We start from the raw sequence: 57185 nt of genomic DNA, 5'->3' as shown, positions 1-57185 counted from the left end.
GCGAACGGCCACGGTTTCTGTTCGGTGTGGAAGCTGCCAAAGCGGCCGATCTGTGCCAGAAACTGGCTAAGGCTATCGCCAAAATTCATCAAGCCCAGGTTCGGTGCGCTGTAGATCAAACGGTAGATCAGTTGCACGATCACCAATGCCCCGAGCAGGAACTGCGCGACTTGCCACACCAGGGCAAACACCAACATCCACAGGATGCGCAGAACAATGGACTCGTACTTGGGGGCTGCTTTCGGTTCATTCATGGCGCGTTCCTCAGTTGAAACCACTGGTGGAAATAAAGTCGACATCGGTTTTCGGCTCGGCACGCATCAGCAGCTCGATGACCTGGTTCAAGGTGCGCCCTTCAAACAGGATCGCATGCAGCCCGGCGACCAGCGGCATATACACGCCCGCTTCCTGAGCCTTGGCCTTGAGCACCTTGAGGGTGTTGACCCCTTCAGCCACTTCGCCCAAACGCGTCACCGCATCTTCCAGGCTCAAGCCCTGGCCCAAGGCAAAACCCACCTGGTAGTTACGGCTTTTCGGCGAGGAGCAGGTGACGATCAAGTCACCCACGCCCGCCAGCCCAAGGAAGGTCATCGGGTTGGCACCCTGGCTCACCGCAAAGCGCGTCATCTCGGCCAAGGCCCGGGTGATCAGCATGCTCTTGGTGTTTTCGCCCATACCCAGCGCTACAGCCATGCCGGCGATGATGGCATAGACGTTTTTCAACGCACCGCCCAGTTCGACGCCGAAGCGGTCGCTGCTGGCGTAGACGCGGAAAGTGCGGCCATGCAGCACCGCCTGCACGCGCTCACACAGTTCTTCGTCTTCACTGGCAACCACGGTGGCCGTCAGCGCGTGCTCGGCCACTTCCCGCGCCAGGTTCGGCCCGGACAGCACGCCAATACGCGCTTGCGGGGCGATCTCTTCGAGGATTTCGCTCATCAGCTTGAAGGTCTGCGCCTCGATGCCCTTGGTCAAGCTGACCAGCAGCTTGCCGGCCAGACGCTCGGCATGGGGCGCCAGCACCGAACGCAGCGCGCTGGAGGGCAACGCGACAAAGCTCAGGTCGCATTCGTTGAGGGTGGCGAGCAAGTCCGTCACCGGCTCGACCGCCGGATGAATCTTGATGCCCTTGAGGTAACGCGGGTTTTCCCGGTTAACCCGAATCGCTTCGGCCTGCTCGGGATCACGCATCCACTGGCGCACGGCATGACCATTCTCGGCCAGCAGGTTAGCCACGGCGGTACCAAAACTTCCGCCTCCCAGGACCGCAATAGGGCGCTGTTCAGTCATATGCAATCCGTTAATCCATACCAGTGGCGATGGCGGCATTATACGGAGCGACCCGCTTGCGGCCAGCCCCCGTGTCAATTCACACGCTTGTCGGAAAATGCCACGCGTGTGTGAAGTAAATACAAGTCCCGCGACTGGCAAAAGACTTCACCTCAGTTAACATGGGCGGCTATCCGCAATTATCAAGGCCGTTCCGTGTATTTGGGCCCTCCTCCCCGCTCATCCCTGTGGTTGATGTTGATCTGCAGCGCACCGACGCTGGCCGATGATCTGTTCCTCGACAACCAACCGCTGCCCCAGGTATTGACCGCCACGCGCCTCAAGCAATCGGCCGCTGCCGTGCCTGGCAGCATGACCGTGATCGACAACGAGCTGATCAAGGCCAGTGGCGCACGGGACATCAGCGAATTGCTACGCCTGGTGCCAGGGATGATGGTCGGCTACGCCACCGGCAACCAGGCCGCCGTGAACTACCACGGCACCAGCGCCAGCGATGCACGGCGCATGCAGGTGTTGATCGATGGCCGCTCGGTCTACCGCGCCGGTCTGGCCACGGTGGACTGGAGCGATATTCCAGTGGCCATGGAAGATATCGAGCGCATCGAAGTGTTTCGCGGCCCCAACACCGTCAGTTACGGCGCCAATGCCTTGATGGCGGTGGTCAATATCCTTACGCGCTCGCCCGCCAACAGCCAGGGCACGCGGGTGAAGGTGGTGCGCGGCGAACGCGGCATCAACGACCTCTATGCCAGCCAGGGCGTGGGTTGGGAAACCGGTGATTTGCGCCTGTCGCTCTCCGGCCAGCAAGACGATGGCTTCGACAGCGACGCCGCCGGCGCCGACCGCCGTGACAGTCGCCGCATCAATCGCTTCAGCCTCGCAGTGAGCCAGACCCTTAACGCGCAGCAAAGCATCGACTGGCAACTGGATGCGAAGGAAGGCACCAACCAGCGCCCGTATACCTACACACCGGTATTCGCCGGGATTACCGAAGGTGGTAATAACTCTGACGCCACCGCCAAGGACTACGCCGGTTCCCTGCGCTGGAACTTCGATTTCAACCCCGACCACAGCCTCTACATCCAAGGCTCGGCCCAGCAATGGGAACGCCGGCAAATCTGGAAAGCCTGCGACGCCAAGGTCTCGTTCAGCCCGGAGCTGACCCAACTGTGGCAACTCAACCCCAACTACGCCGAGTTGCTGGCCCGGCATATGGACACCTACAGCCAGGGCAGCGCACCACCGGGCACAGCCGCCGAGCAAGCGCTGGCCAACGAGGTGTTAAACCAATGGCGCAACGGCAATAACCAAAGCGTGTGCGGCGATATCGATCAGAGCACACGCGAAAGCCGCTATGACCTGGAGATTCAGGACACCCTCAGCCTGTCCGAGAGCCTACGCCTGGTCAGCGGCATCAACTACCGCTACGACCGCGCCGACTCCGACACCTATTTCAACGGCACCCTGGACGACACCACCTGGCGCCTGTTCGGCCAACTGGAATGGCGCGCCAGCGAACATTGGTTGCTACAAGGCGGCGCCATGTTCGAAGACACACGCCTGAGCGGCAGCTCACTGACGCCACGGGTAGCCGTCAACTATTTGATCAACCCACGCCACGGCCTGCGCGCGGTTTACTCCGAAGCGATCCGCTCGCCCGACATGTTCGAGAACAATGTCAACTGGAGCTACCGCGTCACCAACCTCAGCTCCCCGGCCTACGGCCAGACCAGCGGGCAATACTTCGTAAAGACACGGGGCCCTGGCAACCTCGACAAAGAGATGATGAAGTCACGGGAACTGGGCTATAACGGGTTCTTTGCCGACATCGGGCTGAACATGGACATAAAGGTGTTCTACGACGAAATCACCGACATGATCAGCTCGCCGCTGCGCAATAACCAATACATTGCCAGTAACGCCAACAGCTCGCGGTTTACCGGTGCCGAGTCCCAGTTCGACTGGCGCGTGAGCAATGCCGACCGCCTGCGGCTTACCTATGCTTACGTCGACGCCACCACCAGCAACCCGCGGGACAAGGCCCAGACTGCTCGCAACAGTGGCTCGGCCGGCTGGCTACGCGAATGGGGCCAAGGTTGGTCCAGTGCGTTGTTTTACTATGGCGACGACGCACTCAACCAATATCGTTTCGAACGGGTCGACCTGCGGGTGGCCAAGCGCATTGCCCTGGGCAAAGCCAATGTGGAGCTGGCCGGCATGTTGCAACAACGCCTCGATAACCAGCCCACCACCTGGGCCGATAACAACTACGACCATCGCCACGCACTCTACTTCAGCGCGGAGTTAGAGTTCTGACATGGGCAACTCGTCACGGATGACCTTCTTCTTTATCTATACCGTCTGGCGACGCGCTGCGCTACTGGCGTGCCTGCTGCTGGCCTCGCCTGCCTGGAGCGCCGATATCCTGCTGACCGCCGCCGATGACAGTGCTGGGGTGCAAGCCTTTACCCAAGCCCTGGCCGAACGGCGCCCTGAAGACCGCGTCACCTTCACCGCACTGGAGGGTCTACCAGCACCGAGCCGATTGCCAGCGGGCACGCGCCTTGTCCTGCTGGACCTGCCGGCGCTCGACTGGCGCCTGCAAGATACCCAGGGCCCGCCAACCCTTGTACTGCGCATCAGCCGACTCCAGGCCCAGCAACGCCTCGGCACCACCCAGCACGCCCATATCAGCCTGTTGTGGAGCGACCCGCCGCTGGACCGCCAACTGCATCTGATCGCCACTATCCTGCCCCAAGCGCGGCGTATCGGCGTGCTCTACGGCGCTGACAGTGAATTCCTGCTACCCGAGCTGCGCCAATTCGCCGCCCCCATGGGCCTGGAAATCGTGACCCAGCGCTGGGACAGCATTTATGACAGCCGCCCACTGCAAACCTTGTTCAGGAACAGCGACGTGCTGCTCGGCCTCGACGACCCGCACCTGTACAACTCCAAAACCGCAAAAAACCTGTTACTGAGTAGCTATGCCCAGCAACTGCCGCTGGTGGGCCCTAACGCGGGGTTCGTGCGCGCCGGCAGCCTGGCTAGCACCTACAGCGACCAAACCGACTGGCTGGCCGTGCTTGACCGCCTGCTGGATCACCCGCCCGCCAGTTGGCCGCACTCGTTGTACCCGGAGCACTTCAAAGTCGTGGGTAACCCGCAAGTGGCACGTTCACTGGGGATCGAACAGGTGAATGAAGCCAGCGTCACCGCCCGACTGGCCGAAGGAGAAAAACGCCCATGACCTTGCGTCGACGCTGGGACATCAACACCCGCACGCAGCTCATTACCCTGGGCCCGGCGCTGTTGCTAACGTTGCTGTTGATCAGCTTCTTCACCTTCGTGCGTATCCAGGACTTGCGCCAGGAACTGGACCACACCGGCCAGCTGATCGCCAACCAATTGGCGCCCGCCACCGAATACGGGGTGATTTCCGGCAACAACGATGTGCTCGAAAGTTTGCTGCGTGCCACGCTGGCAACGCCTCACGTACGTTTTTTGGAGATTCAGGACAGCAGCGAAAACATCCTGGTGTACGTCGAACAACCGTCGGAGCGACACGACCGTTCGCTGTCGGTGAAAGTATTCCAGGCGCCGATCCGCCTGCAACATATCCAGCTGGGCAATGACTTCTTTCAGGACAACCTCAACGAACCCAAGGCGCCGCGTGCAGACTACCTGGGCCGGGTGATCGTCGGCATGTCCAATGATGCGTTCAGCCAGCGCCAGCAGGAGATCCTGTTCAAGGCCGGCATCCTCGCGTTATTTGCCCTGCTGTTTACCTTTCTACTGGCCCGGCGCCTGGCGGCCAGCCTGTCGCAACCGATCAGTGCCATGGGCAATGCTGTAAAAGCCATTCAGCAAGGCGACTACAAAACCCCGCTGCCGATTGTGGATGACTCGGAGCTGGGCGACCTTTCGCGGCATATCAACAACCTTGCCGAAGGCCTCAACCATGCCAGCCGCGAACAGCAGCAGGCCATGGCCCAGTTGATCCAGACCCGCGAAGAAGCCGAACGCGCCAACAACGCCAAGTCCGACTTCCTGGCGATGATGAGCCACGAATTGCGCACGCCGATGAATGGCGTGCTGGGCATGCTGCAATTGCTGGAAACCACCGAGATGACCGAGGAGCAGACCGAATACGCGGCGCTGGCCTCGGAGTCCACCGAGCATTTGCTCAAGGTGATCAACGACATCCTCGATTTCTCGCGTATCGAACGAGCGGCCCTGGAGCTGGAGCACATTCCGTTCAACCTGGCAGACCTGCTCAACAGCTGCGGCCAGGCCTTTCAGCACAGCGCCCAGCAACGCGGGTTGGCGCTCAAGCTATCGATTCCCTCTGGCGTGGACACGCTGCGGGTGCAGGGCGACCCGACGCGCATCCGCCAGATCCTGGTGAACTTGATTGGCAATGCGCTGAAGTTCACCGAGCATGGGAGTGTGACCGTCGAGCCGCATTGCCAAGCACTGGACCATGAGCTCGTATGGTTCACCTGCACCGTGCGCGACAGCGGCATTGGCATCTCTGCCGAGCGCCTGGAGTTAATGTTCGACGCATTCCAGCAGGCCGACAGTTCCATTTCAAGGCGTTACGGCGGCACCGGCTTGGGCCTGCCCATCGCCCGCACCCTGGCCGAGCGCATGGGCGGCACGTTGCGCGCCCAGAGCGAAGAAGGCCGGGGCTCGGTGTTCACGCTGGAGATACCGCTGGCCATCGACCAACAGCGCCTGCCCGCCATTGCCGCCGACGGCGAAGGCAAAGCGAGCGCCGGGGACGGCCGCCATGTACTGCTGGTGGAAGACAACCCGGTCAACCGCACCGTGGTGGAAGCCATGTTGCGCAGCCTGGGCTTTGAAGTGAGCTTGGCCACCGACGGCGTCGAAGCGATCCGCAGCGCCGAGAGCCTGATTTTTACGGCAATTCTGATGGACTGCCGCTTGCCGTTGATCGACGGCTACGAAGCCACCCGACAGATTCGCCAATTACCGGGCTGCGCCGACCTGCCGATCATCGCCCTTACCGCCAACGCCTTGCAGGGCGATCGCGAGGCGTGCCTGGCAGCGGGCATGAACGATTACCTGGCCAAGCCGTTCAAACGCATCGATTTGCAGCAAATCCTGCAGCGCTGGGTGCAATAGCGCCGCGCCATCAACCAACTCCGACTGGCGTGAAAGACGAAAGTGCGGCAGTCTTAGGCACCCGAACGGGCCGATAAACAGGCCCGGTTTAAAATTTCAGTGAACAAGTGTACATTGAGTACCTTACCGCTGTGACTTTCACTACAACGCAATAGTCTATGTGTAGGCTGCCGACATGAGGCATGAACGCTTCATTCGGTTCGGGAAGATTTGCCCTACCCTGCCGCATGGGATTATTGAGGAGCTCGCATGACCAAACAAAACGCCTTTACTCGGGAAGACCTGCTGCGCTGCAGTCGCGGTGAGCTGTTCGGCCCAGGTAACGCGCAACTGCCCGCCCCGAACATGCTGATGGTGGATCGCATCACCCATATCAGCGAAGAGGGTGGCAAGTACGGCAAAGGTGAATTGGTCGCCGAGCTGGATATCACCCCGGACCTGTGGTTCTTTGCCTGCCATTTCGAAGGCGATCCTGTAATGCCAGGCTGCCTGGGTCTCGACGCCATGTGGCAACTGGTCGGTTTCTTCCTCGGCTGGCAAGGCCTGCCGGGTCGCGGTCGCGCCCTGGGTTCGGGCGAAGTGAAGTTCTTTGGCCAGGTGCTGCCGACCGCCAAGAAAGTCACCTATAACATTCAGATCAAGCGCGTCCTCAAGGGCAAGCTGAACCTGGCCATCGCCGATGGTTCGGTGAGCGTCGACGGTCGCGAGATCTATACTGCCGAAGGCCTTCGCGTCGGCGTATTCACTTCCACTGACAACTTTTAAGGGTTATCCGCATGCGCCGCGTCGTTATCACTGGTCTGGGCATCGTTTCTTGCCTGGGCAATGACAAAGAGACCGTCACCGCTAACCTGCGTGCAAGTCGCCCTGGCATCCGCTTCAACCCGGAATATGCCGAAATGGGTCTGCGTAGCCAGGTTTCCGGCTCCATCGACCTGCCCCTCGAAGAACTGATCGATCGCAAGATCTATCGCTTCGTCGGCCACGCTGCCGCCTACGCCTACCTGGCGATGAAAGACGCAATCGCCGACTCCGGCCTGAGCGAAGACCAGGTTTCCAACGTACGCACCGGTCTGATCGCCGGCTCGGGCGGCGCATCCACCCTGAACCAAATGGAAGCGCTGGACATCCTTCGCGAAAAAGGCGTGAAGCGCGTTGGCCCGTACCGTGTAACGCGGACCATGGGCAGCACCGTTTCGGCCTGCCTGGCCACGCCATTTGCCATCAAGGGCGTGAACTACTCGATCTCCTCGGCCTGCGCCACCAGTGCTCACTGCATCGGTACTGCGGTTGAGCAGATCCAGCTGGGCAAACAAGACATCGTGTTCGCCGGCGGCGGTGAAGAAGAGCATTGGAGCCAATCGTTCCTGTTCGACGCCATGGGCGCACTGTCCACCCAGTACAACGAAACGCCGGAAAAAGCCTCCCGCGCCTACGACGCCAAGCGTGACGGTTTCGTCATCGCCGGCGGTGGCGGCATGGTCGTGGTCGAGGAGCTGGAACATGCTCTGGCCCGCGGCGCCAAGATCTACGCCGAAATCGTTGGCTACGGCGCGACGTCCGACGGCTACGACATGGTTGCGCCAAGCGGTGAAGGCGCCATCCGCTGCATGCAGATGGCAATGTCCACCGTTGATACCCCAATCGACTACCTGAACACCCACGGCACCTCGACTCCGGTCGGCGACGCCAAGGAAATGGAAGGCGTGCGTGCGGTATTCGGCGACAAGGCTCCGGCGATCAGCTCTACCAAGAGCCTGTCGGGTCACTCCCTGGGCGCCGCGGGCGTTCACGAAGCGATCTACTGCCTGCTGATGATGGAAGGCAACTTCATTGCCGGCTCGGCCAACATCGATGAACTGGACCCAGCTGTCGCTGACATGCCGATCCAGCTCAAGACCGTTGAAAACGCCAAGATCGACACCGTGATGAGCAACAGCTTCGGCTTCGGTGGCACTAACGCCACCCTGGTGCTGAAACGCTGGCAGGGCAAGTAAGACCTGTAGCTTGATTGCATGAAAAAGCCCCGACTGGTTCGGGGCTTTTTTATGGGTGATGGATTTAAGACCGAGTCGCCCTCATCGCAGGCAAGCCAGCTCCCACATTTGGAATGCATTCCCCTGTGGGAGCTGGCTTGCCTGCGATTGAGCCCTCCCGCCCTACACCGAAAACCGCGCCACCATGCTATTGAGCCCCACCGCCAACCGCGACAACTCCTGGCTCGCCGCGCTCGTCTGATTGGCCCCGGCAGATGTCTGATGCGCCAAATCGCGAATATTCATCAGATTGCGATCCACCTCCCGCGCCACCGCCGCCTGTTGCTCCGACGCACTGGCGATTACCAGGTTGCGCTCATTGATCAGGGTGAACGCCGACGCAATCGCCTCCAACGCACTCCCCGCCGACTTGGCGATATCCAGCGTGGACCGAGCACGGGTGTTGCTCTGCTGCATCGAGCTGACCGCCTGATCGGTGCCTTGCTGAATCCCGCTGATCATCTGCTCGATTTCCCGGGTCGATTGCTGAGTGCGATGAGCCAGGGCCCGGACCTCATCGGCCACCACTGCAAAACCGCGCCCGGCATCCCCGGCGCGCGCCGCTTCAATCGCCGCATTGAGCGCCAGCAGGTTGGTCTGCTCGGCAATCGAACGGATCACATCCAACACTTTGCTGATGCCATAGACCTTCTGCGCCAAGTCTTCGACCTGCGTCACGTTATCGGTGACATCGGTGGCCAGCGCTTCAATCGACACCACTGTCTGGTGCACCTGCTCACGCCCCTGCTGAGCGATGCGGTCAGACTCGCGAGACGCCTGGGAGGTGGCCACCGCGTTGCTCGCCACTTCCTCCACCGCCGCCGTCATCTGATTGACCGCTGTGGCGGCCTGTTCGATTTCCTGGTTTTGCTGGCTCAGGCCCCGGGTCGCATCCTCGGTGACGCAACTGAGCTCTTCGGAAGCGGAGGCCAACTGGTTCGATGATTCGGCAATCTGGCGAATCGTATCGCGCAGGTTTTCCTGCATCTCCTTGAGGGCCTGCTGCAAGCGCGCCGGCTCATCCTTGCCACTCACGCTGATCTGCGCAGTCAGGTCACCACTGGCAACGCCCTGGGCGACTTTTAGCGACTGTGCCAACGGCAGCACAATGCTGCGGGTCAGCCATACCGCCAAGCCGATGGTGACCAGCGCCGCGAGCGCGATCATGCCGATGACCCAACTGCGCGATTGGCTGAATACACTTTGTGACTGGCTGGCCGCCTGATTGGCATTGGCTTTATTGAGGCTCACCAGTTCATGCAGGGTCTTGGCCATTTCATCGGCCAGTTGATTCATTTCGCCGTTGACGACCTTGATCGCCTCGTCCAACTGATTGGCGGTGGAAAACCCCATGACCTGTTCCTGGCGTTGCAGGTACTGCTGCTCCTGAGCCTTGAAGCGATCAAATAAAGCGCGCTCCTGCGGCAACACGATCAGCGCTTCATAGAGGGCCTGGGCCTGATGCAGGCCATTTTTCAGGTCAGTGAGTTTCTGTTCGTTCTGCGTCAATGATTGAGGGTCGCGGTTGAGTAACAGCCGCAGCGTCAACGCTCGAATTCGCAACAGGTCCTGGCTCATCTCCCCCACCGCCATCACGCTGGGCAGCCAATTGCTCTCCACTTGCTCCGACTGCTGGCGCATATTGGCCATCTGCAACAGGGCAAAGGCGCCCAGGGCAAACACCATCAGCCCCAGTACACCAAACCCCAACCCTGCCCGTGGGGCGATATTCAAACTTCTGATGCTCATGCCCTGGTTCCTTCCAAATGCGCTGCATCCAATTGCAGCTGGCTCTTGAAAGGTATCGGCGCCTCAGCTTTTTTACGTAAGACGAAAACGCGATATCAACGTACAACCTGATCGCGAGTGGTTTTAGGCAGGATGCTCAGGAAGTTGTCGCGGGCGACTTTGTACGCGACTGCCTCGGGTAATGCGTCGAGAAAGGGATCAAAACGGCGCATCTCCTTACCTAGCTTGCTGAAACGCCCTACCACGTCCGACCCCAGCATAAAACGCTCCGGGAAGCGCTCCACCAGCTTTACCCACTCCGCGCGGGGCTTGCCTGCCTCATCGAGCAAATACGGCGTGAGCATGCTCCAGGACAGGTCAATGTACAGATTCGGGTAGGCTTCCAGCAGTCGACTCAAGGTCGGCAGTAAAAAGTCCATTTGCACCTGGTGCCGGTGGATCTCCTTGCTTGTACCGCCATGGGCCCAGATAAAACGCGTGTGCGGGTGATTGCGCAGCGGCTCTTCCACTTCCGCCAGGTACAGGGGATTGCGCTCACGCTTGGAGGTGATGTTGGAATGCAGCATCACCGGCAGATCGTTTTCGGCTGCCAGGTGGTAAATGCGCGTCATCGCCTCGTTGTTGGCACGTGGCGTGTCACCAGACGTGAGGGCTGTAAGGTCGTCATGGCGGGTAAAGACCTCGCCGATCCCCTGCCAAAGGCCGGGGTTGAGGTCGAGCATGCGCTGGATATGCGCAGCGGAATTCTTGTCATTGGGATTGAAGCCCGACAAAAAAGGATGCAACTGCCGACGCTGTTCGGGTGCCAATTTGTTCACGGCGGCCGCGACGATCACATCGGTAGCGCTGTACCAATAGGCATCGGCGTCATCGCCGGCGTAGTAGCGCGGGCGTTTGGGTTCGTCCTCGTGCCACTTCTTCGCGACCGGGATACCGGAAATCATCACATGCTCGATGCGATTGTCAGCCATGGCCTTGAGCAGTGCGTCCATGCCCGCGGTTTCCTGGAAAAAATCCACGTAATGCAGGTGCGCATCGCTGTAGGCATAGTCGCGAGCCTGCGTGGGAAGGCTACTGACAGCAAGCAACAGGGCAAGGCTCAAGCGAGTCCAGGGCACGATAAAACCTCGATAAGGGCTGATACGGGTAGACCTTGCGTGCCCTGCCGGGGTTCATCCAACAAAAAACACGGAACACCTAAGTGCCAGCATGCCCTATAACTGCATGACCTTCATCCTGCCGCCTCGTGAGGTTTGCCATGCCTGTTACCGTCAATACCCTGAACGCCGACAACTTCCGTCATAGCCTCAATATCGACAACCATGAACTGTTCACCGACCTGCCCAAGAGCCTGGGCGGCGATGACTCGGCGCCCTCGCCCCACGACTACTTCGACGCAGCCCTGGCCTCATGCAAGGCCCTGACCGTCAAACTCTACGCCCAGAAAAAGAACATCCCCCTCACTGGCGTGACCGTGGAAGTTACCCACGACAGCACCGAGGAGCAAAAGGGCAAATACAAACTTGCCGTCAAGCTCACCCTCAAGGGCGTGCTCACCGACGAACAACGTGATGAGCTGCACCGCGTGGCCGATCGTTGCCCGGTACACAAGCTGATGACCACCGCCGACGTCACTATCGAGACAAAACTGTCGGAAGGTGCCTTCAGCCAATAGCGCCAACCTCCCGTCGAGCGGGTTATGCTCAGCAGCATCCAACCCGCTCAGACAGGGACGCACCATGACCACCCTCACCGTGATCCGCCCTCGCCCCGAAGACGTCGAGGGCCAACCGATCCTGCGCCCACTGCCTTCGCGGGAGTGCCGCAGCGTCGGGCCCTTTGTGTTTTTCGACCATATGTTGCTTACCCAGTACGCGCCGGGCAGCGGCATGAATATCCGCCAGCACCCGCATATCGGGCTCTCCACCCTCACCTACCTGTTCGAAGGCGCCTTGCAGCATAAGGACAGCCTGGGCTCGGACCAGGTCGTTCAGGCCGGTGATGTGAGCTGGATGACGGCTGGCAGCGCGATTGCTCATGTTGAACGCACACCCGAAGCGATCAAGGCCGCCGGCTTCAGCCTGCATGGCCTGCAAGTGTGGCTGGCCTCGCCCCAGGACCATGAAACCGGGCCGGGCCACTACAGCCATCACCCGGCAGCCAGCTTGCCGGTCAGTGACAACCTGGGGGTGCAGATCAGGATGATTGCAGGCAATGGTTTCTGCCTGAAATCACCGGTCCCGGTACTGTCTCCCACCTTGTATGGCGAGGTGCGGATGCAGACGGCCACCACGCTGTTGATTCCCAATGAGCATGAGGAGCGGGCGGTGTATGTGCTGGAGGGTGAAGCGCAGCTGGACGGCGAGCCGCTTGAGGTGCATAGCCTGGTGGTATTGCCGGCCGGGCAGGAAATGACACTGTTCGCCGAAAGCGACTGCCATTTAGTGGTGTTTGGCGGCGCGCCGTTGGACGGGCCACGACGCATCAATTGGAATTTTGTGGCGAGTGATCCTGCCAGGATCGAGCAGGCCAGGCAGCGGTGGGCGGCTGGGGATTGGCCGACGGTGCCGGGTGAAACAGACAGAATTGAGTTGCCTGGAAAATAGCCATCGGGGGCAAGCCCCCTCCCACATTGGATTGGGTTCACACATTTCTATTTGTGAATACAGTCAAGTGTGGGAGGGGGCTTGCCCCCGATGAGGCCGGATCAGACGCTAAAAAACTCAGCCCCCGAACACTTCATCCAACAAATCATGCATCGACTTGAACGCCCGCTTGGCCGTCTTCGCGTCATACATCATCTTGCCCGGCACATTGGCATGCGGGTCGGTAAAGGAATGCACCGCACCGCCGTAGCTCAGCAATTGCCAATCCACACCGGCTGCATTCATTTCTTCTTCAAATACCGGCAGCTGCTCTCTCGGCACCAACGGATCGGAAGCACCGTGCAGCACCAGCACTGAGCCCTTGACGTGTTTTGCGCCCGCCGGGTTCTGGGTGTCGATGGTGCCGTGGAACGATACCGCGGCCTTCAACGGCGCTCCGGTACGTGCCAGCTCCAGCGAGCAGAAACCGCCAAAGCAGAAACCAAATGTCGCCAGCTTCGACGTATCGACTTCAGCCTGGCCTTGCAGCTGCTCCAAGGCAGCCTGCATCAGCTTGAGCAGCTTCGGGTTGTCGTTCTTCAACGGCATCATCGCCGCCCCGGCTTCATCGCCATTGGTCGGGCGCACGGTCTGCCCGTACAGGTCAGCAACCAATACCACATAGCCTTTACTGGCCACGCTCTTGGCGATCTCTTCGGCACCCGCACTCACCCCCATCCAGTTCGGCGCCATCACCAGGCCGGGCAGCGGGCCCTTCTGGCTGGCATCAAACGCCAAGCGGCTTTCGTAAGACTGGCCATCAATCTGATAGACCACGGAACGTACAGTGACTTGGCTCATCATTTACTCCAGTTGAGGTGCACTAGAACGAAAAAACCCGCCGAAGCGGGTTTTTCTACTACGGGGTCAAACCGACAGTTCAACCAACAGCTTGTTCAGGCGACGCACGTACGCGGCCGGGTCTTTCAAGCTGTCGCCGGCGGCCAGAGCTGCCTGGTCGAAGAGGATGTGCGACAGGTCGCCAAAGCGCTCTTCACTCTGCTCGCTGTCGAGTTTCTCGATCAGCGGGTGAGCCGGGTTGAATTCGAAGATCGGCTTGGAATCCGGCACCTTCTGGCCGCTGGCTTCGAGGATCTGGCGCATTTGCATGCCCAAGTCCGCTTCGCCGATGGCCAGGATCGCCGGGGAATCGGTCAGACGGTGGGAAACCCGCACTTCGCTGACAGCATCACCCAGGGACGCCTTGATACGCTCAACCAAGCCTTCTTTGGCCTTGGCCACTTCTTCGGCTTCTTTCTTCTCTTCTTCGGAGTCCAGGTTACCCAGGTCCAGGTCACCACGGGCCACGTCGACGAAGGACTTGCCGTCGAACTCGTTGAGGTAGCTCATCAGCCACTCATCGATACGGTCAGTCAGCAGCAGCACTTCGATGCCTTTCTTGCGGAAGACTTCCAGGTGCGGGCTGTTCTTGATCTGGGCGTAGGTTTCGCCTGTCAGGTAGTAGATCTTGTCCTGACCTTCCTTGGCGCGCGCCAAGTACTCGGCCAGCGACACGACTTGCTCGCCACCCTCTTCATGAGTTGAGGCAAAACGCAGCAGGCCGGCGATTTTTTCTTTGTTGGCGAAATCTTCAGCTGGGCCTTCTTTCATGACTTGGCCGAAGTTTTTCCAGAAGCCTTTGTATTGCTCAGGCTCGTTCTTCGCCAGTTTTTCCAGCATGTCGAGTACGCGCTTGGTCAGCGCCGACTTCATGGAGTCGATGATCGGGTCTTTCTGCAGGATTTCTCGCGACACGTTCAGCGACAAATCGTTGGAGTCGACTACGCCTTTGATAAAGCGCAGGTACAGCGGCAGGAAGGATTCTGCCTGGTCCATCACAAACACGCGCTGTACGTAGAGCTTCAGGCCTTTAGGCGCTTCACGCTGATACAGGTCGAACGGAGCACGGGCCGGCACGTAGAGCAGCGAGCTGTATTCCAGCTTGCCTTCGACCTTGTTGTGGCTCCAGCTCAGCGGGTTTTCGTAGTCGTGACCGATGTGCTTGTAGAACTCCTGGTATTCCTCGTCCTTGATCTCGGTACGCGGACGGGTCCACAGAGCGCTGGCGCGGTTGACGGTTTCCCATTCAAGCGCAGGCTTTTCTTCGCCTTCGGCGGCTGCTTGCTCTTTTGGCAGCTCAATCGGCAAGGCGATGTGGTCGGAGTACTTCTTGATGATGTTGCGCAGGCGGTAGCCGTCAGCGAACTCATCTTCAGCGTCTTTGAGGTGCAGCACGATACGGGTGCCACGGTCAGCCTTGTCGATGGTGGCGATTTCAAACTCGCCCTCACCCAAGGACGACCAATGCACGCCTTCGCTGGCCGCCAGGCCGGCACGACGGCTGAATACTTCAACTTTATCGGCGACGATAAACGCCGAGTAGAAGCCCACACCGAACTGACCGATCAGGTGGGAATCTTTTTTCTGGTCGCCCGACAGATTCTTCATGAAATCAGCGGTGCCGGATTTGGCGATGGTACCCAGGTGGGTAATCGCGTCTTCACGGCTCATGCCGATGCCGTTGTCTTCGAGGGTGACGGTCTTGGCGTCTTTGTCGAAGCTCACACGGATTTTCAGCTCGGCGCCACCTTCCAGCAACTCAGGCTTGGACAGGGCTTCGAAACGTAATTTGTCGACAGCGTCAGAGGCGTTAGAGATCAATTCGCGAAGGAAAATTTCCTTGTTGGAATACAGCGAATGGATCATGAGGTGCAGCAGTTGCTTTACCTCGGTCTGGAAGCCCAGGGTTTCCTTTTGAGTTTCCACGCTCATGGTCATCAAACTCCAATTGGATGGCAGTGGCCGCGCCCTTGAGGGTTGGCGGCGGGTTGTCATCAAAGTTGGGGGCTAAGACAGGGATTTCAAGGGTGGCTCGCCTCCTCAATCTTGAAATGCGCGCGAGCGGTGGCGATCGGCTCGGCCGCAGTGCTTTGCCAGGCAGTGATGGCCACATTCGCTACCCTTCGGCCCTGGCGCCACACCTGGCACTTGGCGTAGGTGTCGCGAAACTGGCCGGCACGCAGGTAATCCAGGGAGAAGTCGATGATCTTGGGCAGGCCTGGAGCGCCGGTGAACACCAACAGATGCAGCGCCGCAGACAGCTCCATAAAGCCTGCGATCACGCCGCCATGGAGAGCTGGCAATATAGGGTTACCAATATTGTCCTTGTTGGCCGGCAGGCGAAACAGCAATTCATCCCCCAGCCGTGTGCAGTCGATGCCGATCAGCTTGGCGTAGGGGATCAAATCCAGCAGCGCGTCGTAATTACCCCGCGCATGGGCCTGCTCCAGCCGGGTCTTGAATCGATGGCTCATGCTTGCGCTCCCTTAATCTTACTGCCCAGCCCTTGTGTGCCTTTAAGGCGCTTGCCCATGCGCATAAATGTGCCGACCACATGCGCGATGGGTTGCTGCGGGTCGTCCTGATAGGCGAAACCACGGGTGAAGATCACGTCGGTGGTCACCCGGTAGCACTGGGCGAAGCCGTACACGGGCTTGTGCGGTTCGGCCGGGTGCATGTAGTCGATGCGCAGGTCGAGGGTCGGGCACACCTCGAACTCCGGCAATACACAGAGGGTGGCCATGCCGCAGGCGGTGTCCATCAGGGAGGTCAAGGCACCGCCGTGGATCACGCCGGTATGGGGGTCGCCGACAAGTTGCGGGGCGTAAGGCATGATCAGCGTGATGCCCTCCTCGCTCGCATCATGGGTGGTAATTCCCAATACCTGACAATGGCGCAAGGCCGAGACAAAGCGTGACGCACGCTCTAACAAAGGGTTTTCGGTCATTCGTTCAAGACTCTTATTAGTAGTGATCGGCTAAATCAGCAATGTGGCAAAAAGTTCCTTTAAGTCAGTGGTTTATATATCTACACAAAAAAAGGAACTAATGCCGAACCGCCATGCTCGAAAGGCCAGTAGATATCTTCAATAAGGAGAAACAACCCATGCGTAAGACTTTAGCTATTTCCATGATGCTCGCCGCTGCCCTCGGTCTCGCTGCCTGCGACAAAAAATCCGAAGACAAAGCCCAAGACGCCGCTGCACATTCTGAGCAAGCTCAGCAAGACATGGCAAAGGCTCAGGATAAAGTGAACGACGCTGCGAAAGAAAACGCCGATGCTGCCAAAGCTCAGGCTGAATCGAACGCAGCCGCCGCAAAAGAAGCAGCACCCGCTACGCCAGCCACCGGTTCTTAAGACCGCGGTTTGAAATAGCTTCGCTGTAAAAAGAAAGCCCGCTTAGATAGCGGGCTTTACTTTGTCTGCTGTTTTTAGTCGCGCAACTTACACACTGAATGGATTAAGCAGGCTCTTTAGCGGGCTCAGGCAGCGGCATGTCCGTTGGCGTATAGACCATCACTTGCAGTACGTCGGAATGAAACTCTCGGCGATACAGCACCACCACCACCCCGCTGCTCATCAACATGAACAGCCAGGGGCTGACAAACCATGCCAGCATGGTCATGCCGAAATAATAAGACCGCAGGCCAAAGTTGAACTGGTTGGCCGCCATCGAAATCACCCGTGCGGCGCGCAGGGCAAAGGCATTGCGCTCCTGCTCCGACACATGCCGCTCACCGATCATCGGTGCCGACCCCACCAAGACGGCGGCGAAGTTGTATTGACGCATGCACCAGCTGAACGTGAAGAACGCGTAGACAAAGACCAGCGCCAAGCACAGCAGCTTGATCTCCGACATGCCTTGGGAGGCCTGCTGCACCATTGGGATATCCGCCAGCAACGACACTGCCCGCTCCGAGGCACCCAGCACGGTGAGAATGCCGGCAAGGATGATCAAGGTGCTGGAGGCAAAGAACGACGCGTTGCGCTCCAGGTTGCCGATGACACTGGCGTCGGCGATGCGGTTGTCACGCAGCAGCATGCGGCGCATCCAGTCTTCGCGATACAGATGCAGCACGCTGGCCAGGCAAGCGGTGTCCCGGGCTTTCCAGGTGGCATAACGGGTGTAGCCGCCCCAGCACAGGGCGAACCAGAAGGCGGCGAGCAGGTGGATCTGGTTGGTTTCGACGAACGACATGCGGGTCCTTGTTCACAGCAAGAATGACGAACGCGGTCAATGTGGGAGCTGGCTTGCCTGCGATGGCGTCTGTCCAGTCACTGATGCGCTAACTGACATACCGTAATCGCAGGCAAGCCAGCTCCCACTTTGGCCGCGTTCCAATTATAAAATTGTGCAGCCTGTTCGACGCTAGCCCAGGCAAAAAGACACTGCCAGCCGCCCATAAAAAATGCCCCGTATCGATTGATACGGGGCATTTCGGTACAGCCTTTACTGCTTAAGCGATCGCTTCGCTACGCTTGCCCAACATGCGGTCAATCACCACCGCTACCACCAGCACCATCACCGACGGCACCAGCCACGCCAGGCCCTGCTCGCTCAGCGGCAGATTCAGCAACTGCGCAGGCATCCAGTCTGCCAGGCCTGCGCCCTTGAGCGCATCGATGCAGCCAAAGATGAACGACACCAGCATCACCGGGCCAACGATGCGGCCCTGTTCCTGCCAGAAGTCTTTGCAGAAGCTCAGGGCCACCAGCACGATGCACGGCGGGTAGATCGCGGTAAGCACCGGGATCGAGAAGGCAATCAGCTTGGTCAGGCCCAGATTGGACACAAACAGCGAGAACAGCGCCAGAATCACGACCAGAGTCTTGTAGGACAGCGGCAGGATTTTGCTGAAGTACTCGGCGCAGGCGCAGGTCAGGCCTACGGCAGTGACCAGGCACGCCAGAGAGATCAGCACGGCCAGGAAACCACTGCCCAACGAACCGAAGGTGTGCTGCACATAGGCGTGTAAAACGGCGGCGCCATTGGCGGCACCAGCGGCGACTTCATGGCTGCCAGCACCCAAGCGGAACAGGCTGACATACACCAACGCCAGGCCCACGCCGGCAATCAACCCGGCGATGATCGCGTAGCGGGTGATCAGCTTGGGCGACTCAACGCCACGGGAGCGGATCGCGTTGACAATCACGATGCCGAATACCAGCGCGCCCAGAGTGTCCATGGTCAGGTAACCATTGATGAAGCCTTGAGAAAACGGTGCCGCAACGTATTCCGGGGTGGCGACGCCCACTTCACCGGCAGGCAACGCGAATGCGGCAATGCCGAGTACGGCCAGCGCAATGATCTTCAGCGGTGCGAGGAAGCGGCCCACGGTATCCAGCAGTCGCCCTGGGTACAGGGACACGAAGAACACCACCAGGAAATACACCGAGCTGTAAAGGAACAGCGCCAGCGGGCTCTCACCGGTCAACGGTGCCAGGCCCACTTCAAACGACACGGTCGCGGTACGCGGGGTGGCGAACAGCGGCCCTACCGCCAGATACGCCGCCGCCGCAAGCAGGCCACCGGCGATCTTGCCGATCGGGCTACTCAAAGCGTCCATACCGCCGCCGACCTTGGCCAGGGCGACCACGGTAACCACCGGCAGACCGACTGCGGTGACCAGGAAGCCCAGCGCTGCCATCCAGACATGAGGCCCGGACTGCAAACCAACGATAGGCGGGAAGATGATGTTGCCAGCGCCCACGAACAGGGCAAAGGTCATAAAGCCCAACGCCAGGATATCCTGGCTTTTCAACACTTTCATTTCGGGAAATACCACACTACTGAATCGGAATTTAGAGAGGGGTTCCCTGTGGATGAGGGAAATACTGCCAGCCCTGATGGGGGCCGACCGGTCTAGCGCGGGGCTTCCTTTTGGGAGGCACACGCATAAAGAGGCGGCTAGGGTACAGAAATCGGCTGACAAACGCACTGTTGCGGGGCGAACTGTCCGATAAGCGACATTCAAATGTCGCGTTTTCATACTTAACTTGGCAATAGATTCCCCTGTGGGAGCTGGCTTGCCTGCGATAGCGGTTCATCAACCAGCTCATCGGGTCCTGATACACCGCTATCGCAGGCAAGCCAGCTCCCACATTCGACCGAGTAAGCCCCCGACAAATGGGCAAATCCGAAATGCACAAAGGCCACCCGAAGGTGGCCTTTGCTTGGTAAAGCGTCAGCTAAGCGCGAGGCTTACTTGACAGCCCAACCGGTCAGCTCGGACAAAGCCTTGCCGATGTCTGCCAGCGAACGCACGGTTTTAACGCCTGCGTCTTCCAGGGCAGCAAACTTCTCGTCTGCAGTGCCTTTGCCGCCAGAGATGATTGCGCCAGCATGGCCCATGCGCTTGCCAGCAGGGGCAGTCACACCAGCGATGTAGGAAACAACCGGCTTGGTCACGTGTGCCTTGATGTAGGCAGCCGCTTCTTCTTCAGCCGAACCGCCGATCTCACCGATCATCACGATCGCTTCGGTCTTCGGGTCTTCCTGGAACAGTTTCAGGATGTCGATGAAGTTCGAGCCAGGGATCGGGTCACCGCCGATGCCGACGCAAGTCGACTGACCGAAACCGGCGTCAGTAGTCTGCTTGACAGCTTCGTAGGTCAGGGTGCCGGAACGGGAAACGATACCGACTTTACCTGGCAAGTGAATGTGACCTGGCATGATGCCGATCTTGCATTCGCCTGGGGTGATCACGCCTGGGCAGTTAGGGCCGATCAGGGTAACACCCAGCTCGTCGCACTTAACTTTAGCGTCCAGCATGTCCAGGGTAGGAATGCCTTCGGTGATGCAAACGATCAGCTTGATGCCGCCGAAAGCTGCTTCCAGGATCGAGTCTTTGCAGAAAGGAGCCGGTACGTAGATCACGCTGGCAGTAGCGCCAGTTTGAGCCACAGCATCTTTCACGGTGTTGAACACTGGCAGGCCCAGGTGCTCGGTGCCGCCTTTGCCCGGAGTTACGCCGCCAACCATCTTGGTGCCGTATTCGATGGCTTGCTGGGTGTGGAAACTACCTTGCGAACCGGTAATACCCTGGCAGATAACTTTGGTGTCTTTATTGATCAGGACGCTCATTATTTGCCCTCCGCAGCTTTGACAACTTGTTGAGCAGCGTCGGTCAGGCTGGTAGCCGCGATGATGTTCAAACCGCTTTCTGCCAGTACTTTAGCGCCCAGTTCAGCGTTGTTACCTTCAAGGCGAACAACAACCGGGATTTTAACGCCAACTTCTTTCACTGCACCGATGATGCCTTCGGCAATCATGTCGCAACGAACGATGCCGCCGAAGATGTTGACCAGTACTGCAGCGACGTTGGAGTCGGACAGGATGATCTTGAACGCTTCGGTTACGCGTTCTTTGGTAGCACCACCGCCCACGTCGAGGAAGTTGGCTGGTTTGCCGCCATGCAGGTTGACGATGTCCATGGTACCCATGGCCAGGCCAGCACCGTTGACCATGCAACCGATGTTACCTTCCAGGGCTACGTAGTTCAGTTCGAACTTGGCAGCGTGCGCTTCGCGCGGATCGTCTTGGGACGGATCGTGGAAAGTCTTCAGCTTAGGCTGACGGTACATGGCGTTGGCGTCGATGTTGATCTTGGCGTCCAGGCAGTGCAGATCGCCATCAGCCTTGATCACCAGCGGGTTCACTTCCAGCAGAGCCAGATCGTGATCCTGGAACAGTTTGGCCAGACCTACGAAGATCTTGGCGAACTGGGCAACTTGCTTGCCTTCCAGGCCCAGCTGGAAAGCCAGCTCGCGACCCTGGAATGGCTGAGCGCCAACCAGTGGGTCGATAGTAGCTTTCAGAATTTTTTCTGGGGTTTCGTGAGCGATCTTCTCAATGTCCACGCCACCTTCGGTGGAGGCCATGAACACGATGCGACGGCTCGAACGGTCAACGACAGCGCCCAGGTACAGCTCTTTAGCGATATCAGTGCACGATTCAACCAGGATCTTGGTGACTGGCTGGCCATTGGCATCAGTCTGGTAAGTCACCAGACGCTTGCCCAGCCACTGCTGTGCGAAGGCCTTGGCGTCTTCTTTGCTGCGAACCAGCTTAACGCCGCCCGCTTTACCGCGACCACCAGCGTGGACCTGGGCTTTGACAACCCACTCGGTACCACCGATTTTGTCGCAAGCTTCTGCTGCTGCTTCCGGGGTGTCTACTGCGTAGCCCTTGGATACTGGCAGGCCGTATTCAGCGAACAGCTGCTTACCCTGATACTCGTGAAGATTCATGCTTTTTACCGTCTTCGTTAGGTACTGCGCATTCGGCGCTGCGCTCATTATGAGTGCCGCGCCACCTGTGACTGCTGCTTGCGCAACTTGCGGGGCTCAAGGCCCGTAAAGCTGCGCAAGGCTGCGTCCAGCGGATATTCCGCGGTGAGTCTTGCTCGCAAGGCTCACGACGGGCAACTCCGCCGTGGTTTCTTATTATCTCGCTTAGCGCTTCTTGCGGTTGGCGATGTGGATGGCGCCGCCATTCACTGCCAACGCAGCTTCGTGCAACGCTTCGGACAGGGTTGGATGGGAGAAGACCATCATGCCCAGGTCTTCGGCACTGGTGCCGAATTCCATACCGATTGCGCCTTGCTGAACCAGTTCTGCAGCGCTCGGGCCAATTACGTGCACGCCCAATACGCGGTCAGTCTTGGCATCAGCGATGACTTTGACAAAACCACCGGTGTCGTTCGCTGCCATGGCACGGCCAGAAGCGGCAAACGGGAAGGTGCCGACGTTAACTTCAACGCCTTCAGCTTTCAACTGCTGTTCGTTCTTGCCGACCCATGCAATTTCCGGGTGGGTGTAGATAACCGATGGGATCAGGTCGTAGTTCATCTGGGTTTTGTGACCCTTGATGCGCTCGACAACCATGATGCCTTCTTCGGAAGCCTTGTGCGCCAGCATCATGCCGCGAACCACGTCACCAATGGCGTATACGCCAGGTACGGAGGTTGCGCAGTGATCGTCAACGTGGATGAAACCACGCTCGTCGATACTCACGCCGCTGTCGGAAGCCAGCAGGTCGGTGGTCACTGGGCGGCGACCAACGGCTACGATCAGCTTGTCGAAAGTGATGGTTTTTTCGCCATCCTTGTCGGTGTAGTTAACGACAACTTCTTCGCCGTTGACTTTCGAGCCGGTCACGCGAGCGCCCAACTTGATGTCCAGACCTTGTTTGGTCAGGGTTTTCAGCGCTTCTTTGGACACTGCGGTGTCGGCAGCCAGCAGGAACGTGTCCAGGGCTTCCAGAACGGTCACTTCCGAACCCAGGCGGGACCATACCGAACCCAGTTCCAGGCCGATCACGCCAGCGCCGATCACGCCCAGACGTTTTGGAACCGATTGGAATTCCAGGGCGCCGGTCGAATCGACGATCACGTTCTGGTCAACTGGAGCAGGCGGAATGTCGATTGGGCGCGAACCTGGAGCCAGGATCACGTTTTCAGCTTCGATGACTTCAACCGAGCCGTCTGGCTTGGTGATTTCGACTTTCTTGCCGGCCAGCAGTTTGCCGTGGCCTTGCAGGGAAGTGACGCCGTTGGCCTTGAACAAGGTGGCAACGCCGGAAGTCAGGCCTTTAACGATGTTGGCTTTACGGCCGACCATTGCTGGCACGTCCATGGTCACGCCAGCATGGTTGATGCCGTGGATCGCGAAGCCGTCTTGGGCTTCGTGGAATTTCCAGGAGCTGTCCAGCAGCGCCTTGGAAGGAATGCAACCAACGTTCAGGCAAGTACCGCCCAGCGCCAGTTTGCCTTCCTTGTCGGTGTATTTTTCGATGCAAGCAGTCGAGAGGCCCAGTTGTGCAGCCTTGATGGCGGCAACGTAGCCGCCAGGACCTGCACCAATCACTACAACGTCAAATTTCTGCGACATGAAAATAGTTCCTCTATTCAGCGACAAGCTTCAAGCGACACGTTGCAAACCAGGCTGCTTTTTCCTACAGCCTGTAGCTCGCAACGTGTTGCTGCGTCTTTTAGATGTCCAGCAGCAGACGAGCCGGGTCTTCCAGCAGGTTCTTGATGGTCACCAGGAAAGTCACGGCTTCTTTACCATCGATCAGGCGGTGATCGTAAGACAGTGCCAGGTACATCATTGGGCGGATCACGACTTGACCGTTGATGGCCATCGGACGCTGGATGATGTTGTGCATGCCCAGGATCGCAGCTTGCGGCGGGTTGACGATCGGCGTCGACATCATCGAACCGAAGGTACCACCGTTGGTGATAGTGAAGGTACCGCCGGTCATCTCGTCGATGGTCAGCTTGCCGTCACGGGCTTTCTTGCCGAAGCCGGCGATGCCGCCTTCGATTTCAGCCAGGCTCATCAGTTCGGCGTTACGCAGAACAGGTACCACCAGGCCACGGTCGCTGGACACGGCAACGCCGACGTCTGCGTAGCCATGGTAAACGATGTCGCCGCCGTCGATGGAAGCGTTGACTGCCGGGAAGCGTTTCAGCGCTTCGGTGGCCGCTTTCACGAAGAACGACATGAAGCCCAGGCGCACGCCGTTGTGGCTCTTCTCGAACAGGTCCTTGTACTTCGAACGCAGGGCCATGACTTCGGTCATGTCGACTTCGTTGAAAGTGGTCAGCATCGCCATGTTCGACTGAGCTTCAACCAGACGCTTGGCCACGGTGGCACGTACGCGGGTCATCGGTACGCGCTTCTCGGTGCGGTCACCAGCAGCGAACACAGGCGCAGCAGCAGCCGGGGCAGCAGCCTTGGCAGGTGCAGCAGCTGGAGCGTTTTTCTTGGCTTCAACAGCAGCAACCACGTCTTCCTTGGTCACGCGGCCGTCTTTGCCAGTGCCTTTGATGGAAGCCAGGTTGATGCCGTTTTCTTCGGCCAGCTGACGTGCAGCTGGTGCGGCGATTGGGTCTTCAGCGCCAGCAGCCGGGGCGGCAGCAGGAGCCGAAGCAGCCGGTGCAGCGGCGGCAGGAGCAGCGGCAGCAGCGCTGCCCGCTTCGATCGAGCCCAGTACCTGGTTCGACAGAACGGTAGCGCCTTCTTCGGCAACGATTGCGCCCAGCACGCCGTCAGCTTCAGCCAACACTTCCAGAACGACTTTGTCGGTCTCGATGTCGACGATCAGGTCGTCACGCTTTACAGCGTCGCCTGGTTTCTTGTGCCAGGTGGCAACGGTGCCATCGGCAACCGATTCCGGGAATGACGGGGCTTTGATTTCGATAGCCATTATCTGTGTGTCCTTAAAATTCGGTTTCAGTCAGCGCGAAGGCGTTAAACAGTGAAAGCATCTTGCAGCAGTTTTTCCTGCTGCTCGGCGTGCATCGACGCATAACCACAGGCAGGTGCGGCCGAAGCATCGCGACCGGCGTACTCCAGGTTCAGCGCCTTGTTGTGGTTACCCATGCTGCGACGCAGGTGATGCTGGCTGCTGTACCACGCGCCCTGGTTCATCGGCTCTTCCTGGCACCACACCACATTGGTGAGGTTGGTGTAAGCCGCGATGGCTTCCATCAGGTCGTCTTCCGGGAACGGGTAAAGCTGCTCGATACGCACGATGGCGATGTCTTCACGGCCTTCGGCACGACGTTTTTCCAGCAAGTCGTAGTAGACCTTGCCGCTGCACAGCACGAGGCGAGTCACTTTGGCCGCGTCCAGCGTGTCGATTTCTGGAATCACGGTCTGGAACGAACCGTCCGCCAGATCTTCCAGTGTCGAGATGGCCAATTTATGACGCAACAGCGATTTCGGGGTCAGCACTACCAGCGGCTTGCGCAGCGGGCGGATCACCTGACGACGCAGCAAGTGGTAGATCTGGGCCGGGGTAGTCGGCACGCACACCTGGATGTTGTGCTCGGCGCACAGTTGCAGGTAACGCTCCAGACGGGCCGAAGAGTGCTCCGGACCCTGACCTTCATAACCGTGTGGCAGCAGCATGGTCAGACCGCACAGACGGCCCCACTTGTGCTCGCCGCTGGTGATGAACTGGTCGATAACCACCTGGGCACCGTTGGCGAAGTCGCCGAACTGGGCTTCCCAGATCACCAGCGCGTTAGGCGTGGTGGTGGAGTAGCCATATTCGAACGCCAGTACGGCTTCTTCGGACAGGAACGAGTCGTACAGGTCGAAACGTGGCTGGCCTTCGTACAGGTTCTGCAACGGGATGTAGGTGCCCGCGTCTTTCTGGTTGTGCAATACCGCGTGACGGTGCGAGAACGTACCACGGCCGATGTCCTGGCCGGTCATGCGGATCGGGTGACCTTCGAACGCCAGGGTCGCGTACGCCATGGTTTCGGCGTAACCCCAGTTGATCGGCAGGCCGCCGGCTTGCATTTTTTGACGGTCTTCGTAGATCTTCGCAACCTGGCGCTGAACCACGAAGCCGTCTGGAATTTCCAGCAGCTTGGCAGACAGTTCCTGCAAGGTTTTCAGGTCGAACGAGGTGTCGTGACGCGCAGTCCAGGTGTGACCCAGGTACGGACGCCAGTCCACGAACAGCTCTTTGTTCGGCTCTTTGACCAGGCTTTTCACTACGTGCAGGCCGTTGTCCAGCGCGTTGCGGTATTCATCGATCTTCGCCTGAACACGTGCTTCGTCAATCACACCGGCCTTGATCAGGCTCTCGGCGTACAGCTCACGGGTGGTGCGCTGCTTGGTGATCTGCTGGTACATCAACGGCTGGGTGCCGCTTGGTTCGTCGGCTTCGTTGTGACCGCGACGGCGGTAGCAAACCAGGTCGATCACCACGTCACGCTTGAACTGCATGCGGTAGTCGACAGCCAGTTGGGTCACAAACAGTACGGCTTCCGGATCATCACCATTCACATGGAGGATCGGCGCCTGGATCATCTTGGCAACGTCGGTGGCGTACTCGGTGGAGCGCGCGTCCAGTGGGTTGCTTATGGTGAAGCCAACCTGGTTGTTGATGACGATGTGAACGGTGCCGCCGGTCTTGAAGCCGCGAGTCTGCGACATCTGGAACGTTTCCAGCACCACGCCTTGACCGGCGAATGCCGCGTCACCGTGGAGGGAAATCGGCAGAACCTTTTCACCGGTGGTGTCGTTACGACGATCCTGGCGAGCACGGACCGAACCCTCGACCACTGGAGAAACGATTTCCAGGTGGGATGGGTTGAAGGCCATGGCCAGGTGAACTTCACCGCCGGTCGTCATGACGTTGGACGAGAAGCCCTGGTGGTATTTAACGTCACCGGAACCCAGCTCGACCTTCTTCTTGCCTTCGAACTCGTCGAACAGTTCACGCGGGTTCTTGCCGAAGGTGTTGACCAACACGTTCAGGCGACCACGGTGAGCCATGCCGATCACGATTTCCTTGGTGCCGTACGAACCGGAACGCTGGATCAGCTCGTCGAGCATCGGGATCAGGCTTTCGCCGCCTTCGAGGCCGAAACGCTTGGTGCCCGGGTATTTGGTACCCAGGTATTTTTCCAGGCCTTCGGCAGCGGTTACGCGCTCAAGCAGGTGGCTGCGTACGTCGGCGGACAAAACCGGACGGCCACGCACACCTTCCAGGCGATGCTGGAACCAGTGGCGTTGCTCGGAATCGGTGATGTGCGTGAACTCAGCGCCAATGGTGCGGCAATATGTCTGCTGCAACGCTTCGTGAATTTCGCGTAGGCTCGCTTCCTCTTTGCCGATGAACAGGTCGCCGGCACGGAAGGTCGTATCAAGATCGGCATTGGTCAAGCCGTAATGATTGATCGACAGGTCAGCAGGTGCAGGACGCTTCCAGAGCCCCAGCGGGTCAAGCTGGGCCGCCTGGTGGCCGCGCATCCGATAGGCCTGGATCAGTCGCAGTACTTCAACTTGCTTCTTCTCATGCTCACTGCTCACGCTGCCGGCGGAAACCGGTTGGGCGCGGCGCTGGTTCTTTGCCAGCAGCACGAACTGATCGCGAATTGTTGCATGCGATACATCGGTGGCAGCGTTGCCGTCTGAAGACAACGTCTGAAATTTGGTGCGCCATTCTTCTGGCACAGCGTTAGGGTCGTGCAGGTAGAGCTCATAAAGCTCTTCCACATAGGCAGCGTTACCACCTGAAAGATAGCCGCTGTTCCACATGCGCTGCATCACGCTTTCTTGCATGCTTGGTCACCCTCGATTTGGGGACACCACCGGCGAAAACACCGAGTTTGCTTGCAAAAGGCCAAGTGCAGCGACCAAAACAAGCCACTTAGGATCACGCTGATAGTTCGGGTACCAACCCGAATGCCCCTGCTTGTCTCATTTCTTCAAAATAAGAGCTGCGGCTTTGTAAGTCGCTGCTCAAGTTAAAACTACGGCGCCGGTTGAAGCCTGCGCCGTAGCATTTACGGGCACAACGGTCCTGCTTTTACTACAACGTCGTTACACGCCGCTTTGCAGCAGCATGTTACGGATGTGACCAATGGCCTTAGTCGGGTTCAGGCCTTTGGGACATACGTTGACGCAGTTCATGATCCCGCGGCAGCGGAATACGCTGAACGGGTCATCCAGCGAAGCCAGACGCTCGGATGTCTTGGTGTCACGGCTGTCTGCCAGGAAGCGGTACGCTTGCAGCAGGGCAGCTGGGCCCAGGAACTTGTCCGGGTTCCACCAGAAGGACGGGCAAGAGGTCGAGCAGCAAGCGCACAGGATGCACTCGTACAGACCGTCAAGCTTCTCACGCTCTTCCGGGGACTGCAGACGCTCGATGGCCGGAGCCGGCGTGTCGTTCTGCAGGAACGGCTTAACTTTCTCGTATTGCTTGTAGAAGATGCTCATATCGACGACCAGGTCACGGATAACCGGCAAACCTGGCAGAGGACGAACGATCAGCTTGTTGCCTTTAACCACGGCAGACAGCGGCGTGATGCACGCCAGGCCGTTTTTACCGTTGATGTTCATGCCGTCGGAACCGCACACACCTTCACGGCAAGAGCGACGATACGAGAAGCCTTCGTCCTGCTCTTTGATCAGTGCCAATACATCCAGCACCATCAGGTCTTTACCACCGGTATCGACCTGGAACTCCTGCATGAACGGCGCAGCGTCCTGATCAGGGTTGTAGCGATAAACACTGACTTTCAACATGGCAGCCACCCTTAGTAAGTCCGAATCTTCGGTTCAAACGTCGGAACCGTCTTCGGCGAGAAGTTCACGGCACGCTTGGTTACGCGCTTGTCACCCGGGAAGTACAGGGTGTGGCACAACCAGTTTTCGTCGTCGCGGTCTTCAAAGTCTTCACGGGCGTGGGCACCACGGGATTCTTTACGAACCTCGGCAGCGATTGCGGTCGCTTCGGCCACTTCCAGCAGGTTTTGCAGCTCAAGGGCTTCGATACGAGCGGTGTTGAACGCCTGGCTCTTATCGTTGATCTTGACGTTGGCGATGCGCGTGCGCAGGTCGGCCAACTGGGCAATGCCCTTCTGCATGTATTCGCCGGTACGGAACACACCGAAGTAGTTCTGCATGCAGCTTTGCAGCTCGCGACGCAGGGTTGCCACGTCTTCGCCATCGGTACGCTCGTTCAGAGCATTCAGACGCGCCAGGGCAGCTTCGATGTTGGCGTCGGTGGCGTCATCGTATTCGATGCCGTCAGTCAGCGCTTTTTCCAGGTGCAGGCCAGCAGCACGGCCGAATACCACCAGGTCGAGCAGCGAGTTGCCGCCCAGACGGTTGGCACCGTGTACCGATACGCAAGCCACTTCGCCTACAGCGAACAGACCGTGGATGATCTCGTCCACGCCTTCGGCGTTCTGGGTGATCGCCTGGCCATGAATGTTGGTCGGCACGCCGCCCATCATATAGTGGCAAGTCGGAACCACTGGTACTGGCGCCAGTACCGGGTCAACGTGAGCAAAGGTCTTGGACAGCTCACAGATACCTGGCAGGCGGCTGTGCAGCACTTCCTCGCCCAGGTGATCGAGCTTGAGCATCACGTGGTCGCCGTTCGGGCCACAGCCGTTACCGGCGATGATTTCTTTAACCATCGAACGAGCAACAACGTCACGGCCAGCCAGGTCTTTCGCGTTCGGAGCATAACGCTCCATGAAACGCTCGCCATGCTTGTTGATCAGGTATCCACCTTCACCACGGCAACCTTCGGTAACCAGTACACCAGCGCCGGCGATGCCGGTCGGGTGGAACTGCCACATTTCAATGTCTTGTACCGGCACGCCAGCACGCAGCGCCATGCCTACGCCGTCACCGGTGTTGATCAGGGCGTTGGTGGTCGAAGCGTAGATACGGCCTGCACCGCCGGTCGCCAGCACGGTGGCCTTGGCACGGATGTAGGTGGTTTCACCGGTTTCGATGCAGATGGCGATCACACCGACGAACTCGCCTTGGGAGTTCTTCACCAGGTCGACAGCGTAGTACTCGTTCAGGAACGTGGTACCGGCTTTCAGGTTGCCCTGATAAAGGGTGTGCAGCAGCGCGTGACCAGTACGGTCGGACGCGGCGCAGGTACGGGCAGCCTGCCCGCCTTTACCGTAATCCTTCGACTGACCGCCGAATGGACGCTGGTAGATACGGCCTTGTTCGGTACGGGAGAACGGCAGACCCATGTGGTCCAGTTCGAACACCGCGGCCGGGCCTTCCTGACACATGTATTCGATAGCGTCCTGGTCACCGATGTAGTCGGAACCCTTGACGGTATCGTACATGTGCCAGCGCCAGTCATCGTTCGGGTCGGCGGAAGCGATGGCGCAGGTGATGCCACCCTGGGCCGATACGGTGTGGGAACGCGTCGGGAACACCTTGGTGATCACGGCAGTCTTGTGACCGCCCTGGGCCAGCTGCAGTGCAGCGCGCATGCCAGCACCGCCGCCACCAATAATGATGGCGTCGAATGAAATAGTTGGAATGTTAGCCATGAATCAGATACCCCAAAGAATCTGCACACCCCAGACGAAGTAAGCGAACATCGCGACGCCGCAGACTGCCTGGAAGAGAAAACGTACTGCTGTCGCGGACTTGCCCAGCGCCATCGGCGTCAGGTAGTCGGTCGCGATGGTCCACATGCCAACCCAGGCGTGTGCGCCCAGGGCTACAAGGGCCAGCAGACTGAAGATTCGCATCGCATTGTGGGCAAACAGGCCGTGCCATTGCTCATAGCCAATGCCTGGGTTTGCGACGAGGTATCCGATCAGGAAAATGAAATAAGCCGCGAGAACGACCGCAGACACACGTTGTGCCATCCAGTCATAGAGGCCCGAACGCGAAAGGTTCGTAACGCTGGTTACCATATCCAAACTCCTGCCAGAACGATCAACACCACGGAAATGGCGATGATGATTTTCGAGCCCAGGCGGCCGCCTTCCAGCGTCTCACCGATACCCGCATCCATGATCAAGTGGCGCACACCGGCTACCAGGTGATACAGCAGAGCGGACAGGAGGCCCCATGCTACGAACTTGGCCAGCGGGCTGGTCAAGCATGCCTTCACCTCGGCGTAACCTTCCTCGGAACCCAGGGATTTGCTCAATGCATAAAGCATGATGCCCAGGCCCAGGAACAGGATGATGCCGGAAACACGGTGCAGGAACGACGTAACGCCGGTGATGGGGAGTTTGATGGTCCTTAGGTCTAGGTTTACAGGTCGTTGGCTATTCTTCACGGCTTTTTTTTCACACTGAAGAGCCCCTAACAATCAGGGCAAAGTTGTAGGGGAGTGCACTGGTCAGGTAGCACCACCCAGGGAGTGCGACCCCCAATGAAAGCAAGCCCAAAAGCCCTTGGCGGTCGGTGGCCGAGTATAGACAGTTAGGTTACTAATGACAACGCGCCCGCCTCACCCTAATAGCGGATTGCGCTGGCGGGATAAAAGGCGTAAATGGCAGTCAATTTCGAGGAAAAAGTACGGTTAAAGCCTTCTGGCGCAAGACTTTAGGCAAATTGACATCTGGATTTATATCAATATAGTGGTGCGGGCCCTGCGTGGGGGGTCTGTCTGATGATTTGAAGCATAAATAGGAGGCCACATGGCTGACAAAAAAGCGCAGTTGATCATCGAGGGCGCAGCCCCCGTCGAGCTGCCCATTTTAACCGGCACCGTTGGTCCCGATGTTATCGACGTACGGGGCCTGACGGCCACGGGCCGTTTCACTTTCGACCCAGGCTTCATGTCGACCGCCTCTTGCGAGTCGAAGATCACCTATATCGATGGCGACAATGGCATTCTGCTGCATCGGGGCTACCCGATCGAGCAACTGGCTGAAAAGTCGGACTACCTGGAAACCTGCTACCTGCTGCTAAATGGCGAACTGCCAACAGCCGAGCAAAAAGCCCAGTTCGTCAGCACCGTTAAGAACCACACCATGGTTCACGAGCAGTTGAAGACCTTCTTCAACGGCTTCCGTCGCGACGCCCACCCGATGGCTGTCATGTGCGGTGTAGTCGGCGCCCTGTCGGCCTTCTATCACGACTCCCTCGACATCAATAACCCGCAGCATCGCGAAATCTCCGCGATCCGCCTGGTTGCCAAGATGCCGACCCTGGCCGCGATGGTTTACAAGTACTCCATGGGCCAACCCATGATGTACCCGCGCAACGACCTGACGTACGCGGAAAACTTCCTGCACATGATGTTCAACACCCCGTGCGAGATCAAACCGATCAGCCCGGTACTGGCCGCCGCGATGGACAAGATCTTCATCCTCCACGCCGACCACGAACAGAACGCCTCGACTTCTACCGTACGTCTGGCCGGCTCTTCGGGTGCCAACCCGTTCGCCTGTATCGCCGCCGGTATCGCTGCACTGTGGGGCCCTGCCCACGGCGGTGCGAACGAAGCCGTATTGACCATGCTCGATGAAATCGGCGATGTCTCCAACATCGACAAGTTCATCGCCAAGGCCAAGGACAAGAACGATCCGTTCAAGTTGATGGGCTTCGGTCACCGGGTCTACAAGAACCGCGACCCGCGCGCCACCGTGATGAAGAAGACCTGCGACGAAGTGTTGAAGGAACTGGGCATCAAGAACGATCCGCAACTCGAACTGGCCATGCGCCTGGAAGAGATCGCCCTGACCGATCCGTACTTCATCGAACGCTCGCTGTACCCGAACGTCGACTTCTACTCGGGGATCATCCTCAAGGCGATCGGCATTCCAACCAGCATGTTCACCGTGATCTTCGCCCTGGCGCGGACCGTGGGCTGGATCTCCCACTGGAAAGAAATGCTCTCCAGCCCGTACAAGATTGGCCGCCCGCGCCAGCTGTACACCGGCTACGAGTCGCGTGACATCTCCAAGCTGGAAGATCGCAAGTAAGCGTTACGCTTAGCTGCAATTGAAAACGGCCTCCCTTAGCGGAGGCCGTTTTTGTTTGTTTCGCCAGCACCATCGCCATCGCAGGCAAGCCAGCTCCCACATTTGAATGCATTCCAAGGGATGTACCCGGTCGAATGTGGGAGCTGGCTTGCCTGCGATGAGGCCCGGACAGCCACCCCATAACCCCAGGCAAAAAAATACCCCGGCCTTTCGACCGGGGCATTTCTTACCCAACCACAACCTTAGTGATTAACCGCCCCGCTCGCCCCCAAGCCAGTCTGCGAACGCACAAACTGCGGGAAGTACAGCGCACGCTCTTTCTCTGCCGCCGCCGACTTGTCGGTGATGGAGAAGAACCAGATGCCGACGAACGCAATGATCATCGAGAACAGCGCCGGGTATTCGTAAGGGAAGATAGCTTTCTCATGGTGCAGGATCGACACCCAAATGGTCGGGCCGAGCACCATCAGGCCCACGGCACTGATCAAGCCCAGCCAGCCGCCAATCATGGCGCCACGGGTGGTGAGGTTTTTCCAGTACATGGAAAGCAGCAACACCGGGAAGTTACAACTGGCCGCAATGGAGAACGCCAGGCCAACCATGAACGCGATGTTCTGGCTTTCGAACAGGATCCCCAGGCCGATAGCCAGTACGCCCAAGGCGATAGTGGTGATCTTCGAGACGCGAATCTCATCCTTATCGTTGGCTTTGCCTTTCTTGATCACGCTGGCATACAGGTCATGGGACACCGCCGAAGCACCCGCCAGGGTCAAGCCGGCAACCACCGCGAGGATGGTGGCGAACGCCACAGCCGAGATGAAGCCCAGGAAGATACTGCCGCCCACCGCGTTGGCCAGGTGCACCGCCGCCATGTTGTTACCGCCAAGCAAGGCGCCTGCAGCATCTTTGAACGCCGGGTTGGTACTGACCAGCAGGATCGCGCCGAAGCCGATGATAAAGGTCAGAATGTAGAAGTAACCGATGAAACCCGTGGCGTAGAACACGCTTTTGCGCGCTTCTTTAGCATCGCTGACGGTGAAGAAGCGCATCAGGATATGTGGCAGGCCAGCGGTACCGAACATCAGCGCAAGCCCGAGGGAGAATGCCGAAATCGGGTCTTTCACCAAGCCGCCGGGGCTCATGATCGCCTCGCCTTTAGGGTGAACCTTGATCGCCTCGGCGAACAGTGCGTTGAAGTCGAAGTTGACGTGCTTCATTACCATCAACGCCATGAACGACGCACCGGACAGCAGCAGCACCGCCTTGATGATCTGCACCCACGTGGTCGCCAGCATGCCGCCGAACAGCACATACAGGCACATCAGGATACCCACCAGAATCACCGCAACGTGGTAGTCCAGGCCGAACAGCAGCTGAATCAGCTTGCCTGCGCCTACCATCTGCGCGATCAGGTAGAACGCCACCACCACCAGGGAACCACAGGCCGACAGGCTGCGGATCTGGGTTTGCCCGAGGCGGTAGGACGCCACGTCGGCAAAGGTGTACTTGCCCAGGTTACGCAGGCGCTCGGCGATCAGGAACAGAATGATCGGCCAGCCCACCAGGAAGCCGATCGAGTAGATCAGGCCGTCATAACCGGAGGTATACACCAGCGCGGAAATCCCCAAAAAGGACGCCGCCGACATGTAATCGCCCGCAATCGCCAGGCCGTTTTGGAAACCGGTGATCTTGCCGCCAGCGGCATAGTAGTCGGCCGCCGACTTGTTGCGCTTGGACGCCCAATAGGTGATGCACAGGGTGGCACCGACAAACGCGACAAACATCACGATGGCCGATACGTTCAGGGGCTGCTTGTGCACTTCACCGGTCAATGCGTCCGCAGCCCAAAGGGCCGGAGCAAAGAACGAAGCGCCGAGTAGTGCCAGTAGACGACCGATCATTGCGCAGCCTCCTTGAGAATCGCATTGTTCAGGTCGTCAAATTCGCCGTTGGCCCGACGCACATAGATGCCGGTCAGGATGAAGGCGGACACAATCAATCCGACGCCCAGGGGAATGCCCCAGGTAATCGAGGAACCGGGGCTGATCTTGGCCCCCAGCACTTGTGGCCCGTAGGCGATCAACAGGATGAAAGCGGAGTAAAGCCCTAGCATGATTGCCGAGAGAATCCAGGCGAATCGTTCCCTTTTTCTCACCAGCTCCTTGAAGCGCGGGCTGTTTTGAATCGAGAGGTAAATGCTGTCGTTCATTGTTTTTATCCTCGCAGCACAGCTTTTTTATTATTTTGGAACGTATCCACTGTATTCGGCTGCGGGACAGGTTCCAGACGACCTTAGTCTTAGATCGAGTGTAGCGAGGGTTTTTGGGGATGCAGGAGGATTTACAGAGGGTGAAATCAATGTGGGAGGGGGCTTGCCCCCGATGGCGGAGTGTCAGTCATTGATATTTCAACTGACACTCCCTCATCGGGGGCAAGCCCCCTCCCACATGGGTTACAGCTACAGTCTTACTTAGCAGTCCACTCAGCTACACGCTCAGGGTGCTTGGCTACCCAATCCTTGGCCGCCGCATCAGGCTTGGCGCCCTCTTGGATCGCCAGCATGACTTCGCCGATCTCATCCTTGGAAGCCCACTGGAATTTCTTCAGGAAGGCCGCAACTTCCGGCGCTTTCTTTTCCAGGCCTTTGCTGCCGATGCTGTTAACGGTTTCAGCAGCACCATAAATGCCTTTTGGATCTTCCAGGAATCGCAGTTTCCACTTGGCGAACATCCAGTGTGGCACCCAACCGGTGACGGCAATGGATTCCTGCTTGTCTTCGGCACGGGTCAGTTCGGCGATCATCGCCGCGCCCGAACTGGCTTGCAGCTTGTAGTCCAGACCGTAAGCCTTGATGGCTTCGTCGGTCTTGAGCATCACGCCTGAACCTGCGTCGATGCCGACGATTTTATTCTTGAAGGTGGTGTCGGTCTTGAGGTCTTCGATGGACTTGGCTTTCACGTACTCCGGCACGATCAGGCCGATTTTCGCGTCCTTGAAGTTGGGGCCGTAGTCGACCACCTTGTCTTTGTTCTTGGTCCAGTATTCACCGTGAGTCACAGGCAGCCAGGCCGAGAGCATGGCATCGAGTTTGCCGGTGGCCACGCCTTGCCACATGATCCCGGTGGCTACCGCTTGCAGCTTGACGTCATAACCGAGCTTTTGTTTGATCACCTCTGCCGCCACGTGGGTGGTGGCCACGCTGTCAGACCAGCCATCTACATAGCCGATGCTCAGGGTTTTGCTGTCGGCGCTGGCCAGTGTGGAGCTCATCGCAACTACCAGAGTGGCAGCTGCGCCCAAGAGTCGTCGCATCTTCATCGTACTTCCCCGAAAGTGCTGCGCCCGACGGATGCCGAGCGACGTCAACCTGTTGTTATATGGTGCACCGCGCCCCCTTCACGCGCATCGATCCTATTGCACTGACATCAGTGGAGTGCTGATGCCTTGATCATCAACCTGACGCAGCCTTCGACCTGCTCTGTCAGCGACCTCATACAAGCCGTAAACGACATCACAACGCCAGTAGGATGACTTGTAGGACTTGACGTCAAAATCCCGCCCGAACTTTGCATGTCTAAATTATGCAGCCCAACTGGGACGGGTGAATTACGGGTAAGATGCGCGCCTTTGCTCCCCCAGATAAGCCGACCATGCCTGCGACTGCCCGCTTCCCTGCCCTGCCCTATTTCTTCGCCTTGCTCCTTGGCCTACTGGCTATGGTCGGTTACTGGTATGGCCTCGGCCGGCCGGTGGTATTGCCGGACGTGGCCAGCGCCAGCCACAAGATGCAGTGCGCGTCCTATACGCCATTCGATAAAGACCAATCCCCATTCGACCAGCCGTTCAAGCTACGACCTGAGCGTATGGATGCAGACCTCGCGTTGCTGGCCACTCGCTTTGAGTGCATTCGCACCTACTCCATGACCGGCCTGGAAGCCTTGCCGGACATGGCGCGCAAACACGGCCTGACAGTCATGGCCGGCGCCTGGGTCAGCAGCGACCCGGTGGCGACCGAGAAAGAAGTCGCTCAACTGATCGCCTCGGCCAACGCCCACCCAGACGTGATCACTTCGGTCATCGTCGGCAACGAGGCGCTGCTGCGCAAAGAAGTCACCGCCAAACAACTGGTGACGCTGATCCATACCGTCAAAAGCCAGATCAAGCAGCCGGTGACCTACGCAGACGTGTGGGAATTCTGGCTGCAACACCCCGAAATCGCCCCGGCGGTGGACTTCCTCACTATCCACCTGCTGCCGTACTGGGAAGACGACCCCTCCAGCATCGACCAGGCCCTCAAGCACGTGGGTGATGTACGCCAGACCTTCGGCAACAAGTTCGCCCCCAAAGACATCCTGATCGGTGAAACCGGCTGGCCCAGCGAAGGTCGCCAGCGTGAAACCGCCGTGCCAAGCCGCGTCAACGAAGCCAAGTTCATGCGCGGTTTCGTGGCCATGGCCGAGGCCAATGGCTGGCACTACAACTTGATCGAAGCCTTTGACCAGCCGTGGAAGCGCGCCAGCGAAGGTGCGGTGGGCGGTTACTGGGGCTTGTTCGATGCAGACCGCCAAGACAAGGGCATCCTCGCCGGGCCGGTGACCAACGTACCGTATTGGCCGCTGTGGCTGGGGGTCGGCGGGATTATCCTGCTGACCACCTTGGTGTTGGGCGGTCGCGTACGTAGCACGCGCGCTGCCATTGCCCTTCCACTGCTGGGTGCCGTAGCAGCCTGCTCCATTGGCGCCTGGGCCGAGCTGACCCGTGTCACTGCGCGTTTTAACGATGAATGGGTATGGGCAGGGTTGTTGCTCGCACTGAACCTGCTGGTACTGGCCCATGCTGCACTGGCCTTGAGCACTCGCGAAAACTGGCGCGGCCGTGCATTCAACTGGCTGGAACAGCGGGCTGGCTGGCTGGTGGCGATTGCGGGGTTTGCAGGGGCGGTGATGATGCTGATGCTGGTGTTTGACCCGCGCTATCGCAGCTTCCCAAGTGCGGCGCTGGTGTTGCCGGCCTTGGTATACCTGTTACGCCCGGTGACCGGGCCGCGTCGGGAGCTTGCGCTACTGGCCTTTATCATCGGGGCCGGGATTGCGCCGCAGTTGTACCGTGAGGGCCTGTTGAATCAGCAGGCTTGGGGTTGGGCGGTGGTTAGCGTGTTGATGGTTGGAGCCTTGTGGCGTTGCTTGCGGGTGCGCAAGGCTTAACACCGCTATCGCAGGCAAGCCAGCTCCCACCTTTGACCGAGTACATCCCTTGAAATGCGGTCAAGTGTGGGAGCTGGCTTGCCTGCGAAGAGGCCCTATCAGGCAACCCCAGCCTTCCTGACCAACCGCAACCCCGCAATCACCACCGCAAACACCGCAAACGTGGTGTTGTACAACGCCAGCGCCGGCAACCCAAACACCATCCCCAGCACCGCCAACCCCCACCCCGCACGACCCGGCACGACAAACGCCAGCACCGCGCTGATCAGCGCCGCCCAGCCCAGCACCTTGAAGTGAATCATCAAGCCCAGGTTCGAACGCAGCTGGCATTCCCAGCGGCTGGCTTCGTCGGCGCAAACCCCCACCCAACTGCCATCTTCCATAAAGCCATAGCGCGCCCCATAACTGGCGGCCAGCCACAGCGGCAGGGCAATAAGCAGCAAAATCAGCGGCAAACGACGGGACATGGGGGCACTCCAATAGGCAAAAACGGCGCTCAGCTTAATGCCCCGGCGGCCGTTAGCAAGGCGCATACACACAATTAGTGTTCATCAACGCGTGGCAAAGTGTATCGTCTGGCTACTATTACCCCGATTCCGACGTTATTTTCCGACATTTCGTGCCGTGTGATGGCACTTCGGCGACAGCGCGGTGGTCATAGCCTGCGAACTTCATTAAGCACGTTTCCTCCTAGGGATTAAGTCATGCTCCGTTCCTTGCGCTGTGCTGCCTTACTGGGCAGCCTTTTTCTGAGTGCGTCAGCACTGGCCGTCGATATTGACCAAGCCAGCTATGGCTACCCTTTGACCAACCCGTTTGAAGCGACCATCGCCACCACGCCGCCCGACCTTCGGCCCAAGCTGCCAAGCGACGACGAGATCAACCAGTCCGACTACACCCTGAATATGCGCCCCGAGCGTGAGTTCAGCCTGCCGGACAACTTCTGGGCGGTAAAAAAGCTCACCTACCGCATCGCCAAGCAAGATCGCGCCGCGCCGCTGATCTTCCTGATCGCAGGCACCGGTGCGCGGTTTGACAGCAGCATCAACGAATACCTGAAAAAGCTGTATTACCAGGCCGGCTACCACGTGGTTCAGTTGTCCTCGCCCACCAGCTTCGACTTCATCAGTGCAGCCTCGCGCTTCGCCACCCCGGGGATCACCCAGGAAGACGCCGAAGACATGTACCGCGTGATGCAAGCGGTGCGTGCGCAAAACGCTTCGTTGCCAGTGACAGACTTCTATCTCACCGGCTACAGCCTCGGCGGCCTGGACGCGGCTTTCGTGGCCAAACTGGACGAGACCCGCCGCAGCTTCAACTTCAAGAAAGTCTTGCTTCTCAACCCGCCGGTCAACCTCTACACCTCGATCACCAACCTCGACAAGCTGGTACAGACCGAGGTCAAGGGCATCAACAACTCCACCACCTTCTATGAGCTGGTGTTGAACAAGCTGACCCGCTACTTCCAGCAAAAGGGCTACATCGACCTCAACGACGCCCTGCTCTACGACTTCCAGCAATCCAAGCAGCACCTGACCAACGAACAGATGGCCATGCTGATTGGCACCTCGTTCCGCTTCTCGGCGGCCGACATCGCCTTTACCTCGGACCTGATCAATCGCCGCGGCCTGATCATCCCGCCCAAGCACCCGATCACCGAAGGCACCAGCCTCACGCCGTTCCTCAAGCGTGCGCTGCAATGCGACTTCGATTGCTACCTCACCGAACAAGTGATCCCGATGTGGCGCGCGCGCTCCGACGGCGGCAGCCTGTTGCAACTGGTTGACCAGGTGAGCTTGTACGCCCTCAAGGACTACCTGCACACCAGCCCGAAAATCGCGGTCATGCATAACGCCGACGACGTGATCCTCGGCCCTGGCGACCTGGGTTTCCTGCGTGAAACCTTCGGCGATCGCTTGACCGTCTACCCACTGGGCGGCCACTGCGGCAACCTCAATTACCGCGTCAACGCCGACGCCATGCTGGAGTTCTTCCGTGGCTAAATATCTTCTGCTGCTTGCCGCAATGATGTGCGCAGGCGTAGCCAATGCCGACAACAGCAAGGCTCACGAACCTACCGTGGTGGGCGCCGACGGCTTCAAGCAACCGCTGACCAAGCTCAAGTTCAACCCGGGCCTGGACCAGCGCGAGTTCGAGCGTTCGACGCTCACCGCGCTCAACGTGTATGACCCGCTTGAGGCCTGGAACCGTCGCGTCTACCACTTCAACTACCGCTTCGACCAATGGGTGTTCCTGCCCGTCGTCAACGGTTACACCTACGTTACGCCAAGTTTCCTACGTACCGGCGTGAGCAACTTTTTCAACAACCTGGGCGACGTGCCCAACCTGTTGAACAGCCTGCTGCAACTCAAAGGCCACCGCTCCCTGGAAACCACCGGCCGCCTGCTGCTCAATACCACCATCGGCGTTGCTGGCCTTTGGGACCCGGCCACCGCCATGGGCCTGCCGCGCCAAAGTGAAGACTTCGGCCAAACCCTGGGTTTCTATGGCGTACCTGGCGGCGCGTACCTGGTGCTGCCAGTGTTCGGCCCGTCCAACCTGCGCGACACCACCGGGCTGATCGTCGACTACACCGCCGAGACACAGATCAACTTCCTCAACGTGGCTGAAGTCAGCTCCAACCACCCGGAAATCTGGGCACTGCGTGCCGTCGACAGGCGTTACCAGACCAGCTTCCGTTACGGCCAGATGAACTCGCCGTTTGAGTATGAGAAGGTGCGCTACATCTATACGGAATCGCGTAAGTTGCAGATTGCCGAGTAATCAAGCGGCACAAAAAAAGGCCATTCGATTGAATGGCCTTTTTTTCACCCTCGATTTCAGTTTTTAACGGCTTTCCAGGCTTTGCCGAACACGCTGACCAGCGCCAGTACGACGGCTCCCGCGACAATCCCCGCCACCCCATTGAGCAGCACCGGCACCAACCACGCCAGGCCGCCCGCGCCTTGGCTGACGGTCTCGATCCAGTGATGCACCACTGGCACGCCATGGGTCAGGATGCCGCCGCCGACCAGGAACATTGCCGCCGTGCCGATCACCGACAGACTCTTCATCATATAAGGCGCCGCACGCAAAATCGCGCCGCCGATACTACGCGCTGCCTGGCCGGGTTTCTGGGTGAGCCACAGGCCCAGGTCGTCCAGCTTGACGATGCCCGCCACCAGCCCGTAGACGCCCACCGTCATGACGATGGCGATGCCCGAGAGCACGATCACCTGCTGCATCAGCGGCGCGTCGGCCACGGTGCCGAGAGTGATGGCGATGATTTCGGCGGAGAGGATGAAGTCGGTGCGGATCGCGCCTTTGATCTTGTCTTTTTCGAAAGCCACCAGGTCAGTGGCAGGGTCGGCCACCGCTTCCACCAACTGAGCATGTTCCGCCTGGTCCTCGACTTTGCTGTGGAGGAATTTATGCGCGAGTTTCTCAAAGCCCTCGAAACACAGGTATGCGCCGCCGATCATCAACAATGGCGTCACTGCCCACGGCGCGAATGCGCTGATCAACAGCGCGGTGGGCACCAGGATCAATTTGTTAATAAATGAGCCTTTGGCAACCGCCCACACCACCGGAATTTCGCGCTCGGCACGCACACCGGACACCTGCTGGGCATTGAGCGCGAGGTCGTCGCCCAGCGCGCCGGCGGTCTTCTTCGCGGCCATTTTTGTCATCAGGGCAACGTCATCGAGTACCGCGGCGATATCGTCGATCAATACCAACAAGCTGCTACCTGCCATGAATCGGTCTTCCGTAAAAGGGGATTAGGCGAGCATAGCGCGGCGCAGAGCATTGCGGGCGCATTGTTGAGGCTCGCGGATAGCCGGTGCTACCATGCGCAACCGCCAGTCTTGGCAAGGAACTCCCAGGTTTATGAGCAGCATTCGCGAGCGCAACAAAGAAAAGATCCTGCGGGCGGCGAGCGAGGAGTTTGCCGACAAGGGCTTCGCCGCGACCAAAACCAGCGACATTGCCGCCAAGGCCGGGCTGCCCAAGCCCAACGTGTATTACTACTTCAAGTCCAAGGACAACCTCTACCGAGAGGTGCTCGAAAGCATTATCGAGCCGATCCTGGCCGCGTCTACGCCGTTCAACCCCGACGGCGAGCCCAAAGAAGTGCTCAGCAACTATATCCGCTCAAAAATCCGTATCTCCCGCGATTTGCCCTTTGCCTCCAAGGTGTTTGCGAGCGAAATCATGCACGGCGCGCCGCACCTCAGTGCTGAGCAGGTCGAACAGTTGAACGCCCAGGCCAAGCACAACATTGCGTGCATCCAAAATTGGGTGGATCGCGGCCTCATTGCGGCCATTGACCCCAACCACCTGATGTTCAGCATCTGGGCGGCGACGCAGACCTATGCGGATTTTGACTGGCAGATCTCGGCGGTGACAGGGAAAGCCAAGTTGGATGAGGCGGATTATGAGGCGGCGGCGTTGACGATTATTCGGTTGGTATTGAAGGGGTGTGAGCCGGACTGATGCACCGTGGTGAGGCCATCGCAGGCAAGCCAGCTCCCACACTGTTCCGCGTCGCACACAAACTGTAAAACACCGCAAATCCCCTGTGGGAGCGGGCTTGCCCGCGATAGCGCCCGACCAGACACATCCTGCCAAAAGCCTGCCAATCAGCATCACCCACCGAGATCTAGCCTCTCAGAACCCCCACTGAAGAGCGGCCATGGAATGCCTGATCTAGCCACATCACACCGCCTGCGCATCGGGCGGTTCAGCGAACCCAACCGCATCTACCTGATCACTACCAACACCCACGAACGTGTACCGATATTCAGCAACTTTCATCTGGGCCGCTTGGTGGTTTGGCAATTCAGACTCGCGCAGTATCAACGATTGGCGAACTCACTGGCGTGGGTAGTAATGCCCGATCACTTCCACTGGTTGGTGGAGCTTAAAAAGGGCTCACTGGGTGATTTGATGTGCCAGGTAAAATCCAAAAGCACTCGAACCGTGAACGGCGCAACGGGCCGTAAAGGTCGCCTCTGGCAAACCAGCTTTCATGATCGGGCACTGCGCAAAGAAGATGACTTGGTGAAAATGGCTCGGTATGTGGTGGCCAATCCTCTGCGGGCGGGGTTGGTGGAGCGCATTGGCGACTATCCGCTGTGGGATGCAATCTGGGTTTAGAGCAGAGACCGAGTTGCCCCTTTCGCGAGCAAGCCCGCTCCCACACTCGACCGAGTTTCGACTTTGGAATGCGGTCAGAATGTGGGAGCGGGCTTGCTCGCGAAGAGGCCCTCCCAGTCACATCAAATCAAGCCGCCACCCCCGCATCCGCCAACAACCCCACCCCCTCAATCGCCGTTATCGCACACTGCTCATCAATATCCGACGTATCCCCGCTGATCCCAATCGCTCCCAGCACCATCCCATCCTGATCCCGAATCAACACCCCACCCGGCGCCGGCACCACACTGCCCTGCCCCAAGCTGTTCAACGCCGCGATAAATGCTGGCCGTTGCTGCGCGTCCAGCGCCAGCAGGCGTGAGCCCTTGCCCAGGGCGATTGCGCCCCAGGCCTTGCCGATGGCGATTTGCGGGCGCAGCAGGCTGGCGCCGTCTTCGCGTTGCAAGGTGACCAGGTGGCCGCCGCTGTCGAGCACGGCGATGGTCAACGGTGCCGCCGAAATGGCGCGCCCTGCGATAAGGGCCTGGCTGGCCAGTTGGGTAGCAATTTTCAAGGTTAAAGCGCTCATGGTGCCGTCCTTCTTTTGTTATTGGGAAAGCGGTGGAGGTCTGTTTGATCAGATGCTCGATCAAACAAATAGAACACAATGACATTTGTTTTTGTATACAATATTTTCGCACAAAGCCCCCATACGTCGAAAAAATGCCTTCCGACGAACGCAATGGCTCACCCATAAAATGGATTGACCTACGTAGCTCGCCGTGAATACACTTTGACCAGACACCACTTGTATACAATTACAAAACGCAAGAGGCACCAAAACCATGAGCAAAATGAGAGCAATCGAAGCCGCCGTTCTGGTAATGCGCCGTGAAGGCGTGGACACCGCCTTCGGTATCCCAGGCGCTGCGATCAACCCGCTGTACTCGGCCTTGCAGAAGGTGGGTGGCATCGATCACGTCCTTGCTCGCCACGTTGAAGGCGCCTCCCACATGGCCGAGGGTTACACCCGCACCAAGGCCGGCAATATCGGCGTGTGCATCGGCACTTCGGGCCCGGCGGGCACCGACATGGTCACCGGCCTGTACAGCGCCTCGGCCGACTCGATCCCGATCCTGTGCATCACCGGCCAAGCGCCCCGTGCACGGATGCACAAGGAAGATTTCCAGGCCGTTGATATCACCAGCATCGTCAAGCCGGTGACCAAGTGGGCGACCACCGTTCTGGAACCCGGCCAGGTGCCGTATGCCTTCCAGAAAGCCTTCTATGAAATGCGCTCCGGCCGCCCCGGCCCGGTGCTGATCGACCTGCCGTTCGATGTGCAGATGGCCGAGATCGAATTCGATATCGATGCCTATCAGCCATTGCCGCTGGCCAAGCCACTGGCCACCCGTATCCAGGTTGAAAAGGCCCTGGCCCTGCTGGATCAGGCTGAACGCCCACTGCTGGTGAGCGGCGGCGGCGTGATCAACGCCGACGCCAGCGAGCTACTGGTGGAGTTCGCCGAGCTGACCGGCATCCCGGTGATCCCGACCCTGATGGGCTGGGGCACCATCCCCGACGATCACCCACTGATGGTGGGCATGGTCGGCCTGCAAACCTCCCATCGGTATGGCAACGCGACGATGCTCAAGTCGGACGTGGTGCTGGGCATCGGCAACCGCTGGGCCAACCGCCACACCGGTTCGGTCGAGGTGTACACCGAAGGCCGCAAATTCATTCACGTCGACATCGAGCCGACGCAGATCGGCCGCGTGTTCACCCCGGACCTGGGCATCGTCTCCGACGCCGGTTCCGCCCTGACGATGTTCATCGAAGTGGCCCGCGAGTGGAAAGCCGCCGGCAAGCTCAAGGACCGCAGCGCCTGGTTGAACGACTGCCAGCAGCGCAAAGCCACCCTGCACCGCAAGACCCACTTCGACAACGTGCCGGTCAAGCCGCAACGCGTCTACGAAGAGATGAACCAGGTGTTCGGCAAAGACACCTGCTACGTCAGCACCATCGGCCTGTCGCAGATTGCCGGCGCGCAGTTCCTGCACGTGTACAAGCCACGTCATTGGATCAACTGCGGCCAGGCCGGCCCACTGGGTTGGACCATCCCCGCCGCCCTCGGTGTGGTCAAGGCTGACCCAACCCGCAAAGTGGTGGCGCTGTCGGGCGACTATGACTTCCAGTTCATGATCGAAGAGCTGGCCGTGGGCGCGCAATTCAAGCTGCCGTACATCCACGTGGTGGTGAACAACTCTTACCTGGGCCTGATCCGCCAGGCGCAACGCGGGTTTGAGATGGACTACTGCGTGCAGCTGTCTTTCGACAACCTCAACGCGCCGGAATTGAACGGCTATGGCGTCGACCACGTTGCCGTCGCCGAAGGCTTGGGTTGCAAAGCCCTGCGGGTGTTCGAGCCGGGCCAGATCCAGCCGGCATTGCGCAAGGCACAAGAGATGATCGAAGAGTTCAAGGTGCCAGTGATCGTCGAAATCATCCTGGAGCGCGTGACCAATATTTCCATGGGCACCGAGATCAACGCCGTCAACGAATTCGAAGATTTGGCACTGGTGGGCAACGACGCGCCGACTGCCATTTCCCTGCTCGATTAAGGAGAACCTTATGCCGCGTTTTGCCGCCAACCTGTCGATGCTGTTTACCGAGCAGGACTTTCTCGCGCGCTTTAAAGCAGCTGCCGATGCGGGCTTTGAAGGTGTCGAGTATCTGTTCCCGTATGAGTTCAGCTCAGCCGAAATCAAGGCCCACCTGGACGCCAACGGCCTGACCCAAGTGCTGTTCAACCTGCCGGCCGGTGACTGGGCCAAGGGCGAACGCGGCCTGGCGTGCCACCCGGACCGGGTCGAGGAGTTCCGGGCCGGGGTCAAGCTGGCGATCGCCTATGCACAAGTGCTGGGTAACACCCAGATCAACTGCCTGGCAGGGATTCGCCCGCAAGGTGTAGACGATCAAGTCCTGGAAGACACCTTCGTCGCCAACCTCAAGTACGCGGCCGACAAGCTGCAAGCCGCGGGCATCAAGCTGGTGATGGAGATGATCAACACCCGCGACATCCCGGGTTTCTACCTGAACAACACCGCGCAAGCCCTGTCGATTCGCGAGCAGGTGGGCAGCGCCAATCTGTTCCTGCAATACGACATCTATCACATGCAAATCATGGAGGGCGATTTGGCCCGCACCATGGCCGCGCACTTGGGTGAGATCAACCACATTCAGTTGGCGGACAACCCTGGGCGCAATGAGCCGGGGACCGGCGAGATCAACTATCGGTTCCTGTTCGAGCATCTGGACCGCATTGGTTACCAGGGTTGGGTGGGTTGCGAATACAAACCGCTGACCACCACCGAAGCCGGCCTTGGCTGGCTCAAAACCCACAACGCCATCTAACAAACACACCACCAAACCCATGTGGGAGGGGGCTTGCCCCCGATGGCGGCGAACCAGTCAATACACATTCGCCTGACACACCGCTATCGGGGGCAAGCCCCCTCCCACAGGGGTCCTGGGGTGCACTGACAAGAGGAATTTCTCATGGCTAAAATCGGATTTATCGGCACCGGCATCATGGGCCAACCCATGGCCGCCAACCTGCAAAAAGCAGGTCACCAACTGTTTCTCTCCGAACACCATGGCAAGGCCCCACAAGCCCTGATCGATGCGGGCGCCATCGCCCTGGCCAGCCCGCAGCAAGTGGCCCAGGAAGCCGAGTTCATCATCGTCATGGTGCCGGACACCCCACAGGTCGACGACGTGCTTTTCCGTGCCGACGGCGTGGCCGCTGGCCTGTCGCCAAACAAAGTCGTGATTGACATGAGCTCGATCTCCCCAACCGCCACCAAAGCCTTCGCGGCCAAGATCAACGAGACCGGCGCGCAGTACCTCGACGCGCCCGTGTCCGGCGGTGAAGTCGGTGCCAAAGCCGGCACCCTGAGCATCATGATCGGCGGCGAGCCACACACCTTTGAACGCGCCCTGCCGCTGTTCCAGGCGATGGGCAAGAACATCACCCTGGTGGGCGGCAATGGTGACGGCCAGACCGCCAAGGTGGCCAACCAGATCATCGTGGCGCTGAACATCCAGGCGGTGGCTGAAGCGCTGCTGTTCGCCTCCAAGAACGGCGCTGACCCGGCCAAAGTGCGTGAAGCGCTGATGGGTGGGTTTGCTTCGTCGAAGATTCTGGAAGTGCATGGCGAACGCATGATCAAGGGCACCTTTGATCCGGGTTTCCGTATCAACCTGCACCAGAAGGATTTGAACCTGGCGCTGGCCGGTGCCAAGGAGCTGGGGATCAACTTGCCGAACACTGCAGGTACACAGCAGGTGTTCAGTACTTGCACGGCGATTGGGGGTGGCAACTGGGACCACTCGGCGCTGATCAAAGGGTTGGAGCATATGGCCAACTTCTCGATTCGCGACAAATAACCCCTGATCTGAAATGCGATCAAATGTGGGAGGGGGCTTGCCCCCGATTGCAGTGGGTCAGCTAAGTAATTGGCAACTGACACACCGCTATCGGGGGCAAGCCCCCTCTCACAGTTTGATTGCATTTCAATGCCTGCCATTGCTGCACCTCTAATAACAAAAAATCCCCGGGAGCCCGCTTATGTCGGTCGATCCGCAACACCTGCTTCGTGAGCTGTTTGCCACAGCCATCGACGCCGCCCACCCCCGGCAAATCCTTGAACCCTACCTGCCCGCCGACCGCAGCGGCCGTGTGATCGTGATCGGCGCCGGCAAGGCTGCGGCTGCCATGGCCCTCGTCGTCGAAAACTGCTGGCAAGGTGAAGTCACCGGCCTGGTGGTCACCCGCTACGGCCACGGCGCGCCCTGCAAGAAAATCGAAGTGGTCGAAGCCGCCCACCCCGTGCCCGACGCTGCTGGCCTGGCCGTGGCCAAGCGCGTGCTGGCACTGATCAGTAACCTGGGCGAAGACGACCGCGTGATCTTCCTGCTCTCCGGCGGCGGTTCGGCCCTGCTGGCCCTACCGGCCGAAGGCATCACCCTGGCCGATAAGCAAACTATCAACAAAGCCTTGCTCAAGTCCGGCGCCACCATTGGCGAGATGAATTGCGTACGCAAGCATCTGTCGGCGATCAAGGGCGGCCGGCTGGCCAAGGCCGCATGGCCAGCCACGGTGTACACCTATGCGATTTCCGATGTGCCGGGCGACCAGGCCACGGTGATTGCCTCCGGCCCAACCGTCGGCGACCCGAGCACCTCGACCCAAGCGCTGGCGATCCTCAAACGCTACAACATCGACGCCCCGGCTTCGGTGCGCAGTTGGTTGCAAAACCCCGCCTCGGAAACCATCAAGCCCGGCGACCCGGTGCTCGCCCGCAGCCACTTCCAATTGATCGCCCGGCCCCAGCAATCCCTTGAAGCCGTGGCGGTAAAAGTGCGCCAGGCCGGGTTCAGCCCGTTGATCCTCGGTGACCTCGAAGGCGAAGCACGGGACGTGGCCAAAGTGCACGCCGGTATCGCCCGGCAAATCGTGCAGCACGGCCAGCCGCTGGCGGCGCCGTGCGTGATCCTGTCCGGCGGCGAAACCACCGTCACCGTGCGCGGCAATGGCCGTGGCGGTCGCAACGCCGAGTTTCTGTTGAGCCTCACCGACAGCCTCAAAGGCCTGCCCGGCGTGTATGCCCTGGCCGGTGACACCGACGGCATCGACGGCTCGGAAGACAACGCCGGCGCGATCATGACCCCGTGCAGTTATTCGCGTGCCGAAGCCCTCGGCCTGTCGGCCAGCGATGAGCTGGACAACAACAACGGCTACGGCTATTTCGCCGCCCTCGACGGGTTGATCGTCACCGAGCCGACGCGCACCAACGTCAACGATTTTCGCGCCATTCTGATTCTTGGGAACCCGCCACATGACGCCTGACAAAAAGGTCAAAATCCTCGCCACCCTGGGGCCTGCCACCGACGGTATCGATGACATCCGCGAGCTGGTGGAAGCCGGGGTGAATATCTTCCGGCTCAATTTCAGCCACGGCGACCATGCCGACCACGCCCAGCGCTACCAGTGGATTCGCCAGGTCGAGCGCCAGCTTAACTACCCACTGGGCATCCTCATGGACCTGCAAGGGCCGAAGCTGCGTGTGGGGCGATTTGCCGAGGGCAAGGTGCAACTGGTGCGCGGCCAGGCATTGCGCCTGGACCTCGACGAGACGCCGGGCGATGAACGCCGGGTCAACCTGCCCCACCCAGAAATCATCGCCGCACTTGAACCCGGCATGGACCTGCTGCTGGACGACGGCAAGCTGCGCCTACGGGTGATCACCAAGCACACCGATGCCATCGACACCACCGTGCTCAACGGCGGCGAACTGTCGGACCGCAAAGGTGTGAACGTCCCACAAGCGTTGTTGGAACTGAGCCCATTGACCGCCAAGGATCGGCGCGACTTGAGCTTTGGCCTGGAGCTGGGGGTGGACTGGGTGGCGCTGTCGTTCGTGCAGCGCCCGGAAGACATCCGCGAAGCCCGCGAACTGATCGGCGACAAGGCATTTTTGATGGCCAAGATCGAGAAGCCATCCGCTGTGCAGCGCCTGCGGGAAATCGCTGAGCTGAGCGACGCGATCATGGTTGCCAGAGGGGACTTGGGCGTTGAAGTGCCGGCCGAGAGCGTGCCGCAAATCCAGAAAGACATCATCAGCACCTGCCGCGAGCTGGGTAAGCCGGTGGTGGTGGCCACGCAGATGCTTGAGTCGATGCGCTTCTCCCCCGCGCCAACTCGAGCGGAAGTCACTGATGTAGCCAATGCCGTCGCTGAAGGCGCGGATGCAGTGATGCTATCGGCCGAAACCGCGTCCGGCGAGTATCCGCTGGAAGCCGTGCAGATGATGAGCAAGATCATCCGCCAAGTGGAAAACGGCCCGGACTACCAAACCCAGCTGGACGTGAGCCGGCCCAAGGCGGACGCCACGGTGTCGGACGCCATCAGCTGCGCGATCCGCCGTATCAGCAGCATCCTGCCGGTGGCGGTGCTGGTGAACTACAGCGAGTCGGGCAGCTCCAGCCTGCGGGCGGCGCGGGAACGGCCGGTGGCGCCGATTCTCAACCTTACGCCGAACCTGTCCACGGCACGGCGCTTGAGCGTGGCGTGGGGCGTGCACTCGGTAGTCAACGACCGACTGCGTCAGGTGGATGAGGTGTGCTCCACCGCCTTGGAGATTGCCCAGGCACAAGGCATGGCGCAGCGCGGGGATACGTTGGTGATTACCGCGGGGGTGCCGTTTGGGCAGCCGGGGTCGACCAATTCGCTGCGCATAGAGACGTTGATTTAGCGTCTGTCAGGGCCTCATCGGGGGCAAGCCCCCTCCCACATTTTGACTGCGTTCACGTAAGTAAATCTGTGAACCCAATCAAGTGTGGGAGGTGGCTTGCCTGCGATAAGGGCAACTCGGTCTAACTGACTAACCACCATGCACAACCCAACCTGCCCCGACTGGGCCGAAGCCCTGCTCAACGGCTTCAGCCAGATTTTCCTCCAGCGTAACCCGCTGTGCGGCCTGCTGTGCCTATTGGCCATCCTGATCGGCGCCCCGGCCTTGTTCGCAGGGGCACTGCTGGGTGGCGTCGCGGGTTTGCTCACGGCCCAGCGCCGAGGCTATCCCAAGGCCGAGCGCCAGGCTGGCCTGTATAGCTACAACGGCGTGTTGCTGGGCTTGTTGATCAGCCAGCATTTCGCCTGGTCGGCTTTGTTGCCCCCGCTGATCCTGGCGTGCGGTGGCCTGGCGGCGATGCTGACGCGGCAATGGTTGAAACATGCGACCCTGCCCGCCTACACCGCACCCTTTGTCGGCCTCGGCTGGTTGCTCTTGGTCAGCGTGCCAGAGAGCACCGTTGTCTTGAGCGAACCAAACAGCCTGCCCGTCCTCGCCGCGCCCCTCACCGGCCTTGCACAGATCATGTTGCTGGATCAGCCCTTGGCTGGAGTGTTGATTGCCCTTGGCCTGTGGCTCGCCAATCGGCGCGCTGCCATCTGGGCACTGGTTGGCGCCAGCGTTGGTGTACTGATCGGCCTACTGTTAGGCGAACCCACCAGCGCCCTACTCGGCCTGCACAGTTACAACCCGGCGTTGGCCGCATTGGCCCTAAGCCACACACGTCGCCAACCCTGGCTGCCACTGCTCGGCATCCTGCTGGCGATCATCCTTACGTCAGGCTTCGCCGCCCTGCACCTGCCTGCGCTGACCGCCCCGTTTATCCTTGCCTGCTGGTTGGTGCACGCCGGCTGCCGAACCCTCAGGAATCGCCGCATGGACAGCCCCTTCGAATCCCCCTAGGCTTGCTCGATATCAGTTTCAGGCGGGATTTATGGACAGCAACAACGACTGGCGCCAGCGGCTCTACGTCATGATTTTCCAGACCGACACCAACGCAGGAAGACGCTTTGACGGCATCCTGCTGTTGATCATCCTCGCCAGCCTGGTGATCGTGATGCTCGACAGCATCGACGAGGTGCACCAGAACTACGCCGATGTGCTGGCGTACATCGAGTGGGGCTTTACCATTATCTTTGCCATCGAGTACGGCTTACGCCTGTACTGCTCGCCCAAGCCGTTGCGCTATGCCTTCAGCTTTTATGGGCTGGTGGACTTGCTGGCCATCGTGCCCGGCATCCTGGCGCTGTATTACAGCGATGCGCAGTACCTGTTAATCATCCGCATCATCCGCATGCTGCGCATCTTCCGTGTGCTCAAGCTCAGCCCGTACCTCAAGCAGGCTAACTACCTGATGGCGGCGCTGCGGGGCAGCAAGCAGAAGATCGTGGTGTTTTTGGTGAGCGTGTGCACCCTGGTGACGGTGTTCGGCACCTTGATGTACGTGATTGAAGGCCCGGAACACGGCTTTACCAGCATCCCCAAGGGCATCTATTGGGCCATCGTGACCCTGACCACCGTGGGCTTCGGCGATATCGTGCCGAAGACGCCGCTGGGCCAGGTGATTTCGTCACTGGTGATGATCACCGGTTATTCGATCATCGCCGTGCCCACCGGCATTTTCACCGCGGAACTGGCCAGCGCCATGCGCGGTGAACAGCTGCAACATGACTGCCCGGTGTGCAAGAAAAACACCCACGAGCCCAACGCGGCGTTCTGCTCACGTTGCGGCAACGGGCTTTTTAAGAAAGTGGAATAAGCAAAGTTCTTTTTAATCTTTAAGCGACTATGCGGCCCCGGCTATAGTCGCTGGCATTGTGCCTCACACCAATTCTCGAACAACAAGGAATGAGCAGTGAAAAAACTCGTTAGCGCCTCTCTCCTGGCCGCCGGCCTTGCCCTGGCGGGCGCCGTGCAGGCTGCCCCCGTCACACTGCTCAACGTCTCCTACGACGTGATGCGCGATTTCTACAAGGACTACAACGCCGCCTTCCAGAAACACTGGGAAGCCGAGCACCCGAACGACAAGCTGACCTTACAAATGTCCTTCGGTGGCTCCAGCAAACAAGCGCGCTCGGTGATCGACGGCCTGCCGGCTGACGTGATCACCATGAACATGGCCACCGACATCAATGCCTTGGTGGACAACGGCAAACTGGTGCCGGACAACTGGGTTACGCGCCTGCCCAACAACAGCGCACCCTTCACCTCCGCCACTGTGTTTATCGTGCGCAAAGGCAACCCAAAAGCCCTGAAAGACTGGCCGGACTTGCTCAAAGATGGCGTGCAAGTGATCGTGCCCAACCCGAAAACCTCGGGTAACGGCCGCTACACCTACCTGTCGGCCTGGGGCTATGTGCTCAAGAACGGCGGCGACGAAAACAAGGCCAAGGCCTTTGTCGGCAAGCTGTTCAAACAAGCGCCAGTGCTGGACACCGGTGGCCGTGCCGCTACCACCACGTTCATGACCAACCAGATTGGCGACGTACTGGTGACCTTTGAGAACGAGGCGGAAATGATCGCCCGTGAATTCGGCCGTGATCAGTTCGAAGTGATTTACCCAAGCGTTTCCGCCGAGGCTGAGCCGCCGGTGTCGGTGGTCGACAAAGTGGTCGAGAAGAAAGGCACCCGCGTGGCGGCTGAAGACTACTTGAAGTACCTGTGGTCGCCCGAAGGCCAGGAAATCGCTGCCAACAACTACCTGCGCCCACGTGACCCGAAGGTGCTGGCCAAGTACACCGACCGTTTCCCGAAAGTCGACTTTTTATCGGTAGAGAAGACCTTTGGTGACTGGCGTACCGTGCAGAAGACTCACTTCAATGATGGAGGGGTGTTTGACCAGATCTACAGCGGTCAATAACTGACCCGAAAAACGCAGCAACCTTTGTGGGAGGGGGCTTGCCCCCGATTGCGGTGCATCAGTTGGAGTATCCTTCACTGACCCACTGCAATCGGGGGCAAGCCCCCTCCCACATTGTTTTGTGTAGCAGATTGGAAGATTGCAGTTGTTTCTGAATGTATCATTGCCAGGCATGAGTGTTATCACTGCCAACGGCCTACCCGAGTCACGCTCATGGTTTTAGGCTCGCTGCACTTTCTTCCGCTTCTATGAGAACACCATGAACGCAACTTCCCACGCTACAAGCACCATGACCCGGAGCATGGTGATGCTGTTTGCGTTTTGCTGCGGCGCAATCGTCGCCAACATCTACTACGCGCAGCCGATCATCGAACTGATCGCGCCCGACATCGGCCTGACGCCGGCCATGGCCAGCCTGATCGTCTCGTTGACGCAAATCGGCTACGCCCTGGGCCTGTTCTTCCTGGTGCCCCTGGGTGACTTGCTGGAAAACCGCAAGCTGATGATCGCCACCACCGTACTGGCCATTGCCAGCCTATTGGGCGCGGCCTTCACTGAGCAGCCGAACCTGTTCTTGCTGGTGTCGTTATTGATCGGTTTCAGCTCGGTGTCGGTGCAAATCCTGATCCCATTGGCGGCGCACCTGGCCCCGGCTGAATCCCGTGGCCGTGTGGTGGGCAGCATCATGGGTGGCCTGTTGCTGGGCATCTTGCTGGCGCGGCCGGTGTCCAGCGTGGTGGCGGATCACTTCGGCTGGCGAGCGATGTTCATGGCGGCAGCCGGGTTGATGGCGTTTATCAGCGTGGTGCTGTTGATCACCATTCCCAAGCGCCAGCCGGATCACAGCGCCAGCTATGGCCAACTGCTGCGCTCCCTCGGCACCTTGCTGCGCAGCCAGCCGATACTGCGTCAACGGGCGTTTTACCAAGGCTGCATGTTCGCGACTTTCAGTCTGTTCTGGACCGCCGCCCCGCTGGAGCTGGCGCGTAACCACGGCCTGAGCCAAAGCGAGATTGCACTGTTTGCCCTGGTGGGCGCCCTGGGCGCCATCGCCGCCCCCCTCGCCGGTCGCCTGGCCGATGCCGGCCACACCCACCGCGCCTCGCTGCTGGCCATGCTGTTTGGTGCCTTGAGCTTCCTGCCGGCGTTCGTGCACCCGTTGTACAGCGTGATCGGCCTGGCCGTCACCGGCGTAGTGCTGGACTTCTGCGTGCAGATGAACATGGTGCTGGGCCAACGTGCCATCTACGCCCTCGACGCCAACAGCCGCAGCCGCCTGAATGCGCTGTACATGACCAGTATCTTCATCGGCGGCGCGTTCGGTTCGGCGATTGCCAGCAGCGTGTACGAACACGGCGGCTGGCTGGGCGTGATGCTGGTGGGCAGTGCATTCCCGCTGGTGGCGCTGCTGCGCTTTTTGAGTGCTTCGCGCGAGCCTTCGGTGGCGACTGCCTGATCAGCCTCAGGAACGAACCAACTTCTCCAACGCCGCATCCGCCAGAAATGACGAGCGGCTTTTGACCTTGTGCTCCCGCACATAGCGGTCGATACGCTGGATGACATAACCGGGCAAGGTCACATTGACCTTCTCGGTCTTGCCCAGATAGGGCGAGATGTCCAACTCCAACATCCCCCAGCCCATACCGGCGTAATCTTCGTTTTCGTGATGATGGGCGACCGAGGTAGGCATCGGAATCGGCCCACCCTCAGCGGCAATCTCTTGCAGCATGATGTGCGCAACCTCTACTGCGGCGTTGTACGCCTCTTCAAAACTGTCGCCAGCGGTCACTGCGCCCGGAATATCGGGGATCTGGATACCGGTGGCGATGAAGTCGTCGCCCCATTCGATACAGATTGGGTATTGCATGAATGCTCTCCTTAAAACTCAAACAAGCCGGCACGTTTCCTGATGCTTCTGACGGTGCCTAGAGGCAGATCCTTTTTGGGATGGGGCACCGGGATCGTGTACGGGTTGTATCGATGAGTAAAAATATGATGACTGCCCGTGACCCGATCCAACACCCAGCCTGCCTCTTGCAGTTCCTTGATCAATAACCTGCTTTGCACCGCAGCCTCCTTGGCTTGGCCTGAATAAAAATAACCCTAGAGTTATCTTTACTCAAGCACAAAATACGCAATGCTGACTGACGGCTGTTTTACTGGATATTGAAAGTGGAGCTGTTCGACGGGGCATTTGCATACACAGCGGGTTCGTCGTCTCAGGCTAAGACGCCAGGATCCAGGCAGCACAGTAGGCGCTCGACTGTATGTTCCAACGGGCCAGAGTTATCCAATACGAACAAACCGGTGCAGTTGCCGGCAATGAGTTCGCAGGTAAACCGCGCATTGCGCGCCAATCGATCTTCGATATCAGCCAACGTTTCCCGCCCGCGTGCGATCAAGCGTTGACGCAACACCGCCTGGTCAACCGTCAGCAGCAACACCCGTAAGGCCGGATAACGCGCACGCGCGTGCGCCAGGTGCGCGCGGGAGCCGTTAACCAGCACGTCGTCCCCCGCAGCGAGCCAATCATCAATCTCGCGAGGGATACCGTAGGACAACCCATTCGCCTGCCAACTGAGGGCAAACGCACCCTCCGCGCACATCGCTGCGAACTGTTCCGGGCTCACACCTTGCGCCGCCTCACCAACCGCCTCCGCCGAGCGCGTGATGACGCGGCGCACGATGCGGCAGCCGCGCTCGGCCAAGCGTGGGCGCGCAGCATCCAGCAGGCTGTCCTTGCCCGAGCCGGACGGCCCGATGAGATAGATCAATCTGCCTGCCATCAAAACACTCTCTTCATTTCTGGCCACACTTGTAGCACCCGCGGCAACCCATCGCCATCCGCGATAACAGCGCCTCGTCACTCAAATCGATCACACGTTCGAGTTTCAGCACACAAATCAGGATTCATCCTACTGACCGACGTTGATCCATTACTCATTATGTCTAACGAGTTGCGCGCAGATAGGCATACCCCTGCCGGGTTTCCATCCCCCGGTCGTCTCATCTGCGCGCGACTCGTTCTTTCCCAAGTCCTGGCGGTGAATGATATCTCCTGTGGGAGCTGGCTTGCCTGCGATAGCGATGGGTCAGCTAGCCAATTCGTAGCTGACACACAGCTATCGCAGGCAAGCCAGCTCCCACATCAGTTTGTTTTTCAAGCCGAAAAAAAGGCGACCTTACAAAGGTCGCCTTTTGTTATTGCGCGTACTTTTTACTCAACCCCGGTGGCACACCCTGCACGTTGGTGTCTTCCCACGGCCCATTCGGGCTGATGGAGCGGCTCCAGCCGTTGCTCCAGCGGTAGTAGGTGCGCTGGCGGTAGAAGGTATCGGGCTGGTCATCCAGCACGTAAACCTTCATGTTGCCGTCCCAATGGCTGGCGGCACCCGGCGGCGGCGCGAAGGTGGGCGACGACGTCGGCACGGTTTTTTTCGGCGCCGGGGTTACCGGGCCGGAGGGTTTGGTGCTGGGCTGGGTCGACGGCCCTGACGGCGGGATGGTCGGGCCGGTGGGCGCAGGAGGTGGCCGGTGGACCGCACAAGCGCTCAGGCCCAATACCAGGCTGAGCAGGGTGATGCGTGCAAATGCGGTCATGGGCGTTTCCTCAAAATTACTTATCCGGAC

General features: G+C 59.3%; 53 protein-coding genes (2 of these 53 only partly in view). 23 read left to right on the top strand and 30 right to left on the bottom strand.

Going from position 1 to position 57185, the window contains the following annotated elements:
• Positions 1 to 254, bottom strand: the 5' portion of a protein-coding gene (locus ICY20_RS05220) for a DUF4389 domain-containing protein (RefSeq protein ID WP_159958307.1). It extends 94 nt beyond the left edge of the window; only the first 254 of its 348 coding nucleotides appear in the window; its start codon is at positions 252 to 254; its stop codon lies beyond the left edge, outside the window.
• A 10-nt stretch (positions 255 to 264) separates the two neighbouring features.
• Positions 265 to 1290 (bottom strand): NAD(P)H-dependent glycerol-3-phosphate dehydrogenase, encoded by a 1026-nt coding sequence (locus ICY20_RS05215; RefSeq protein WP_159958305.1) that lies wholly within the window; start codon positions 1288 to 1290, stop codon positions 265 to 267.
• Between the two features lie 195 nt (positions 1291 to 1485).
• Between ICY20_RS05215 and ICY20_RS05210 the strand changes: the two genes are divergently transcribed.
• The 5 genes from ICY20_RS05210 (at position 1486) to fabB (ending at position 8432) form a co-directional block, all read left to right on the top strand.
• On the top strand, positions 1486 to 3606 hold the full coding sequence (locus ICY20_RS05210) for a TonB-dependent receptor plug domain-containing protein (protein ID WP_324187946.1): 2121 nt from the start codon (positions 1486 to 1488) through the stop codon (positions 3604 to 3606).
• Between the two features lies 1 nt (position 3607).
• Complete coding sequence (locus ICY20_RS05205; RefSeq protein ID WP_194937051.1) at positions 3608 to 4537, top strand: ABC transporter substrate-binding protein; 930 nt, start codon at positions 3608 to 3610, stop codon at positions 4535 to 4537.
• Complete coding sequence (locus tag ICY20_RS05200; protein WP_159958299.1) at positions 4534 to 6435, top strand: ATP-binding protein; 1902 nt, start codon at positions 4534 to 4536, stop codon at positions 6433 to 6435. Before ICY20_RS05205 ends, ICY20_RS05200 begins: the two co-directional genes overlap by 4 nt.
• 249 nt (positions 6436 to 6684) lie before the next feature.
• Positions 6685 to 7200 carry a 3-hydroxyacyl-[acyl-carrier-protein] dehydratase FabA gene (gene fabA, locus ICY20_RS05195; RefSeq protein ID WP_010211704.1) on the top strand — a complete coding sequence of 172 codons (516 nt, stop codon included), beginning with the start codon at positions 6685 to 6687 and terminating at the stop codon, positions 7198 to 7200.
• Between the two features lie 11 nt (positions 7201 to 7211).
• A complete protein-coding gene (fabB, locus tag ICY20_RS05190) occupies positions 7212 to 8432 on the top strand; it encodes a beta-ketoacyl-ACP synthase I (protein ID WP_017734322.1) in 1221 nt (406 codons plus the stop codon).
• Positions 8433 to 8594: 162 nt separating this feature from the next.
• Here the strand turns inward: fabB and ICY20_RS28545 are convergent, their stop codons facing one another.
• Positions 8595 to 10220 (bottom strand): methyl-accepting chemotaxis protein, encoded by a 1626-nt coding sequence (locus ICY20_RS28545; protein ID WP_159958297.1) that lies wholly within the window; start codon positions 10218 to 10220, stop codon positions 8595 to 8597.
• 95 nt (positions 10221 to 10315) lie between these two features.
• Positions 10316 to 11338 (bottom strand): amidohydrolase family protein, encoded by a 1023-nt coding sequence (locus ICY20_RS05180; protein ID WP_194937050.1) that lies wholly within the window; start codon positions 11336 to 11338, stop codon positions 10316 to 10318.
• 140 nt (positions 11339 to 11478) lie between these two features.
• Here ICY20_RS05180 and ICY20_RS05175 point away from each other — a divergent pair, with 140 nt between their 5' ends.
• Together ICY20_RS05175 and ICY20_RS05170 are read left to right on the top strand one after the other, a co-directional pair.
• The gene (locus ICY20_RS05175; protein WP_159958293.1) at positions 11479 to 11895 is read left to right on the top strand and encodes an OsmC family protein; all 417 of its coding nucleotides are present in this window, start codon (positions 11479 to 11481) and stop codon (positions 11893 to 11895) included.
• A 64-nt stretch (positions 11896 to 11959) separates the two neighbouring features.
• A complete protein-coding gene (locus tag ICY20_RS05170; protein ID WP_194937049.1) occupies positions 11960 to 12826 on the top strand; it encodes a pirin family protein in 867 nt (288 codons plus the stop codon).
• Positions 12827 to 12943: 117 nt separating this feature from the next.
• Here ICY20_RS05170 and ICY20_RS05165 read toward each other — a convergent pair whose 3' ends face one another.
• The 4 genes from ICY20_RS05165 to ICY20_RS05150 all read right to left on the bottom strand — a co-directional run bounded on the left by ICY20_RS05165 (position 12944) and on the right by ICY20_RS05150 (position 16652).
• Positions 12944 to 13666, bottom strand: a complete 723-nt coding sequence (locus ICY20_RS05165) for a dienelactone hydrolase family protein (protein WP_194937048.1) — start codon at positions 13664 to 13666, stop codon at positions 12944 to 12946.
• A 66-nt stretch (positions 13667 to 13732) separates the two neighbouring features.
• On the bottom strand, positions 13733 to 15637 hold the full coding sequence (gene htpG / locus ICY20_RS05160) for a molecular chaperone HtpG (RefSeq protein WP_194937047.1): 1905 nt from the start codon (positions 15635 to 15637) through the stop codon (positions 13733 to 13735).
• An 89-nt stretch (positions 15638 to 15726) separates the two neighbouring features.
• Positions 15727 to 16179: a PaaI family thioesterase gene (locus ICY20_RS05155; protein ID WP_159958285.1), complete on the bottom strand. Its 453-nt coding sequence runs from the start codon at positions 16177 to 16179 to the stop codon at positions 15727 to 15729.
• The gene (locus ICY20_RS05150; RefSeq protein WP_159958283.1) at positions 16176 to 16652 is read right to left on the bottom strand and encodes a PaaI family thioesterase; all 477 of its coding nucleotides are present in this window, start codon (positions 16650 to 16652) and stop codon (positions 16176 to 16178) included. The genes ICY20_RS05155 and ICY20_RS05150 overlap by 4 nt, the downstream gene beginning before the upstream one ends.
• Positions 16653 to 16810: 158 nt before the next feature.
• Here ICY20_RS05150 and ICY20_RS05145 point away from each other — a divergent pair, with 158 nt between their 5' ends.
• A complete protein-coding gene (locus ICY20_RS05145; RefSeq protein WP_159958281.1) occupies positions 16811 to 17062 on the top strand; it encodes a hypothetical protein in 252 nt (83 codons plus the stop codon).
• A 103-nt stretch (positions 17063 to 17165) separates the two neighbouring features.
• On the opposite strand, the gene ICY20_RS05140 is transcribed toward ICY20_RS05145, so the two are convergent.
• From ICY20_RS05140 to sdhC, 11 genes are all read right to left on the bottom strand, one after another.
• Positions 17166 to 17903 carry a DUF599 domain-containing protein gene (locus ICY20_RS05140; protein WP_159958279.1) on the bottom strand — a complete coding sequence of 246 codons (738 nt, stop codon included), beginning with the start codon at positions 17901 to 17903 and terminating at the stop codon, positions 17166 to 17168.
• A gap of 259 nt (positions 17904 to 18162) precedes the next feature.
• Positions 18163 to 19476: a branched-chain amino acid transport system II carrier protein gene (gene brnQ / locus ICY20_RS05135; protein WP_159958277.1), complete on the bottom strand. Its 1314-nt coding sequence runs from the start codon at positions 19474 to 19476 to the stop codon at positions 18163 to 18165.
• Positions 19477 to 19907: 431 nt separating this feature from the next.
• The gene (gene sucD / locus ICY20_RS05130) at positions 19908 to 20789 is read right to left on the bottom strand and encodes a succinate--CoA ligase subunit alpha (protein WP_032859181.1); all 882 of its coding nucleotides are present in this window, start codon (positions 20787 to 20789) and stop codon (positions 19908 to 19910) included.
• On the bottom strand, positions 20789 to 21955 hold the full coding sequence (gene sucC / locus ICY20_RS05125) for an ADP-forming succinate--CoA ligase subunit beta (RefSeq protein ID WP_003233235.1): 1167 nt from the start codon (positions 21953 to 21955) through the stop codon (positions 20789 to 20791). The genes sucD and sucC overlap by 1 nt, the downstream gene beginning before the upstream one ends.
• A 204-nt stretch (positions 21956 to 22159) precedes the next feature.
• Positions 22160 to 23596 (bottom strand): dihydrolipoyl dehydrogenase, encoded by a 1437-nt coding sequence (gene lpdA, locus ICY20_RS05120; RefSeq protein WP_159958275.1) that lies wholly within the window; start codon positions 23594 to 23596, stop codon positions 22160 to 22162.
• A 100-nt stretch (positions 23597 to 23696) separates the two neighbouring features.
• Positions 23697 to 24917 carry a 2-oxoglutarate dehydrogenase complex dihydrolipoyllysine-residue succinyltransferase gene (gene odhB / locus ICY20_RS05115; RefSeq protein WP_122489237.1) on the bottom strand — a complete coding sequence of 407 codons (1221 nt, stop codon included), beginning with the start codon at positions 24915 to 24917 and terminating at the stop codon, positions 23697 to 23699.
• Between the two features lie 44 nt (positions 24918 to 24961).
• Positions 24962 to 27793: a 2-oxoglutarate dehydrogenase E1 component gene (locus ICY20_RS05110; RefSeq protein ID WP_159958273.1), complete on the bottom strand. Its 2832-nt coding sequence runs from the start codon at positions 27791 to 27793 to the stop codon at positions 24962 to 24964.
• A gap of 261 nt (positions 27794 to 28054) precedes the next feature.
• Positions 28055 to 28759: a succinate dehydrogenase iron-sulfur subunit gene (locus ICY20_RS05105; RefSeq protein ID WP_003172807.1), complete on the bottom strand. Its 705-nt coding sequence runs from the start codon at positions 28757 to 28759 to the stop codon at positions 28055 to 28057.
• 11 nt (positions 28760 to 28770) lie between these two features.
• Complete coding sequence (gene sdhA, locus ICY20_RS05100) at positions 28771 to 30543, bottom strand: succinate dehydrogenase flavoprotein subunit (protein ID WP_159958271.1); 1773 nt, start codon at positions 30541 to 30543, stop codon at positions 28771 to 28773.
• Positions 30544 to 30546: 3 nt separating this feature from the next.
• Complete coding sequence (gene sdhD / locus ICY20_RS05095; RefSeq protein ID WP_071486444.1) at positions 30547 to 30915, bottom strand: succinate dehydrogenase, hydrophobic membrane anchor protein; 369 nt, start codon at positions 30913 to 30915, stop codon at positions 30547 to 30549.
• Complete coding sequence (gene sdhC, locus ICY20_RS05090) at positions 30909 to 31319, bottom strand: succinate dehydrogenase, cytochrome b556 subunit (RefSeq protein ID WP_177429371.1); 411 nt, start codon at positions 31317 to 31319, stop codon at positions 30909 to 30911. The genes sdhD and sdhC overlap by 7 nt, the downstream gene beginning before the upstream one ends.
• 331 nt (positions 31320 to 31650) lie before the next feature.
• Here sdhC and gltA point away from each other — a divergent pair, with 331 nt between their 5' ends.
• Entirely contained in the window at positions 31651 to 32940 is a 1290-nt protein-coding gene (gltA, locus tag ICY20_RS05085) for a citrate synthase (RefSeq protein ID WP_099586745.1), read from the top strand.
• A gap of 242 nt (positions 32941 to 33182) precedes the next feature.
• Here the strand turns inward: gltA and ICY20_RS05080 are convergent, their stop codons facing one another.
• From ICY20_RS05080 to ICY20_RS05070, 3 genes are all read right to left on the bottom strand, one after another.
• On the bottom strand, positions 33183 to 34841 hold the full coding sequence (locus ICY20_RS05080; RefSeq protein WP_159958269.1) for a cation acetate symporter: 1659 nt from the start codon (positions 34839 to 34841) through the stop codon (positions 33183 to 33185).
• Positions 34838 to 35149: a DUF485 domain-containing protein gene (locus ICY20_RS05075; RefSeq protein WP_003190001.1), complete on the bottom strand. Its 312-nt coding sequence runs from the start codon at positions 35147 to 35149 to the stop codon at positions 34838 to 34840. The genes ICY20_RS05080 and ICY20_RS05075 overlap by 4 nt, the downstream gene beginning before the upstream one ends.
• Positions 35150 to 35406: 257 nt before the next feature.
• Positions 35407 to 36258: a glycine betaine ABC transporter substrate-binding protein gene (locus ICY20_RS05070; RefSeq protein ID WP_159958267.1), complete on the bottom strand. Its 852-nt coding sequence runs from the start codon at positions 36256 to 36258 to the stop codon at positions 35407 to 35409.
• A 332-nt stretch (positions 36259 to 36590) separates the two neighbouring features.
• Between ICY20_RS05070 and ICY20_RS05065 the strand changes: the two genes are divergently transcribed.
• Positions 36591 to 38144 (top strand): glycoside hydrolase family 17 protein, encoded by a 1554-nt coding sequence (locus ICY20_RS05065; protein ID WP_159958265.1) that lies wholly within the window; start codon positions 36591 to 36593, stop codon positions 38142 to 38144.
• Between the two features lie 98 nt (positions 38145 to 38242).
• Here the strand turns inward: ICY20_RS05065 and ICY20_RS05060 are convergent, their stop codons facing one another.
• Positions 38243 to 38611: a hypothetical protein gene (locus ICY20_RS05060; RefSeq protein ID WP_159958263.1), complete on the bottom strand. Its 369-nt coding sequence runs from the start codon at positions 38609 to 38611 to the stop codon at positions 38243 to 38245.
• 237 nt (positions 38612 to 38848) lie between these two features.
• Here ICY20_RS05060 and ICY20_RS05055 point away from each other — a divergent pair, with 237 nt between their 5' ends.
• Positions 38849 to 40147 (top strand): serine/threonine protein kinase, encoded by a 1299-nt coding sequence (locus ICY20_RS05055; RefSeq protein WP_159958261.1) that lies wholly within the window; start codon positions 38849 to 38851, stop codon positions 40145 to 40147.
• On the top strand, positions 40140 to 40928 hold the full coding sequence (locus ICY20_RS05050; RefSeq protein ID WP_159958259.1) for an MlaA family lipoprotein: 789 nt from the start codon (positions 40140 to 40142) through the stop codon (positions 40926 to 40928). Before ICY20_RS05055 ends, ICY20_RS05050 begins: the two co-directional genes overlap by 8 nt.
• Positions 40929 to 40984: 56 nt before the next feature.
• On the opposite strand, the gene ICY20_RS05045 is transcribed toward ICY20_RS05050, so the two are convergent.
• Positions 40985 to 41899 (bottom strand): DUF808 domain-containing protein, encoded by a 915-nt coding sequence (locus ICY20_RS05045; RefSeq protein WP_194937046.1) that lies wholly within the window; start codon positions 41897 to 41899, stop codon positions 40985 to 40987.
• Between the two features lie 133 nt (positions 41900 to 42032).
• Here ICY20_RS05045 and ICY20_RS05040 point away from each other — a divergent pair, with 133 nt between their 5' ends.
• Together ICY20_RS05040 and ICY20_RS05035 are read left to right on the top strand one after the other, a co-directional pair.
• Positions 42033 to 42638 (top strand): TetR/AcrR family transcriptional regulator, encoded by a 606-nt coding sequence (locus tag ICY20_RS05040; RefSeq protein ID WP_135287885.1) that lies wholly within the window; start codon positions 42033 to 42035, stop codon positions 42636 to 42638.
• A gap of 204 nt (positions 42639 to 42842) precedes the next feature.
• Positions 42843 to 43301: an REP-associated tyrosine transposase gene (locus ICY20_RS05035; protein ID WP_159958253.1), complete on the top strand. Its 459-nt coding sequence runs from the start codon at positions 42843 to 42845 to the stop codon at positions 43299 to 43301.
• Between the two features lie 127 nt (positions 43302 to 43428).
• Here the strand turns inward: ICY20_RS05035 and ICY20_RS05030 are convergent, their stop codons facing one another.
• Positions 43429 to 43869, bottom strand: a complete 441-nt coding sequence (locus ICY20_RS05030) for a GlcG/HbpS family heme-binding protein (RefSeq protein ID WP_194937045.1) — start codon at positions 43867 to 43869, stop codon at positions 43429 to 43431.
• A gap of 256 nt (positions 43870 to 44125) precedes the next feature.
• Between ICY20_RS05030 and gcl the strand changes: the two genes are divergently transcribed.
• From gcl to ICY20_RS04985, 9 genes are all read left to right on the top strand, one after another.
• Entirely contained in the window at positions 44126 to 45901 is a 1776-nt protein-coding gene (gene gcl, locus ICY20_RS05025; protein ID WP_194937044.1) for a glyoxylate carboligase, read from the top strand.
• A 10-nt stretch (positions 45902 to 45911) separates the two neighbouring features.
• Positions 45912 to 46694: a hydroxypyruvate isomerase gene (gene hyi / locus ICY20_RS05020; RefSeq protein ID WP_194937043.1), complete on the top strand. Its 783-nt coding sequence runs from the start codon at positions 45912 to 45914 to the stop codon at positions 46692 to 46694.
• A gap of 144 nt (positions 46695 to 46838) precedes the next feature.
• On the top strand, positions 46839 to 47729 hold the full coding sequence (locus ICY20_RS05015) for a 2-hydroxy-3-oxopropionate reductase (RefSeq protein ID WP_159958245.1): 891 nt from the start codon (positions 46839 to 46841) through the stop codon (positions 47727 to 47729).
• A 181-nt stretch (positions 47730 to 47910) separates the two neighbouring features.
• Entirely contained in the window at positions 47911 to 49191 is a 1281-nt protein-coding gene (locus ICY20_RS05010) for a glycerate kinase type-2 family protein (RefSeq protein WP_159958243.1), read from the top strand.
• Positions 49181 to 50596 carry a pyruvate kinase gene (gene pyk / locus ICY20_RS05005; protein WP_159958241.1) on the top strand — a complete coding sequence of 472 codons (1416 nt, stop codon included), beginning with the start codon at positions 49181 to 49183 and terminating at the stop codon, positions 50594 to 50596. The genes ICY20_RS05010 and pyk overlap by 11 nt, the downstream gene beginning before the upstream one ends.
• Positions 50597 to 50734: 138 nt before the next feature.
• Positions 50735 to 51598, top strand: coding sequence for an urea transporter (locus ICY20_RS05000; RefSeq protein WP_194937042.1), 864 nt, complete (start codon positions 50735 to 50737; stop codon positions 51596 to 51598).
• A 31-nt stretch (positions 51599 to 51629) separates the two neighbouring features.
• The gene (locus tag ICY20_RS04995; RefSeq protein ID WP_159958237.1) at positions 51630 to 52454 is read left to right on the top strand and encodes an ion transporter; all 825 of its coding nucleotides are present in this window, start codon (positions 51630 to 51632) and stop codon (positions 52452 to 52454) included.
• 96 nt (positions 52455 to 52550) lie between these two features.
• Positions 52551 to 53555, top strand: coding sequence for a sulfate ABC transporter substrate-binding protein (locus ICY20_RS04990; RefSeq protein WP_033897617.1), 1005 nt, complete (start codon positions 52551 to 52553; stop codon positions 53553 to 53555).
• A 259-nt stretch (positions 53556 to 53814) separates the two neighbouring features.
• The gene (locus ICY20_RS04985; RefSeq protein WP_159958235.1) at positions 53815 to 55011 is read left to right on the top strand and encodes an MFS transporter; all 1197 of its coding nucleotides are present in this window, start codon (positions 53815 to 53817) and stop codon (positions 55009 to 55011) included.
• Positions 55012 to 55017: 6 nt separating this feature from the next.
• On the opposite strand, the gene ICY20_RS04980 is transcribed toward ICY20_RS04985, so the two are convergent.
• The 5 genes from ICY20_RS04980 to ccmI all read right to left on the bottom strand — a co-directional run.
• Positions 55018 to 55422: a type II toxin-antitoxin system HicB family antitoxin gene (locus tag ICY20_RS04980; protein ID WP_159958233.1), complete on the bottom strand. Its 405-nt coding sequence runs from the start codon at positions 55420 to 55422 to the stop codon at positions 55018 to 55020.
• Between the two features lie 11 nt (positions 55423 to 55433).
• Complete coding sequence (locus tag ICY20_RS04975) at positions 55434 to 55622, bottom strand: type II toxin-antitoxin system HicA family toxin (RefSeq protein WP_026136468.1); 189 nt, start codon at positions 55620 to 55622, stop codon at positions 55434 to 55436.
• Between the two features lie 152 nt (positions 55623 to 55774).
• Entirely contained in the window at positions 55775 to 56341 is a 567-nt protein-coding gene (gene phnN / locus ICY20_RS04970) for a phosphonate metabolism protein/1,5-bisphosphokinase (PRPP-forming) PhnN (RefSeq protein WP_194937041.1), read from the bottom strand.
• A 415-nt stretch (positions 56342 to 56756) separates the two neighbouring features.
• Positions 56757 to 57155 carry a hypothetical protein gene (locus ICY20_RS04965; RefSeq protein ID WP_194937040.1) on the bottom strand — a complete coding sequence of 133 codons (399 nt, stop codon included), beginning with the start codon at positions 57153 to 57155 and terminating at the stop codon, positions 56757 to 56759.
• Positions 57156 to 57171: 16 nt separating this feature from the next.
• Positions 57172 to 57185, bottom strand: partial view of a c-type cytochrome biogenesis protein CcmI gene (gene ccmI / locus ICY20_RS04960; protein ID WP_194937039.1) — the 3' end only. 1177 nt of this gene lie beyond the right edge of the window; the window shows 14 of its 1191 coding nt (coding positions 1178–1191); its start codon lies beyond the right edge, outside the window; the stop codon is at positions 57172 to 57174.

Origin of the sequence: Pseudomonas pisciculturae (assembly GCF_015461805.1) — a bacterium.
GTDB classification, from domain to species: Bacteria; Pseudomonadota; Gammaproteobacteria; order Pseudomonadales; family Pseudomonadaceae; genus Aquipseudomonas; species Aquipseudomonas pisciculturae.
This window is presented reverse-complemented; position numbering and strand designations above follow the sequence as displayed.

What these genes read in the sequence shown, in the direction of transcription:
- sdhD (WP_071486444.1), bottom strand. Translation starts at nt 30,915, where the DNA reads ATGGTAACCAGCGTTACGAACCTTTCGCGTTCGGGCCTCTATGACTGG.
- ICY20_RS05060 (WP_159958263.1), bottom strand. Translation starts at nt 38,611, where the DNA reads ATGTCCCGTCGTTTGCCGCTGATTTTGCTGCTTATTGCCCTGCCGCTG.
- gltA (WP_099586745.1), top strand. Translation starts at nt 31,651, where the DNA reads ATGGCTGACAAAAAAGCGCAGTTGATCATCGAGGGCGCAGCCCCCGTC.
- ICY20_RS05155 (WP_159958285.1), bottom strand. Translation starts at nt 16,179, where the DNA reads ATGAGCCATCGATTCAAGACCCGGCTGGAGCAGGCCCATGCGCGGGGT.
- ICY20_RS05165 (WP_194937048.1), bottom strand. Translation starts at nt 13,666, where the DNA reads ATGAGCCAAGTCACTGTACGTTCCGTGGTCTATCAGATTGATGGCCAG.
- phnN (WP_194937041.1), bottom strand. Translation starts at nt 56,341, where the DNA reads ATGGCAGGCAGATTGATCTATCTCATCGGGCCGTCCGGCTCGGGCAAG.
- ICY20_RS05080 (WP_159958269.1), bottom strand. Translation starts at nt 34,841, where the DNA reads ATGATCGGTCGTCTACTGGCACTACTCGGCGCTTCGTTCTTTGCTCCG.
- ICY20_RS05205 (WP_194937051.1), top strand. Translation starts at nt 3,608, where the DNA reads ATGGGCAACTCGTCACGGATGACCTTCTTCTTTATCTATACCGTCTGG.
- sucD (WP_032859181.1), bottom strand. Translation starts at nt 20,789, where the DNA reads ATGAGCGTCCTGATCAATAAAGACACCAAAGTTATCTGCCAGGGTATT.
- ICY20_RS05075 (WP_003190001.1), bottom strand. Translation starts at nt 35,149, where the DNA reads ATGAACGACAGCATTTACCTCTCGATTCAAAACAGCCCGCGCTTCAAG.
- ICY20_RS04985 (WP_159958235.1), top strand. Translation starts at nt 53,815, where the DNA reads ATGAACGCAACTTCCCACGCTACAAGCACCATGACCCGGAGCATGGTG.
- ICY20_RS05110 (WP_159958273.1), bottom strand. Translation starts at nt 27,793, where the DNA reads ATGCAAGAAAGCGTGATGCAGCGCATGTGGAACAGCGGCTATCTTTCA.
- ICY20_RS05200 (WP_159958299.1), top strand. Translation starts at nt 4,534, where the DNA reads ATGACCTTGCGTCGACGCTGGGACATCAACACCCGCACGCAGCTCATT.
- gcl (WP_194937044.1), top strand. Translation starts at nt 44,126, where the DNA reads ATGAGCAAAATGAGAGCAATCGAAGCCGCCGTTCTGGTAATGCGCCGT.
- ICY20_RS28545 (WP_159958297.1), bottom strand. Translation starts at nt 10,220, where the DNA reads ATGAGCATCAGAAGTTTGAATATCGCCCCACGGGCAGGGTTGGGGTTT.
- sdhA (WP_159958271.1), bottom strand. Translation starts at nt 30,543, where the DNA reads ATGGCTAACATTCCAACTATTTCATTCGACGCCATCATTATTGGTGGC.
- fabA (WP_010211704.1), top strand. Translation starts at nt 6,685, where the DNA reads ATGACCAAACAAAACGCCTTTACTCGGGAAGACCTGCTGCGCTGCAGT.
- ICY20_RS05030 (WP_194937045.1), bottom strand. Translation starts at nt 43,869, where the DNA reads ATGAGCGCTTTAACCTTGAAAATTGCTACCCAACTGGCCAGCCAGGCC.
- ICY20_RS05040 (WP_135287885.1), top strand. Translation starts at nt 42,033, where the DNA reads ATGAGCAGCATTCGCGAGCGCAACAAAGAAAAGATCCTGCGGGCGGCG.
- ICY20_RS05010 (WP_159958243.1), top strand. Translation starts at nt 47,911, where the DNA reads ATGTCGGTCGATCCGCAACACCTGCTTCGTGAGCTGTTTGCCACAGCC.
- ICY20_RS05000 (WP_194937042.1), top strand. Translation starts at nt 50,735, where the DNA reads ATGCACAACCCAACCTGCCCCGACTGGGCCGAAGCCCTGCTCAACGGC.
- ICY20_RS05035 (WP_159958253.1), top strand. Translation starts at nt 42,843, where the DNA reads ATGCCTGATCTAGCCACATCACACCGCCTGCGCATCGGGCGGTTCAGC.
- htpG (WP_194937047.1), bottom strand. Translation starts at nt 15,637, where the DNA reads ATGAGCGTGGAAACTCAAAAGGAAACCCTGGGCTTCCAGACCGAGGTA.
- ICY20_RS04980 (WP_159958233.1), bottom strand. Translation starts at nt 55,422, where the DNA reads ATGCAATACCCAATCTGTATCGAATGGGGCGACGACTTCATCGCCACC.
- ICY20_RS05150 (WP_159958283.1), bottom strand. Translation starts at nt 16,652, where the DNA reads ATGACCGAAAACCCTTTGTTAGAGCGTGCGTCACGCTTTGTCTCGGCC.
- ICY20_RS05175 (WP_159958293.1), top strand. Translation starts at nt 11,479, where the DNA reads ATGCCTGTTACCGTCAATACCCTGAACGCCGACAACTTCCGTCATAGC.
- ICY20_RS05065 (WP_159958265.1), top strand. Translation starts at nt 36,591, where the DNA reads ATGCCTGCGACTGCCCGCTTCCCTGCCCTGCCCTATTTCTTCGCCTTG.
- ICY20_RS04995 (WP_159958237.1), top strand. Translation starts at nt 51,630, where the DNA reads ATGGACAGCAACAACGACTGGCGCCAGCGGCTCTACGTCATGATTTTC.
- sucC (WP_003233235.1), bottom strand. Translation starts at nt 21,955, where the DNA reads ATGAATCTTCACGAGTATCAGGGTAAGCAGCTGTTCGCTGAATACGGC.
- ICY20_RS05070 (WP_159958267.1), bottom strand. Translation starts at nt 36,258, where the DNA reads ATGAAGATGCGACGACTCTTGGGCGCAGCTGCCACTCTGGTAGTTGCG.
- ICY20_RS05105 (WP_003172807.1), bottom strand. Translation starts at nt 28,759, where the DNA reads ATGTTGAAAGTCAGTGTTTATCGCTACAACCCTGATCAGGACGCTGCG.
- ICY20_RS04965 (WP_194937040.1), bottom strand. Translation starts at nt 57,155, where the DNA reads ATGACCGCATTTGCACGCATCACCCTGCTCAGCCTGGTATTGGGCCTG.
- ICY20_RS05045 (WP_194937046.1), bottom strand. Translation starts at nt 41,899, where the DNA reads ATGGCAGGTAGCAGCTTGTTGGTATTGATCGACGATATCGCCGCGGTA.
- ICY20_RS05215 (WP_159958305.1), bottom strand. Translation starts at nt 1,290, where the DNA reads ATGACTGAACAGCGCCCTATTGCGGTCCTGGGAGGCGGAAGTTTTGGT.
- ICY20_RS05170 (WP_194937049.1), top strand. Translation starts at nt 11,960, where the DNA reads ATGACCACCCTCACCGTGATCCGCCCTCGCCCCGAAGACGTCGAGGGC.
- ICY20_RS05055 (WP_159958261.1), top strand. Translation starts at nt 38,849, where the DNA reads ATGCTCCGTTCCTTGCGCTGTGCTGCCTTACTGGGCAGCCTTTTTCTG.
- pyk (WP_159958241.1), top strand. Translation starts at nt 49,181, where the DNA reads ATGACGCCTGACAAAAAGGTCAAAATCCTCGCCACCCTGGGGCCTGCC.
- hyi (WP_194937043.1), top strand. Translation starts at nt 45,912, where the DNA reads ATGCCGCGTTTTGCCGCCAACCTGTCGATGCTGTTTACCGAGCAGGAC.
- ICY20_RS05015 (WP_159958245.1), top strand. Translation starts at nt 46,839, where the DNA reads ATGGCTAAAATCGGATTTATCGGCACCGGCATCATGGGCCAACCCATG.
- fabB (WP_017734322.1), top strand. Translation starts at nt 7,212, where the DNA reads ATGCGCCGCGTCGTTATCACTGGTCTGGGCATCGTTTCTTGCCTGGGC.
- odhB (WP_122489237.1), bottom strand. Translation starts at nt 24,917, where the DNA reads ATGGCTATCGAAATCAAAGCCCCGTCATTCCCGGAATCGGTTGCCGAT.
- ICY20_RS05140 (WP_159958279.1), bottom strand. Translation starts at nt 17,903, where the DNA reads ATGTCGTTCGTCGAAACCAACCAGATCCACCTGCTCGCCGCCTTCTGG.
- brnQ (WP_159958277.1), bottom strand. Translation starts at nt 19,476, where the DNA reads ATGAAAGTGTTGAAAAGCCAGGATATCCTGGCGTTGGGCTTTATGACC.
- lpdA (WP_159958275.1), bottom strand. Translation starts at nt 23,596, where the DNA reads ATGTCGCAGAAATTTGACGTTGTAGTGATTGGTGCAGGTCCTGGCGGC.
- ICY20_RS05145 (WP_159958281.1), top strand. Translation starts at nt 16,811, where the DNA reads ATGCGTAAGACTTTAGCTATTTCCATGATGCTCGCCGCTGCCCTCGGT.